The sequence below is a fragment of the Enterobacter sp. Lyrl_3 genome, assembly GCF_051948675.1.
GTDB classification, from domain to species: Bacteria; Pseudomonadota; Gammaproteobacteria; order Enterobacterales; family Enterobacteriaceae; genus Enterobacter; species Enterobacter cloacae.
Genome location: NZ_JAYJLI010000010.1, coordinates 56279 through 113949 on the forward strand (window position 1 = coordinate 56279; position 57671 = coordinate 113949).

General features: G+C 55.5%; 56 protein-coding genes (2 of these 56 running past the window's edge). 26 read left to right on the forward strand and 30 right to left on the reverse strand.

Annotation, left to right across the window (positions count from 1 at the left end; translation table 11 throughout):
- From VF709_RS17270 to dsbG, 6 genes are all read left to right on the forward strand, one after another.
- On the forward strand, window positions 1-228 hold the 3' portion of the coding sequence (locus VF709_RS17270; RefSeq protein ID WP_013096556.1) for a hypothetical protein. It extends 192 nt beyond the left edge of the window; the window shows 228 of its 420 coding nt (coding positions 193-420); the start codon falls outside the window, past its left edge; its stop codon occupies window positions 226-228.
- Between the two features lie 5 nt (window positions 229-233).
- Window positions 234-800, forward strand: a complete 567-nt coding sequence (locus tag VF709_RS17275; protein WP_080292718.1) for an RNA polymerase sigma factor — start codon at window positions 234-236, stop codon at window positions 798-800.
- Window positions 801-890: 90 nt separating this feature from the next.
- A complete protein-coding gene (locus VF709_RS17280) occupies window positions 891-1262 on the forward strand; it encodes a hypothetical protein (RefSeq protein ID WP_013096558.1) in 372 nt (123 codons plus the stop codon).
- A gap of 47 nt (window positions 1263-1309) precedes the next feature.
- Window positions 1310-3340, forward strand: coding sequence for a protein-disulfide reductase DsbD family protein (locus tag VF709_RS17285; protein WP_440232050.1), 2031 nt, complete (start codon window positions 1310-1312; stop codon window positions 3338-3340).
- Between the two features lie 7 nt (window positions 3341-3347).
- Window positions 3348-3959, forward strand: coding sequence for a DsbA family protein (locus tag VF709_RS17290; protein ID WP_029883313.1), 612 nt, complete (start codon window positions 3348-3350; stop codon window positions 3957-3959).
- A 42-nt stretch (window positions 3960-4001) separates the two neighbouring features.
- A complete protein-coding gene (gene dsbG, locus VF709_RS17295; protein ID WP_020688674.1) occupies window positions 4002-4760 on the forward strand; it encodes a thiol:disulfide interchange protein DsbG in 759 nt (252 codons plus the stop codon).
- Between the two features lie 39 nt (window positions 4761-4799).
- On the opposite strand, the gene VF709_RS17300 is transcribed toward dsbG, so the two are convergent.
- The 3 genes from VF709_RS17300 to VF709_RS17310 all read right to left on the reverse strand — a co-directional run bounded on the left by VF709_RS17300 (window position 4800) and on the right by VF709_RS17310 (window position 8001).
- The gene (locus tag VF709_RS17300) at window positions 4800-6092 is read right to left on the reverse strand and encodes a glycoside hydrolase family 10 protein (RefSeq protein ID WP_062934485.1); all 1293 of its coding nucleotides are present in this window, start codon (window positions 6090-6092) and stop codon (window positions 4800-4802) included.
- Window positions 6093-6099: 7 nt separating this feature from the next.
- Complete coding sequence (locus VF709_RS17305) at window positions 6100-6387, reverse strand: VF530 family DNA-binding protein (RefSeq protein WP_023619621.1); 288 nt, start codon at window positions 6385-6387, stop codon at window positions 6100-6102.
- A gap of 126 nt (window positions 6388-6513) precedes the next feature.
- Complete coding sequence (locus VF709_RS17310; protein ID WP_047024849.1) at window positions 6514-8001, reverse strand: UbiD family decarboxylase; 1488 nt, start codon at window positions 7999-8001, stop codon at window positions 6514-6516.
- 115 nt (window positions 8002-8116) lie between these two features.
- Here VF709_RS17310 and VF709_RS17315 point away from each other — a divergent pair, with 115 nt between their 5' ends.
- Window positions 8117-9001, forward strand: a complete 885-nt coding sequence (locus tag VF709_RS17315; RefSeq protein ID WP_013096565.1) for a LysR substrate-binding domain-containing protein — start codon at window positions 8117-8119, stop codon at window positions 8999-9001.
- On the opposite strand, the gene VF709_RS17320 is transcribed toward VF709_RS17315, so the two are convergent.
- The 3 genes from VF709_RS17320 to VF709_RS17330 form a co-directional block, all read right to left on the reverse strand.
- Window positions 8992-9903: a LysR family transcriptional regulator gene (locus VF709_RS17320; RefSeq protein ID WP_058682704.1), complete on the reverse strand. Its 912-nt coding sequence runs from the start codon at window positions 9901-9903 to the stop codon at window positions 8992-8994. The genes VF709_RS17315 and VF709_RS17320 overlap by 10 nt on opposite strands.
- A 15-nt stretch (window positions 9904-9918) precedes the next feature.
- Complete coding sequence (locus VF709_RS17325; protein ID WP_029883308.1) at window positions 9919-10905, reverse strand: MBL fold metallo-hydrolase; 987 nt, start codon at window positions 10903-10905, stop codon at window positions 9919-9921.
- A gap of 142 nt (window positions 10906-11047) precedes the next feature.
- Complete coding sequence (locus VF709_RS17330) at window positions 11048-11788, reverse strand: 5'-nucleotidase, lipoprotein e(P4) family (RefSeq protein WP_028027885.1); 741 nt, start codon at window positions 11786-11788, stop codon at window positions 11048-11050.
- 162 nt (window positions 11789-11950) lie between these two features.
- Between VF709_RS17330 and treZ the strand changes: the two genes are divergently transcribed.
- The 3 genes from treZ to glgX are packed head-to-tail and all read left to right on the forward strand — an operon-like array spanning window position 11951 to window position 18291.
- On the forward strand, window positions 11951-13735 hold the full coding sequence (gene treZ / locus VF709_RS17335; protein WP_045902995.1) for a malto-oligosyltrehalose trehalohydrolase: 1785 nt from the start codon (window positions 11951-11953) through the stop codon (window positions 13733-13735).
- A complete protein-coding gene (gene treY / locus VF709_RS17340) occupies window positions 13732-16200 on the forward strand; it encodes a malto-oligosyltrehalose synthase (RefSeq protein WP_149896699.1) in 2469 nt (822 codons plus the stop codon). Before treZ ends, treY begins: the two co-directional genes overlap by 4 nt.
- 15 nt (window positions 16201-16215) lie before the next feature.
- A complete protein-coding gene (glgX, locus tag VF709_RS17345) occupies window positions 16216-18291 on the forward strand; it encodes a glycogen debranching protein GlgX (RefSeq protein WP_029883305.1) in 2076 nt (691 codons plus the stop codon).
- A gap of 2 nt (window positions 18292-18293) precedes the next feature.
- On the opposite strand, the gene VF709_RS17350 is transcribed toward glgX, so the two are convergent.
- A complete protein-coding gene (locus VF709_RS17350) occupies window positions 18294-18842 on the reverse strand; it encodes a winged helix DNA-binding protein (protein WP_013096572.1) in 549 nt (182 codons plus the stop codon).
- Window positions 18843-19057: 215 nt separating this feature from the next.
- Here VF709_RS17350 and VF709_RS17355 point away from each other — a divergent pair, with 215 nt between their 5' ends.
- The 3 genes from VF709_RS17355 to VF709_RS17365 are packed head-to-tail and all read left to right on the forward strand — an operon-like array spanning window position 19058 to window position 21782.
- The gene (locus VF709_RS17355; RefSeq protein WP_013096573.1) at window positions 19058-19780 is read left to right on the forward strand and encodes a DUF969 domain-containing protein; all 723 of its coding nucleotides are present in this window, start codon (window positions 19058-19060) and stop codon (window positions 19778-19780) included.
- Window positions 19777-20763: a DUF979 domain-containing protein gene (locus tag VF709_RS17360; RefSeq protein ID WP_013096574.1), complete on the forward strand. Its 987-nt coding sequence runs from the start codon at window positions 19777-19779 to the stop codon at window positions 20761-20763. The genes VF709_RS17355 and VF709_RS17360 overlap by 4 nt, the downstream gene beginning before the upstream one ends.
- 23 nt (window positions 20764-20786) lie before the next feature.
- Window positions 20787-21782, forward strand: a complete 996-nt coding sequence (locus tag VF709_RS17365; RefSeq protein ID WP_057072336.1) for a DUF2891 domain-containing protein — start codon at window positions 20787-20789, stop codon at window positions 21780-21782.
- A 36-nt stretch (window positions 21783-21818) separates the two neighbouring features.
- Here the strand turns inward: VF709_RS17365 and VF709_RS17370 are convergent, their stop codons facing one another.
- The gene (locus VF709_RS17370) at window positions 21819-23228 is read right to left on the reverse strand and encodes an MFS transporter (RefSeq protein ID WP_149896698.1); all 1410 of its coding nucleotides are present in this window, start codon (window positions 23226-23228) and stop codon (window positions 21819-21821) included.
- Window positions 23229-23345: 117 nt separating this feature from the next.
- Between VF709_RS17370 and VF709_RS17375 the strand changes: the two genes are divergently transcribed.
- A complete protein-coding gene (locus VF709_RS17375; protein ID WP_038419461.1) occupies window positions 23346-24257 on the forward strand; it encodes a LysR family transcriptional regulator in 912 nt (303 codons plus the stop codon).
- On the opposite strand, the gene VF709_RS17380 is transcribed toward VF709_RS17375, so the two are convergent.
- Both VF709_RS17380 and VF709_RS17385 read right to left on the reverse strand, forming a co-directional pair.
- On the reverse strand, window positions 24225-25682 hold the full coding sequence (locus VF709_RS17380) for a Cu(+)/Ag(+) sensor histidine kinase (protein WP_440232056.1): 1458 nt from the start codon (window positions 25680-25682) through the stop codon (window positions 24225-24227). The two genes, VF709_RS17375 and VF709_RS17380, sit on opposite strands and share 33 nt — an antisense overlap.
- Complete coding sequence (locus VF709_RS17385; RefSeq protein WP_038419457.1) at window positions 25672-26355, reverse strand: copper/silver response regulator transcription factor; 684 nt, start codon at window positions 26353-26355, stop codon at window positions 25672-25674. The genes VF709_RS17380 and VF709_RS17385 overlap by 11 nt, the downstream gene beginning before the upstream one ends.
- Before the next feature lie 162 nt (window positions 26356-26517).
- Here VF709_RS17385 and VF709_RS17390 point away from each other — a divergent pair, with 162 nt between their 5' ends.
- From VF709_RS17390 to silA, 4 genes are read left to right on the forward strand one after another with little or no spacing between them, the layout of a single operon-like run.
- Window positions 26518-27903 carry an efflux transporter outer membrane subunit gene (locus VF709_RS17390; protein WP_149896697.1) on the forward strand — a complete coding sequence of 462 codons (1386 nt, stop codon included), beginning with the start codon at window positions 26518-26520 and terminating at the stop codon, window positions 27901-27903.
- Between the two features lie 27 nt (window positions 27904-27930).
- On the forward strand, window positions 27931-28272 hold the full coding sequence (gene cusF, locus VF709_RS17395; RefSeq protein ID WP_020688657.1) for a cation efflux system protein CusF: 342 nt from the start codon (window positions 27931-27933) through the stop codon (window positions 28270-28272).
- A gap of 11 nt (window positions 28273-28283) precedes the next feature.
- Window positions 28284-29525, forward strand: coding sequence for an efflux RND transporter periplasmic adaptor subunit (locus VF709_RS17400; RefSeq protein WP_038419453.1), 1242 nt, complete (start codon window positions 28284-28286; stop codon window positions 29523-29525).
- A 10-nt stretch (window positions 29526-29535) separates the two neighbouring features.
- Window positions 29536-32676, forward strand: coding sequence for a Cu(+)/Ag(+) efflux RND transporter permease subunit SilA (gene silA / locus VF709_RS17405; RefSeq protein WP_149896695.1), 3141 nt, complete (start codon window positions 29536-29538; stop codon window positions 32674-32676).
- A 27-nt stretch (window positions 32677-32703) separates the two neighbouring features.
- Here the strand turns inward: silA and VF709_RS17410 are convergent, their stop codons facing one another.
- Entirely contained in the window at window positions 32704-33279 is a 576-nt protein-coding gene (locus VF709_RS17410; RefSeq protein ID WP_095455219.1) for a hypothetical protein, read from the reverse strand.
- Between the two features lie 621 nt (window positions 33280-33900).
- Here VF709_RS17410 and VF709_RS17415 point away from each other — a divergent pair.
- Window positions 33901-34212, forward strand: coding sequence for a hypothetical protein (locus tag VF709_RS17415; RefSeq protein WP_047024828.1), 312 nt, complete (start codon window positions 33901-33903; stop codon window positions 34210-34212).
- On the opposite strand, the gene VF709_RS17420 is transcribed toward VF709_RS17415, so the two are convergent.
- Window positions 34209-35009 carry a DUF4225 domain-containing protein gene (locus VF709_RS17420; protein ID WP_149896694.1) on the reverse strand — a complete coding sequence of 267 codons (801 nt, stop codon included), beginning with the start codon at window positions 35007-35009 and terminating at the stop codon, window positions 34209-34211. The two genes, VF709_RS17415 and VF709_RS17420, sit on opposite strands and share 4 nt — an antisense overlap.
- 198 nt (window positions 35010-35207) lie before the next feature.
- Between VF709_RS17420 and chrA the strand changes: the two genes are divergently transcribed.
- The 3 genes from chrA to VF709_RS17435 all read left to right on the forward strand — a co-directional run bounded on the left by chrA (window position 35208) and on the right by VF709_RS17435 (window position 37580).
- Window positions 35208-36575, forward strand: a complete 1368-nt coding sequence (gene chrA / locus VF709_RS17425) for a chromate efflux transporter (protein ID WP_149896693.1) — start codon at window positions 35208-35210, stop codon at window positions 36573-36575.
- Window positions 36576-36685: 110 nt separating this feature from the next.
- Window positions 36686-37129: a PACE efflux transporter gene (locus VF709_RS17430; RefSeq protein WP_013096588.1), complete on the forward strand. Its 444-nt coding sequence runs from the start codon at window positions 36686-36688 to the stop codon at window positions 37127-37129.
- A gap of 31 nt (window positions 37130-37160) precedes the next feature.
- Window positions 37161-37580: a DUF4354 family protein gene (locus VF709_RS17435; RefSeq protein ID WP_058661529.1), complete on the forward strand. Its 420-nt coding sequence runs from the start codon at window positions 37161-37163 to the stop codon at window positions 37578-37580.
- A gap of 52 nt (window positions 37581-37632) precedes the next feature.
- Here VF709_RS17435 and VF709_RS17440 read toward each other — a convergent pair whose 3' ends face one another.
- On the reverse strand, window positions 37633-39249 hold the full coding sequence (locus tag VF709_RS17440) for a mechanosensitive ion channel family protein (protein ID WP_440232061.1): 1617 nt from the start codon (window positions 39247-39249) through the stop codon (window positions 37633-37635).
- 227 nt (window positions 39250-39476) lie between these two features.
- On the opposite strand from VF709_RS17440, the gene VF709_RS17445 reads away from it, so the two are divergent.
- Window positions 39477-39839: an NUDIX hydrolase gene (locus VF709_RS17445; RefSeq protein ID WP_440232063.1), complete on the forward strand. Its 363-nt coding sequence runs from the start codon at window positions 39477-39479 to the stop codon at window positions 39837-39839.
- A gap of 44 nt (window positions 39840-39883) precedes the next feature.
- On the opposite strand, the gene VF709_RS17450 is transcribed toward VF709_RS17445, so the two are convergent.
- Entirely contained in the window at window positions 39884-40651 is a 768-nt protein-coding gene (locus VF709_RS17450) for a DeoR/GlpR family DNA-binding transcription regulator (protein ID WP_149896691.1), read from the reverse strand.
- Window positions 40652-40737: 86 nt separating this feature from the next.
- Between VF709_RS17450 and VF709_RS17455 the strand changes: the two genes are divergently transcribed.
- Entirely contained in the window at window positions 40738-41322 is a 585-nt protein-coding gene (locus VF709_RS17455) for an NUDIX domain-containing protein (RefSeq protein WP_020688643.1), read from the forward strand.
- An 83-nt stretch (window positions 41323-41405) separates the two neighbouring features.
- Window positions 41406-42164 (forward strand): trans-aconitate 2-methyltransferase, encoded by a 759-nt coding sequence (tam, locus tag VF709_RS17460; protein WP_149896689.1) that lies wholly within the window; start codon window positions 41406-41408, stop codon window positions 42162-42164.
- Window positions 42165-42170: 6 nt separating this feature from the next.
- On the opposite strand, the gene VF709_RS17465 is transcribed toward tam, so the two are convergent.
- From VF709_RS17465 to VF709_RS17495, 7 genes are all read right to left on the reverse strand, one after another.
- Window positions 42171-43361 (reverse strand): cytochrome c biogenesis protein/redoxin, encoded by a 1191-nt coding sequence (locus VF709_RS17465; RefSeq protein ID WP_149896688.1) that lies wholly within the window; start codon window positions 43359-43361, stop codon window positions 42171-42173.
- Between the two features lie 137 nt (window positions 43362-43498).
- Window positions 43499-44794 carry a sensor histidine kinase gene (locus VF709_RS17470; protein WP_149896687.1) on the reverse strand — a complete coding sequence of 432 codons (1296 nt, stop codon included), beginning with the start codon at window positions 44792-44794 and terminating at the stop codon, window positions 43499-43501.
- On the reverse strand, window positions 44791-45531 hold the full coding sequence (locus VF709_RS17475) for a response regulator (protein ID WP_020688639.1): 741 nt from the start codon (window positions 45529-45531) through the stop codon (window positions 44791-44793). Before VF709_RS17475 ends, VF709_RS17470 begins: the two co-directional genes overlap by 4 nt.
- Before the next feature lie 44 nt (window positions 45532-45575).
- The gene (locus VF709_RS17480; protein WP_013096598.1) at window positions 45576-46571 is read right to left on the reverse strand and encodes an alpha/beta fold hydrolase; all 996 of its coding nucleotides are present in this window, start codon (window positions 46569-46571) and stop codon (window positions 45576-45578) included.
- 145 nt (window positions 46572-46716) lie between these two features.
- Window positions 46717-47157 carry a GNAT family N-acetyltransferase gene (locus VF709_RS17485; RefSeq protein ID WP_038980697.1) on the reverse strand — a complete coding sequence of 147 codons (441 nt, stop codon included), beginning with the start codon at window positions 47155-47157 and terminating at the stop codon, window positions 46717-46719.
- A 12-nt stretch (window positions 47158-47169) separates the two neighbouring features.
- Window positions 47170-47640, reverse strand: a complete 471-nt coding sequence (locus tag VF709_RS17490; RefSeq protein ID WP_020688637.1) for a GNAT family N-acetyltransferase — start codon at window positions 47638-47640, stop codon at window positions 47170-47172.
- Between the two features lie 9 nt (window positions 47641-47649).
- Window positions 47650-48237, reverse strand: a complete 588-nt coding sequence (locus VF709_RS17495) for a hypothetical protein (RefSeq protein WP_149896739.1) — start codon at window positions 48235-48237, stop codon at window positions 47650-47652.
- Window positions 48238-48371: 134 nt separating this feature from the next.
- Between VF709_RS17495 and VF709_RS17500 the strand changes: the two genes are divergently transcribed.
- Window positions 48372-48920: a GNAT family N-acetyltransferase gene (locus tag VF709_RS17500; RefSeq protein WP_130626112.1), complete on the forward strand. Its 549-nt coding sequence runs from the start codon at window positions 48372-48374 to the stop codon at window positions 48918-48920.
- Here the strand turns inward: VF709_RS17500 and VF709_RS17505 are convergent.
- From VF709_RS17505 to VF709_RS17545, 9 genes are all read right to left on the reverse strand, one after another.
- A complete protein-coding gene (locus VF709_RS17505; protein ID WP_440232068.1) occupies window positions 48908-49822 on the reverse strand; it encodes a bestrophin family protein in 915 nt (304 codons plus the stop codon). The two genes, VF709_RS17500 and VF709_RS17505, sit on opposite strands and share 13 nt — an antisense overlap.
- 197 nt (window positions 49823-50019) lie before the next feature.
- Window positions 50020-51471, reverse strand: coding sequence for a tagaturonate reductase (locus VF709_RS17510; RefSeq protein WP_149896686.1), 1452 nt, complete (start codon window positions 51469-51471; stop codon window positions 50020-50022).
- A gap of 117 nt (window positions 51472-51588) precedes the next feature.
- The gene (locus tag VF709_RS17515; RefSeq protein WP_045294055.1) at window positions 51589-52116 is read right to left on the reverse strand and encodes a GNAT family N-acetyltransferase; all 528 of its coding nucleotides are present in this window, start codon (window positions 52114-52116) and stop codon (window positions 51589-51591) included.
- 82 nt (window positions 52117-52198) lie between these two features.
- Window positions 52199-53164, reverse strand: a complete 966-nt coding sequence (locus VF709_RS17520) for a sensor domain-containing diguanylate cyclase (protein WP_045294053.1) — start codon at window positions 53162-53164, stop codon at window positions 52199-52201.
- Between the two features lie 53 nt (window positions 53165-53217).
- Window positions 53218-54210 (reverse strand): sensor domain-containing diguanylate cyclase, encoded by a 993-nt coding sequence (locus tag VF709_RS17525; RefSeq protein ID WP_149896685.1) that lies wholly within the window; start codon window positions 54208-54210, stop codon window positions 53218-53220.
- A 176-nt stretch (window positions 54211-54386) separates the two neighbouring features.
- The gene (locus VF709_RS17530) at window positions 54387-55826 is read right to left on the reverse strand and encodes a GGDEF domain-containing protein (RefSeq protein WP_139936834.1); all 1440 of its coding nucleotides are present in this window, start codon (window positions 55824-55826) and stop codon (window positions 54387-54389) included.
- Between the two features lie 112 nt (window positions 55827-55938).
- Entirely contained in the window at window positions 55939-56295 is a 357-nt protein-coding gene (locus tag VF709_RS17535; protein WP_013096609.1) for a DUF4186 domain-containing protein, read from the reverse strand.
- Entirely contained in the window at window positions 56295-57221 is a 927-nt protein-coding gene (gene glsB, locus VF709_RS17540; RefSeq protein WP_013096610.1) for a glutaminase B, read from the reverse strand. The genes VF709_RS17535 and glsB overlap by 1 nt, the downstream gene beginning before the upstream one ends.
- A 64-nt stretch (window positions 57222-57285) precedes the next feature.
- Window positions 57286-57671, reverse strand: partial view of a methyl-accepting chemotaxis protein gene (locus VF709_RS17545; RefSeq protein ID WP_149896683.1) — the end only. It continues 1204 nt past the right edge of the window; only the last 386 of its 1590 coding nucleotides appear in the window; the start codon falls outside the window, past its right edge; its stop codon occupies window positions 57286-57288.

Here is a 57671-nt window from a genome sequence, read left to right on the forward strand (position 1 = left end):
ATATTGAGCCGGATCCTGTTTGGTGGTCTGGGGTTCCGTCCGGGTATGTTTGGTGCGCACCGCCGGATGCACGAACGCTGGATGAACATGACGCCCGAACAGCGTGAAGCGTTCATGCAGCAGCGCCGGGAAGGATTTGGTCGCCATGGTCGCGGGCACTGTGGCTGGCACGGCCACCGTGATGACAAGCGTGAAGACAACGCGCCAAAAGCGCCGGACGCAGAGTGAGCGAGATGAAAACCGGGGAGGCGGGCGGATCCTTGCTGATGTCGGCGGTTAATGCCTGCCGCGCCCGGCTGAGAGCCTTTATTCGCGGAAGAACGCCGGTACGTGACGACGCCGACGATATTTTGCAGGAGATCACGTATCAGCTGATGAAGGTGGAACAGCCGGTCGAAAACGTTGCCGCGTGGCTGTTTCGCGCGGCGCGAAATGAGATGACCGACCGGGCGCGGAAAAAGCGTGAAGTATCGCTCTCCGGTTATTTCAGTTTCACAGGCGAGGAGGATGACGATTTTCCGGAAGATGAGATCGCTGAAACCCTGTTCGGCGATCCGCATACCCCGGAAGAGGAGTACCTCAAAACGCTGCTGTGGGAAGAGCTGGGGCAGGCGCTGGCTGAACTGCCCGCAGCGCAGCGCGAGGTCTTTGAGAAGACGGAGCTACAAGGCTACAGCATCAAATTGCTGGCCGGGGAAACCGCGGTTAGCGAGCAGGCATTATTATCGCGTAAGCATAAGGCCGTGTTGTTCCTGCGCACGCGATTGCGGGATGTGTATGACGCGCTGACAGGGGGATAATGTTCCCGGCAGACAAAACCTTACACTGTCGGGACTTGTAGATTCATCACTATCGTTTATGATCGGGGCGTCTTGTTATTTTGGAACGTTATGCGCAACCGTCAGCTTCTCGGTAAATGGCTTCTGATAATCACGTGTCTGGCAATGGCAATTTGCCTGGTTCAGCGTGCGGTTTATCTCAACCATTTTTTACAGGGGCTGGATCCTCAGGTGCAAACGCTCATGATGGCTGACGCCCCGGGTCAGGAAGCTGAACAGCCCGGCCCGTCGCCGTGTCAACTTGGCGCACAGTCTTTGCTTTGCGCCCAGCCGCTGTTTTTTGACGGTGCGCTACCGGCGATTATTATCTTCTTCGCTCTGCTGCAGTTGTTTACCCAACGGCGCACATTTCTCTCCAGGGAGCAGCCTGTCCAGGCACCGCCTCCCCGAATACACCTCAAAAACTGCGTTTTCCGTGAATGAAAAGCATCGTTACCACACGATAATTTTCACTATTCACGGAGTAAAACATGGTTAACCTTTTCAGGGGACTCGTCCTCCTGTGGCTGTCCTGCATGGGTATTGCTCATGCGGCAGATACGGGCTGGCTGGTGTCACCGCAAAACGATCACGCCCGCATCCGCTTTCAGGCTGAGCGGGATCACGACCGCATCATCGGCCTGCTCAGCGTGGAGCTGCAGCCCGGCTGGAAAACCTACTGGCGTTCGCCGGGCGAGGGCGGCGTGGCCCCGAAAATCAGCTGGCCACAGGGCGTTAAGGATACCTGGTACTGGCCGGTTCCTTCCCGCTTTGATATCTCGGGCCTGACGACCCAGGGCTACCACGATAGCGTTACGATCCCCATTACAATCGCCGGGACGGACGCGGATGTGCTCGACGCCACGCTTACGCTCTCAACCTGCAGCAACGTCTGTCTGTTGACGGACTACAAGCTGAATCTGGATTTCCGCGCGCCAGCGGAGGCGGGCTTTCGTACGGCATTTGAAGACGCGATGCGTTCAGTACCCGGTGCGTCAGGCGTGTCGTCAGACTTCAGCGCCTGGTTATCAGACGGCAAGCTGATGATGACGGGCACGACGGAAGGCGAATGGGTCAATCCCGGGATCTATTTTGACCCGCTGGAGGGTGACATTCTGCCCGGCGAACCGGTGATTAAGCACACCGGAAACCGGCTTCAGGTCGCGGTTCCGGTCACTGATGAGTGGGGCGATAAACCCGCGACGCTTGCGGGGAAAACGCTGTCGTTTGTCGTCACCAATGGCGATAAAGCCCAGCAAACGCAACTGACCGTAGGCGCAGCCCCCGCAGACGTGGTGCAGAGTGCGCCAGCGGGAACAGTCAAAATGCTGGCCTTTGCTCTGCTGGGCGGGCTGATCCTGAACCTGATGCCCTGCGTATTGCCGGTAATGGGCATGAAGCTCAGCAGCGTCCTGCAGGCGGGTACGGACACGCGGAAAATCCGGCTGCGTTTCCTGGCGACCAGTGCGGGTATTCTGACCTCCTTTATGCTGCTGGCCACAATGGTAACCGTTCTGAAACTCACCGGCGCGTCGCTGGGCTGGGGCATCCAGTTCCAGAACCCGTGGTTTATTGGGCTGATGGTTGCCGTGACCTTTATCTTCGCGCTGAACCTGTTTGGTGCGTTTGAGCTGTTTCTGCCTTCCGCCGCCACCGGACGGCTCGCCACAACGGGCGGAACCGGACTGACGGGCAGCTTCTGCGAAGGCGTGTTTGCCACGCTGCTTGCCACACCGTGTTCCGCGCCGTTCCTCGGTACGGCCGTGGCCTTTGCGCTGGGCGCACCGCTGCATTCCCTGTGGCTTATCTTCCTGATGCTCGGGGTGGGCATGAGCTTGCCGTGGCTGTTCGTGGCGCTGATCCCCAAAACCGCCTTGTTGCTGCCAAAACCTGGCCGCTGGATGAATACCCTGAAGGTGATTCTGGGGGGGATGATGCTGGCCTCCAGCCTGTGGCTGGTGACGTTGCTGAGTCTGCATCTGGGCGAGATGTTCAGCCACATCCTCATGCTGCTTCTGATTGTGGTCGCCATTGTGGTCTATGCCCTTCGCGGTCAGACATCATCGCCGCTCTTCTGGGTGGTGGTGATTGCGCTGGCCGTATTCGGGGGCTATCAGCTGCGCGGGATAGTGAACGCAACGCCGGTAACCACGGCTGAGAATAGCGAACAGACGATCCCGTGGCAGCCGCTCAGTGAGGAGGCAATCAGCGATGCTCTTGTGCAGGGGAAACGGGTGTTTGTGGATATCTCGGCGGACTGGTGTGTCACCTGCAAGGTGAATGAGCACCGGGTGCTGAATCAGCCGGAGGTTATCGCCGTGCTGCGCCAGCCGGATGTGGTGGCGCTACGCGGAGACTGGAGCCAGCCATCAGAGACGATTGCGGCGTTTCTGAAATCACGCAATCGCTACGCCATCCCGTTTAACCAGGTGTATGGCCCTGGAACGCCGGAGGGCGACATCCTCTCGCCATTGCTGGACAAACGCACCCTGATGACCACCCTGAACAAAGCAAAAAGCTAACGCTGTTATGAAAAAAATCCTTATTACGTTTCTGCTGTTTTTCGCGTCAGCCCAGGTGATGGCGGCGGACCCGATCACCCCGGATCAGGAGCAACGCGCTCAGAAGCTGGTCTACGATTTTCTGTTTAACGACCCGGATTCGCCGCGTATCGGTGCCAAAAATCCAACGCTGACGCTGGTGGTGTTTACGGACTACAACTGTCCATACTGCAAAAAATTCGATCCGTATCTGGAGAAGATCGTTGAGAAACATCCGCAGGTGGCCGTGGTGTTTAAGTTTTTGCCGTTCCGTTCGGAAAGCTCGCTAACCGCCGCGCGCGACGCGTTAACCGTCTGGCGTTCACACCCTGAGCAGTTTATGAAGTTCAACGAAACCCTGATGGCGAAAAAAGGGTATCACGATGACGCCAGCATTCAGGAGGCGCAAAAGCGCGCGGGCGTGAATGTTGCAACGCCGGATGATACGAGCCTGGTCACGGTAAAACGCAGCCTGATCATCGCCGAAAAACTGGGTATTCAGGGAACACCGGCCACGCTGATTGGCGAAGGGCTGTTACCCGGCTGGGTGCCTTTCGAACAGTTTGATGAAATGGTCACCGATGCACTGAAAAACCGCTAACCTGAAGGGGGCCTCAGGCCCCCGAACAAACCGGAGAGGGACATGAAAAAATTACTGTTACTTTCGCTGCTGACCGCGTCAGGGCTGGCGCAGGCTGCGGATGCTATACCTGATGTCGTGAAGACCTTTAGCGAGCAGCAGGAGATTAAGATCCTCAAGAAGATCGACGTACCCGGTGGCGCACCCGCCTGGCTGGGACAATATCAGGACATGGGAGTGACGCTCTTTCTGACACCTGACGGAAAGCACGTTATTTCGGGTTATCTCTATGACGAGAAGGGTAAAAACCTCAGCGAGGGTATTTTCCAGAAAGAGATCTACGCCCCGATGGGACGCGAAATGTGGAAACAACTTAACGCTGCGCACCCCCTGAAAGAGGGGGCGGATAACGCGCCACGCAAAGTGTTTGTCTTCGCCGACCCGTTCTGCCCGTACTGCAAGGCATTCTGGTCAGAAGCGCAGCCGTGGGTGACGGCGGGTAAGGTGCAGCTCAATACGCTGCTGGTGGCGTTCCTCAACCCAAACAGCGGCCGTAACGCATCTGCGATCCTGAATGCAAAAGATCCGGTTACGGCGTGGAAGGAGTATGAACTGTCCGGCGGTAAAAAACTGCCTAAACCGGAAGGCACCGCCTCGCGTGAAACAGTGGCGATACTGCAAAAACACCAGGCGTTAATGGACAGTCTGGGGGCGAATGCCACACCGGCCATTTATTATCTCAATGACCAGAATGAGCTCCAGCAGGTTGTCGGTATGCCGGACGCGAAGCAGCTTGAGGCGATGTTCGGGCCGAAGCCGTAAAAAAACAGGCAGAAACAGGGCGTTTCTGCCTGACTGTACTTAGCTTCCCCAGCGTCCTTTCAGGTAGTTTACCGCCTGCTGCGTCTGCGGCTGGTTGAGGTAATCTTCGCGGAACAGGATCGTGCCATTCACGTTCGGCAGGGAGTCGTTGAGATCGAGCTGTTTTTTCAGCTCCGGCACGCCGCCCTGAACCGTCCAGTCCGGCTCATTTCTCGACGGCTCGCCCACTTTATAGAACGCAATGCCGATGTACAGACGGGTATGGGTCGGTTTCACCACGTCGGCCCACCATTTGGTCAGCACGTCATAGCGTGCCGCATCGCGGGAGAAAGGCCAGTAGATTTGCGGGGCAATGTAGTCCAGCAGCCCCTGTTGCACCCACTGACGGGTGTCAGCGTAGGATTCATCATACGCCGCCGCGCCACGGGTGTCGGATCCTGCCGGGTCAAAGGAGCGGTTACGCCAGACGCCCGCCGGGCTGACGCCAAATTCAACCTGCGGTTTTGTCTGTTTGATCGCCCGAGAGACCTGCACAATCAGCTGCTGCGTATTGTGGCGACGCCAGTCGGCTTTGGAGCTAAACCCCTGGCCGTATTGTCTGTAGGTCTGCGCATCATTCAGCGTTGAGCGGGGCGATTCGGCATAAAAGTAGTCATCAAACTGCACGCCGTCTATCGGGTAGTTCGCCACCACCTCGGTCACCACCCGGGTTATCCAGTCACGCACCTCCGGGATGCCCGGGTCGAGCACAAACCGATCGCCTGCGATGCGAACCCACTCAGGGTGCTGCACATAGACGCTGGACGGTTGTTGGTATGAGGTGCGGTTCAGCGCGGCGATGGTTGACGGTTTGGTATTGGTTGAAACGCGATAGGGGTTGAACCAGGCATGAACTTTCATCCCACGCTTGTGGGCTTCATCGAGCATAAACTGCAGCGGATCGTAGCCCGGATACTCGCCAATATTGCCGGTAAGCATATCTGACCACGGCAGGATTTTGGACGACCAGAGCGCCGTGCTGTCCGGTTTTACCTGGAAAAACACCGTGTTAATTCCCAGGCGTTTCAGATTGTCGAGTTTGTCGATCAGCGCCTGTTTTTGCATCGCAATACGCTGGTCAGCACTGCGGCCATTCACCGAGGCGACCGGCGGCCAGTCGAGGCGGGAGACAGTCGCCAGCCAGATCCCACGCATCGGCTCGTTTGCCTGCTGCGTCGGTTTGCCTGGGGGCGGGAGCGGTGTGACCAGCGACTTTGGGGGTTTTGAGGAGCAACTAACAAGTAAAAGCGCGCAGCCAAGCAGCGCACCAGTCCGTTTTACATGTCGCATCATTTGCGTATTAGCTCTTGGTTATCCGACTATTGGCCCAGGGGTTAAAGGCGGGCGCCTCGCGTTCAGCGGTCCCGTTATCATTGAGGGAATCAAGATACAGGGCCTCGACCTCCGCGCGTGCCCAGGGGGTACGGCGCAGGAATTTCAGGCTCGACTTCACGCTTGGGTCATTTCTGAAACAGTTAATTTTGATTCGATCGCCCAACTCGCGCCAGCCATATCGCGCCACCAGGGCATTGACCATCATCTCCAGCGTAACGCCATGCAAAGGATCTTTGGAAATATGTGCAGTCATAGGCGTCCGGTGTCTCGATTTTCAGGGGATTGGGGTAAACGCTGAAAGGGTACAAGAAAGCAGGGGAAGCGGCAATTTAAGCTTGCGTTTCTTCACCCGGTGGGGCGAAGAAACGGCGACGACGGTCTATTTTTTATCGCTGAACAGCTCCGGCGCCCACGGTGTGGGATCAACCTCCATGAACGGCGCCCGTTCAAACCGCGCCTTTAGCGCCCACGGCACCGTGCAGTCGAAGATAGTCTTGCAGGAAATGCCGTTTCCACGGATCGAGGTGCTGTAATCCGGTGACTGCGACGGATCCAGCTGGTGGCCGCGGATCCCCGGAAGCGTGGTAATGCTCACATCGCCCTGCATGCGAGTGGTCATTGCCCACAGGATGTCGTCGCTGTCGAAGATATCCACGTCTTCATCCACGAGGATAATGTTTTTCAGCTCGGAATAGGTGGCCAGGGCGATAAGTGCCGCCTGGCCCTGACGTCCTTCGTCTGACGGCTGGCGTTTTTTCACCTGTAAAATGCCGAGAAATTTACCGCCTCCGGCGGTGTGGGCATAGACATTTTGCAAAAAGCCGGGAATGGCCTCTTCGACCGCGTTGCGAATGCTGGCCTCGGTCGGCAAACCGGCAAGCGTGGTGTGCTCTTCGCCCGGGCCCACCAGCGTCTGCAGGATCGCGTGGTTTCGCATCGTCACGGCTTTCACTTTGATCACCGGCAGAGACGGATTCGCCTCGCCGCAGTAGCCCGGGAACTCCGGCATGGCGTGGCCGGTGTTGGTGTGCTGATCTTCTCTTACGCGCACGCCGGGAAGCAGTTCGCCCTCGATGATGATTTCCGCCCGCGCGATCGCTTTCTCTTTTACCGCCACGCCCTGTACCAGCTCCACCGGTTGCTGGCGTAATGCCCCGGCGACGCCAAGCTCGTTGTAACCGAATGGCGTGGTTGGCGCTTCGAAACAGGCCCCAATGTAGATAGCCGGGTCAAGTCCCATATTGATGGTTACCGGCAGCGGTTTGCCCGCCGCTTCGGCCTTCTTGCGAAAGACTTCGATATGGCGACCGGCGGCAAGGAACATAGAGAGTTCATCTCGCTCCTGCACACAGAGACGGTGAATGGTCACATCGGTCAGCGAGGTATCTTCCGGATCGCTTGCCAGTACCAGCCCCAGACAGAAGAACGGGCCTGCATCAATCGGCGTGTTGGTCGGGGCCGGAAGCAGCTTACGCAGGTCAAAGTCCGGATCGTCGGCGTAAAAGACCTGCTCCTGGCACGGTGCCTGCGAGGCCGGAACCACCACCGGTGCAACCGGGTTTTTCACCGCCTGACCAACGTGCTGCGCCAGCTTCGAGGGTTCACAACCCAGCAGAAGCGCCGCTCTTTCCCGGCTGGCGTGCATACCTACCAGGATGCGGGAGCCGGGGTAGCCCTTCACGCTATTGAACATCATGGCCGGGCCCGTGCGAGTGGGGCGTTTTACGGTACCGCCCGCGCCGATATGGCGGTAGACGCCCGCCAGTTCAGCATTGGGATCTACCGGGTGATCGGTTTCGATATAGTGACCTGGATGGCGTTGCAGCAACGCGATGGCGCTTCTGAGATCGTTGATGGGGTTTTGCATGGTTTTCTCCCTTAATGGCTGACCTCCATTGTTGGGCGAACGACAGATAGCATCAATTGCATCATTAATGCTATTTTGATAAGGATTTTGTTATCAAATTTCGCGGGACTTCATCATGCAATTTCGTCTGATGCGTAATTTTCTGGTGGTAGCCGAAGAGCTCCATATGCACCGCGCCGCGGAGCGCCTGAACATGGCGCAACCTGCGCTGAGCCAGCAGATTAAAGCGCTGGAGGCGCGTCTGGGCGTCACACTGTTTAGCCGGGCACATCGTCGCTTAACCCTGACGCCTGCCGGAGACGCGTTTCTGGTCAAAGCCCGGCTGGCAATTGCGATGACCGAGCAGGCCGTGCTGGACGCCAGACAAACCGCCCGTGGCGAACAGGGGGTGTTGAATCTGGGATGTGTATCGAGTGCGATGTTCGACGGTAAGCTGCCTGCAACGCTGCGCCAGCTGCACGAGAACTGGCCCGCGATTGCCATTTCGCTGATGACCGGAAACGTGCAGACGCTTTACGAAGCCGTGCAGACCAACCAACTGGACGTGGCGATTATCCGGGCTCCGTTGCCTGCGTTACCTGACGATCTGCAATCTCGCCCCTTTACCTCAGAGAAAACGGTGCTGGCGCTGCCTCGCCAACACCCCCTGGCCACGTCATCCGCGCTGACGCTTTCATCCGTGAAGGACGAAAAGTGGATCTCGCTGCGTGATCCGCAAGGCATGGGGCTGGAACAATATTTCTATGACGCCTGTAACGGTGCGGGTTTCCAGCCGGAGGTGGTGCAGAATGCCACCGACGTGCCCACCGTCATCAGCCTTGTCGCGGCGGGATTTGGCATTGCGCTCTTGCCCGCCTCAGCAAGGGCGGTGAGCGTCGGGAATGTGGTTTACGTCGACATTATTGATCGGCTCAGGGAGAGCGAACTGACGCTGGTTTGTCACCGAATCATTCGTTCTGAAGTCTTAAAAAAATTCCTCACCACCGTTGCTCAGGGTTGACGCCCGGCGGCCAGCAGCAGTTGTTCGCGCAGCCAGGCGTTCGCCGTGTCCTGACTGTTTTTAGGATGCCAGAACATGCTGATGGCGATCGGCTGGAGTGGCAGCGGGGGCGGGAAAATATCGAGCGTGGTGGCGAACTGCTGCAACATGCGTCCCGGTAAGGTGCAAATCAGGTCAGTCCCCGCCACCAGAGGCGGTGCCATGGCATAGCTTTGCGTGGACATCACCACGTTGCGCTGATATCCCAGCCCGGCCAGCGTCTGGTCGACAAAGCCGGTAAATGGATCGCCCTGGGAGGAGACCACCAGATGAGAGAGGGCGCAATACTGCGCCAGATCCAGCGGCCCCGTACCGCGAGGATGCCCTTTGCGCTGGGCGGTGGCAAACGCGTCTTCAAACAGTTTGCGTCTGACCCAGCCGTCATGCGCGCCCGCACTCACGCCGATGTAAATATCAACGTCGCCGCTTTCCAGCTGCTGGGGCAGGTTCACCCACTCCGGCAGGGCGAAACGCAGGCGGATCCCCGGCGCTTCACGTCTGATGTGATTCAGCAGTTCAGCCCCAAGCATCAGGGCCGGGTTTTCATGCAGGGCAATGACGAACGTGCGATTGCTCTCGCGGGGGTTAAACCCGGTGGGGGCAAGCATCGCGCTGATGCCACGCAGAACGGCCGCGATCTGAGGCCTCAGCGCCTCGGCACGGGGTGTGGGCAACACCCCACGTCCATGTGGGGAAGGGATAAACAACGGCTCGCCAAAAATGGCACGCAGGCGCGAAAGACGGGCTGACAGCGCGGGCTGGCTGACCCCCAGACGTGCGGCGGCGTGCGTGATGTTCCGGTCGGTGAGCAGTGCATCCAACGTCAATATCAGGTCAATATCCAGGTCTGAAAATGGCGTCATGTTGTTTTCCGTTGTTTATTTAGCTGTGCTGGCGTCCCGGTTGGTATAGGTAACGGGAACCCAGGCATAGCCCGCGCGTTCGCCTTTGGTGACATAACCGATACCGGGGAACGGCAGGTGTGGCGCGGCAACCAGATCTCTGTTTTTGACAAAGTCGTCAAAGGCCTGCTTGCGCACACGGGCTGCTCCGTCCTGATCTTCATCGTAGGCGATGGTCACATCAGGCTGCGGGAACTGTACCGCAGCGACGTGGATAATGTCGCCCACGAAGGTAATTTTCTCGCCTTTACTTTCCAGCGTATAGAAGGCCGAGCCCGGCGTATGGCCGGGGTGAACCGTTCCGGTAATACCCGGCAGCAGCGCTGATGTACCGGTAAACGGCACCACTTTGCCGGCATCAAGATACGGTTTTAAGGTCTTCTGTGCCACGTCAAAGTAGTTCTGATCGTAACCGGTTTTTTTCTGATTCTCTTCATTGAAGAAAAAGTCGATATCCGGTTTCCCCACGAACACGCGGGCGTTGGTAAATACCGCCTTACCGTCCTTTATCAGGCCACCGGAATGATCGGAATGCGCGTGCGTCAGTAAGATTTCCGTGATGTCCTGCGGTTTGATCCCCTGCGTTGCCAGGCTCTCGATTAAACGCCCGCCGTTGCCTGGACCAAAAAGCTGGCCGGAACCGGTATCGACCAGAATTTTGTGTCCCGGCAGCGCAATCAGAAAGGCGTTAATGGAGACCTCAACCGGGTTCGCCTGGAAATTTTTCGCCAGTAACGCATCGGTTTTTTGCTCTGTGGTCCGGCGCAATAGCGTGTGCAGATCCTGCGCGACGCTGCCGTCCGTAAACGACGTAACCAGCACGTCGCCCACCTGAACGCTGTAACCGCCCGCCGGTTGTTTCACCACGTGCTGAGGCGTCTCTGCCAGGGAGTGCAGCGCAGGGTAGAAGAGCAGTGAACTGGTGATGAGCGTAGAGAGGGCAAGTTTCTTGACAGTAAGCATGATGATCTCCTTTAGTAAGTCCTCATCTTACTTATGCATCAAAATTTAAGAACCCGCTCAACAGTGATAGGACCTATAAATGGGATGGATAGCTCAGTGGGGTGGCCGGGCAACGGCAATACCGTGCCCGGCGGGCAGATTGTTACGGCTTCCAGCTGTCCGGCGTGGCTTTTGACCATGAGCCATAAGCGGCATTAGGCAGCACAATCCAGTCATTGCCAAAATGCTCTGCGCTTGCCTCAACCAGCTCGCGCTGCTGCTCACTCGGTTTTTTGTTTTTAAACTGCACGGCAAAATCCGGCAGGCTGTCGCCAAACAACATAATGATCTGTTGCTTTTTAAGGATGCTCTGGCGGCGCTCTTCTTTACTCACCGTATCCAGAAGCACGCTGTCGTCCGAGACCTGCGGCAGGCCAAGGGATTTTAACGTGTTGATGGTATCTGCTTTATTTTCCTGCATGCGGTCAGAGACGTAGTAGATACGCACCTTGCTTTGATTCACATGCTCAAGAAACGCCTTCGCGCCGGGGATCAGGCCGGGTTTTCCCTGTTTTTCCCAGTCGCTCCAGGTATCCCATTGGGTGTAGTCATGGCACTGTTCCATGTCGCGCACCAGCAGCGGGGTGTTGTCGAGCACGGTTTCATCCAGATCCATGACCACCGCGTAATTTTCTGGCGTTTTCAGATCTTTCACTTTCTCGTCAAAACGGCCGGTGGCAAAACGGTACGTCTGCAGCTGAAGCGCCATGATTTCAGCTGACTTCTGCTGGTAGCGCAGCGCCATTTCGTAGGCTTTTGGTTCACACAGTTCATTATTTGCCGCGGTAGCGGTTGCGCTCAACATCGGTAATGCCACCAGTAATGCCTTAGCTATTGAATTCATTATTGTTTCCTTAACACCCTTGTCAAAATGACGAAAGCGTAATGAATTTAAGTGACAGAAAAATGACGGTTGCACGTTGGGGCTCTGTTGAAACGTGCTTTCGATCCTGAACTAAGCTTGTACTTCATTCCGCGTAAAATGTGGGTCATTCGAGGACAATGAATGGAATTCAGGACATTTCAAAAGCAGTGGGGTGCTGAGTTTATTTCCGGTGACGTTGTACGTTTTCGCGTCTGGGCTGAGGGACAACAACAACTTACGCTACGTCTGGCAGAACGCGATCTGCCCATGACGGCGGTCGGTAACGGCTGGTTCCAGATTGACGTACCTGGCGTGACGCATGGCACCGAGTATCAGTTCGTTTTACAGGACGGCATGGCGGTACCTGACCCCGCATCGCGGGCGCAGAAAGGGGACGTTAATGGCCCCTCCGTGGTGATTGACCCCGGCCGCTATCAGCCCATCAACCCAGACTGGGCAGGGCGACCGTGGGAAGAGACGGTGATTTACGAACTGCATATTGGCACCTTTACGCCGCAGGGCACCTTCCGGGCGGCTATCGACAAGCTGCCGTATCTGGCTGAACTCGGCATCACCCAGCTTGAAGTCATGCCGGTTTCACAGTTCGGCGGCAGCCGCGGCTGGGGCTATGACGGCGTATTGCTGTATGCCCCGCACTCCGCCTATGGCACGCCGGAGGATTTTCACGCGTTCATCGATGCGGCGCACGGCCTGGGCCTTTCTGTCGTGCTGGATATCGTACTCAACCATTTCGGCCCGGAAGGAAACTACTTACCCTTGCTGTCACCCGCGTTTTTTGATGCGCAGAGAATGACGCCGTGGGGTAACGGTATCGCCTATGAACGGGAGCCGGTCAGACACTACATTCTTGACGCGCCCCTGTTCTGGCTGACCGAATACCGTCTGGATGGCTTACGGTTTGATGCTATCGACCAGATTAAAGATACGGCGTCGAAACATATTCTTCAGCAGATCGCGGAAACGATCCGCGAAGCGCTCCCGGATCGTCATATCCATCTCACCACCGAGGACAGCCGTAACGTGATTTTCCTGCATCCTCGGGATGAGAAGGGAGCCACGCCGCTGTTTACCGCCGAGTGGAATGATGATTTCCACAACGCCGCCCACGTCTTTGCCACCGGCGAAACGCATGCCTACTATCAGGATTTTGCCTTCGAACCGGAAAAAAAATTCGCCAGAGCTCTCGCAGAAGGATTTGTCTATCAGGGTGAGGTCTCTTTGCAGACCGGACACTCACGCGGGGTGGAATGCCACACCCAGCCGCCGACCTTCTTTGTCGATTTTATTCAAAACCACGATCAAACCGGTAACCGCGCCCAGGGCGAACGGCTTATAACCCTTGCGGGCGCGGATAAAACCCGCGTTCTGCTCGCCGCGCTGCTGCTGTCACCCCATATCCCGCTGCTGTTTATGGGCGAAGAGTATGGCGAAACCAACCCGTTCCTGTTCTTTACGGATTTTCATGGCGATCTGGCGAAAGCCGTGCGGGAAGGGCGGGCAAAAGAGTTTACCGGCCACAGCGGACACGATGGCGATGTACCGGATCCGAATGACGAGCAGACTTTTGCCCGCTCAAAACTGGACTGGCACAACGTGACGACTGCGCAGGGTAAATCCTGGCTGCGCTTCACGCGAAGCCTGCTGGTCCTGCGGCATCGCTATCTTGTGCCGTTACTTCGCCCTGGCGGCACCGTTGAGGGCAAAATCGTTAAGACTGCTCCCGGTATAGTGGCGGTGAGCTGGTCTTTCCCGACGGGGACATTGTCGCTGGCGCTGAATATCGGTAATAAGCCCGTTGACGTTCCTGCGCTGGCAGGCGAAACGCTCTTTAGCTGGCCGGAGGCCGCTGAGGTGTTAGCGCCGAACAGCATTGTCGTTCGTTTTGCAGATGGAGACGCATCATGATCCCTTGTGCCACATACCGAATACAGTTCCGCAATGGCATGACCTTTGACCGCGTGGTGGAGCTGGTGCCATACCTTAAAGACCTCGGGATCAGCCATCTCTATGCCTCACCGATATTTACCGCCACCACCGGTTCAACCCACGGTTATGACGTCACCGATCCTAACGAAATCGATCCTGCCATTGGCGGGCGCGCCGGTTTCGACCGCATGACGGCGGCACTCAGGCAGGCGGGAATGGGGCTCATTCTGGACATCGTCCCTAACCACATGTCGACCTCGCTGCAAAACCGCTGGTGGCGGGACGTTATCGCGTTTGGTCAGCAAAGCCGTTACGCGCACTATTTTGATATTGACTGGTCGCGCCCGCTGACGCTGCCGTTCCTTGGCGACACCTTTGAGGCCGAGCTGGAGAAGGGGGCAATTACTCTGAAACGTGACAGTGTCACCGGTGAGGCCGCGCTGGTCTACTATGACACAGCCTATCCGCTTAACCCCGGAACATGGGCTGCGGAGAAAAGCATCGAGGCGATCCACGAGGCGCAGAGCTGGCGGCTGATGTCCTGGCGGGAAGCGCCGAAACAGCTCTCATGGCGGCGCTTTTTTGAAATTACCGGCCTGGTGGGCGTCAGAGTGGAAGACGAGGGGGTGTTTCAGGATACGCATCGCCTGATCCTCGAGCTCGTGCATACCGGCATTGTCGACGGGTTGCGCATTGACCATATCGACGGGCTGGCCGACCCGCTGGGTTACCTGCAGCGGTTACGGCAGGCAACCGGTCCCGACTGTTATATCACGGTGGAAAAAATTCTCGCCAAAGGGGAACAACTGCCTGTGGAATGGCCGGTATCCGGCACCACCGGATATGAGTTTATCGCCTCGCTGGCCGAAGTGCTGGTCGACGATAATAACCTCGGGCGGCTGGAAAAAATCCACGACGAGACGCTGGGCGTGACGGTCGATCGCCATGCGGAACTTCGCAACGCTAAAGGGCTGATGACCGATCGCAATTTTGAGGGTGAATTCACCACGCTGCTTAACATTGCCACCGACCTTGCCCGATGCAACGACATTGACGTGCCGCAGGACGACATACGCTACACGCTGCGCGAACTGCTGATTGCGTTTCCGGTCTACCGCACCTACGGCACCGCCGACGGGTTAACCGCCCCGGATGTCGCGCTGTTGAACCGCGTTGTCGCCAGCGTGGACGCACCGGAACCGGCGTTAAGCCTGTTGGTGAGGATCCTCACCGGCGACCTGGACGCCAGCAGCCGCGATGCGGCCTCGCTGTTCAGAACCCGCTTCCAGCAGCTTACCGGGCCGCTGATGGCGAAATCGGTGGAAGATACGCTCTTTTTCCGCCATAACCTCGAGCTCGCCCTGAACGAAGTGGGGGCCGATCCCACCCCGCGCGCGTTCTCGTTATCCCGCTTTCACCAGGAGATGCGCATCCGTCTGGCCCGTCAGCCCGATGCGCTGCTGGGGACCTCCACGCACGACACCAAGCGCGGGGAAGACGCGCGGGCACGCCTCTACACCCTGACGGAAGCCCCGGAACAGTGGGGTGAAAATCTGGCGCGCTGGCGGCAGATGAACCAGACCCAGGTGCGTTTTCTCAATGACGGTACCGCGCCAAACGCGGCCGATACCTGGATGATCTACCAGGCGCTGGCGGGCGTCTGGCCTGCAACGTTGTCGCCTGACGATAGTGAAGGGCTGAAGTCTCTCGAAGCGCGTTTCCTCGGGTTTATTGAGAAAGCCCTGCGCGAGGCCAAACAGCGTACCGACTGGATCGACAGCAATGAGAGCTATGAGAGCGTGGTGCTGAATTACGTCCGGCACTTGCTGTCCCCTGAGAACACGCTGTTCCTGCATGATTTCTCGTCCTCCCTGCAACCTTTTATCCGCGCCGGGCTGATGAACAGCCTGAGCCAGACGGTGATCAAACTGACGGCGCCGGGCGTACCGGATATATATCAGGGAAGCGAGGCGCTTAATTTTAGCCTGGTCGACCCGGATAACCGGCTGGAGCCGGATTTCGCCACGCTGAGGCAAAACCTGAGCAGCGCCGACGCAAAGCTCTTTGCCGACGAACAGCAGTGGCGAAATGGCAGGGTGAAGCAGTATGTCACCGCCACGCTGTTACGCGTCCGGCAGCACTATTTATCGCTCTTCCAGTACGGCGACTGGCTGCCGCTGAAGGTCAGCGGCGAGCGCGAGGAAAACCTGATTGTCTACGCGCGCGTGAAGGACGGGGAGGCGCTGATTGTTGCCGTACCGCGTCTGGTTTTTGCTACCCCCACAAACGAAACGCTGTGGGCCAACACTTCGGTCGTCATCCCCGAAGAGCTTTCCGGGAAACGCTACCGGGATCTGTTTACCGGTGAACGTCGGGCGCTGCGGGAGACGCTGGATTTAACGTCTGAAACAGGAAGTTTGTTAGTTCTGCTTACCTGCGAATAATCGTGGAGAACGAAAATGGCAAAGGAAAATACGTTTGACATACGGGCCGGTCATGGCCAGCAGCTGGGCGCAAATTATGACGGGAAAGGGGTTAACTTCGCGCTTTTTTCAGCTCACGCCGAGCGGGTGGAGCTCTGTCTGTTTGATCCCTCCGGTAAAACGGAAATCGCCCGTCTGGAGCTGCCGGAATATACCCACGAGATCTGGCACGGCTATGTGCCCGACCTCCAGCCCGGCGCGCTGTATGGCTATCGCGTCTACGGGCCTTATGATCCGGAAAACGGGCATCGCTTTAACCCGCATAAGCTGCTTATCGATCCCTATGCCCGTGAACTGGTGGGCGATATCGACTGGAATGATGCCCATTTTGGCTACGAACTGGGTCATGATGCGCTGGATCTAAGCTTTGACACGCGGGACAGCGCGCCGTTCACTCCAAAATGCAGGGTTATCGATCCGAATGCGTTTGACTGGCAGGACCATCAGCGGCCAGCGATCCCCTGGCCGCATACCGTGGTCTATGAGAGCCATGTGAAAGGCTTTACCCAGCTCAACCCGGCGATACCGCCCGAGCTGCGCGGCACCTTTGAAGGCATGGGGCATAAAGCCTCGGTCGATTACATCAAAAGTCTGGGTATCACCGCCGTCGAGCTGCTGCCGGTTCACTGGTTCCCGGACGATCAGCACCTGCTGGACCGCGGCCTGAAGAATTTCTGGGGCTATAACACGCTGGGCTTTTTTGCGCCCGCGTCACGCTATTACGGCCCGGCGGGGATCCAGGGTTTTCGCGATATGGTCCGCGCCTATCATGACGCGGGTATCGAGGTGATTCTGGATGTGGTCTATAACCACACGGCAGAGGGCAATGAGCTTGGCCCGACGCTCTCGTTCAAGGGTATCGATAACTACAGCTATTACCGCACCTTGCCGGATCAGCATCGCTATTACATCAATGACACCGGCACGGGGAATACGGTGAACACCTCACACCCGCGTGTGCTGCAGATGATCATGGATTCGCTGCGCTACTGGGCGGAATCGATGCATATCGACGGTTTTCGCTTCGATCTGGGCACGATACTGGGGCGCGAGCCAGAAGGGTTCGATCCGCGCGGCGGCTTCTTTGATGCCATGACCCAGGATCCGGTTTTATCAAAACTCAAGCTCATCGGTGAGCCCTGGGATATCGGCCCCGGCGGCTATCAGGTGGGCGGCTTCCCGCCCGGCTGGGGCGAGTGGAACGACAAATATCGCGACACCGTTCGTGAATACTGGCGGGGCGATAACGTCCCCACTGATTTTGCCGCCCGCCTGCTGGGCTCGGGCGATCTCTATGATTTACGCGGGCGTCGCCCGTGGGCCAGCGTCAACTTTATTACCGCGCATGACGGCTTCACGCTGAACGATCTGGTGTCGTACAACGAGAAACACAACGCCGATAATGGTGAAGAGAACAACGACGGGCATAACGATAACCGCGCGTATAACTATGGCGAGGAAGGCCCGACCGAGAACCCCGACATTATTGCCACCCGTGAACGGCAGAAACGGAACTTCCTCACCACGCTGTTGTTCTCCCACGGTACACCGATGCTGCTGGCCGGGGATGAGTTTGGCCGGACGCAAAAAGGGAACAACAACGGCTATTGCCAGGACAGCGAGATCTCCTGGATCAACTGGAAAGGGTTGTCAGAAAACGACGTCGCGCTGCGTGAGTTTACCCGGCACCTGATTGCGCTTCGCGCCAAACAACCGCTGCTGCGCCGGGAGAGCTGGCGAGACGGTCTTGAGATCCGCTGGTTTAACGCCGGAGGAGGACCGCAGCAGTCTGAGCAATGGGAGGAAGGCTCGACAATCGGCGTCTCCATCAGCCGGCCCGATCTTATCCAGGAGGAGGGGATCTGGCACGACGTGCTGATGCTGTTCAACCCGTTCGAAGGCGCCGTGTCGTTCCAGATCCCGCAGTTTGGTGAAGGAGGCTGGGTGCTGGAGCTCTCCACGGCGGGGGAGGTTGCCACGGGCGAGGTCATCACCCGGACCGTGGATTACGAACTGGCGGGGCGCAGTATTACTCTCTTCAGACGCCCGTGATGTCAAAGTGATGCCGCCGCCCGTGCGGCGGTGTCATACAGGGATGAAATGGTGCGCAGCAGCTGGGCGGTGTCACCGATAGCGGCACCCGAAATCCCGCTTTCGGCATGTATGTTGATCAGACACGCTTCGCGCACATCCCGGTATTTCATGCACAGTGCTTTTCCCGCCTCGGTGGTGGAGAAGAAAAGCTCTTTTCCTGCCTTTTCACTGGTGACGTAGCCCGCCTTGACCAGCTTTTTCAACGCGTAGGTCACCACGTGGGTGTCTTCCACGTTGAGCACAAAACAGATATCGGCCAGCTTCTTCTTGCGATTGCGGTGATTCACATGATGCAAAAGCGAGACGTCAAAGGCCCCCATATCCGGCTCACCGGCCGCGGTCATGCAGCGCACCATCCATTTATTGAACGCGTTACTGGTCATGATCAGCGCGTACTCCAGCTCCGATAGCTCCGCGCAGCGCTCGGAAACCAGATGGCGGGAGGAGACGATCCGGCCGTCGTTAATGTCGTCGTGATTCATTGATGCAGCACTTTTCTTCAGGGTCATAACGTTCCTTACGGGAGTGTGGCTGTTGCCCGGAAATGTAAACTCATCGATAAAATAAGAACATTTTATTGATAAATTGTTTACATGTTTTTGCGGTTCAGATATAGCTTTTTAACGCAGGTTTTCGAAGCCTGACGGAAAACACAACATCGCTCGCCGCAAATTAAAAAAATAGCCGTCGGCGCGCAACGCTCACTTTGGATAGGGTAACGTTTATGGACGGTTCTACACTGTTGCCGCTTATCGGGATCCCGGTGGTGGTTATTGGTTTTGCCCTGCGCTTCAACCCGCTACTGGTGGTCGTGGTAGCGGGGCTGACGACGGGTCTGCTGGTTGGGATGGATTTCGGCATGCTGCTGGAAACCTTCGGCGAGAAGTTCGTCAACAGCCGCTCTCTGGCTACATTCATTCTGATCCTGCCGGTTATTGGTCTGCTGGAATATTACGGTCTAAAAGAGCGCGCACAGGCGTGGGTGGCGAAGATCGCCAGCGCCACTTCGGCGCGTATTCTGATGATCTATTTTGTCGCCCGCGAGGGGACGGCCGCGCTGGGGCTGATGTCGCTGGGCGGTCATGCCCAGACGGTGCGTCCGCTGCTGGCACCGATGGCCGAAGGGGCGGCGCTGAACGAATACGGCGAACTGCCCCAGCATATTCGCGACAAAATCAAAGCCCATGCCGCCGCGTGCGACAATATCGCGGTGTTCTTTGGCGAGGATATCTTTATCGCCTTCGGGGCGGTGCTGCTGATCGACGCTTTCCTGAAGGAGAACGGTATTCAGGGTATTGAACCGCTGCATATCGGCCTGTGGGCGATCCCGACGGCGATTGCGGCATTGATTATTCATATGACGCGTCTGCTGAGGCTGGATGCCAGCATCCGCCGTGACGTGATGGCGTGGAAAGCCGGGCAGGGAACGCAGGAGATCGCGCCATGATGACACTGCTCACCATTAATCGCGTGTACTACCTGATTGGCTTCGTCGTGATGTTGCTGGTGGTCATGACCCTGCGCGATCGCGCCAACCCCAAACGTTTTACCACGGCACTGTTCTGGTTTCTGTTCGGTGGGATCTTCCTGTTCGGTGACCTGATGGTGCAGGAGCTGGGCCGCTCGCTGGCGTACCGGATCATTGGCGGCGCCGTGATTGTAATTGCCCTTCTGGCAGGCTTTGGGCTGGTCGGTAAAGGGCAGTACAAGATGGCCAGCGAGCCCGAGCGTATTGCCTCCTCAAACCGGCTGAAAAACTGGCTGTTTTTACCGGCCCTGATGATCCCGGTTGTGACGGTTATCGGCACGCTGTTCCTGAAAGGGGTGTCGATTGGCGGGGTTTACCTGCTCGATCAAAAACAGCTCACGCTGGCGGCGCTGTGCGTGGCCTGTGTGGCGGCCATCCTTACCGGCTGGTGGCTGACAAAAGGTACGCCACTGCATGCCGTCCGTCAGTCTCGCCGCCTGGTGGATACCATTGGCTGGGCGGTGATCCTGCCGCAGATGCTGGCCATGCTGGGCGGGGTTTTTGTGGTGGCCAATACCGGCAACTCCGTGCAGAAGGTAGTCAGCCTGTTTGTGAACCCGGACAGCCGCTTTATGCTGGTGGTGATTTACTGCGTCGGCATGGCGCTGTTCACCATGATCATGGGTAATGCCTTTGCGGCCTTCCCGGTGCTCAGCGCCGGTATCGCCTTGCCGTTCCTGATCCACGTGCATCACGGTAATCCGGCACCGCTGCTGGCGATTGGCATGTACGCTGGCTATTGCGGCACGCTGATGACGCCGATGGCGGCGAACTTCAACATTGTTCCCGCCGCGTTACTGGAGCTGAAAGACAAATATCAGGTCATTAAGATCCAGATCCCGACCGCGTTAACCCTGCTGGTGGTCAACGTGTTCTTAATGTATTTCCTCGTGTTTCGCTAAGCGTGGCAACCTAAGGAGCTGTGATGGAATTAACGCAACACCAGGCTGATGCTTTTGCCAGAATGCCTTTGACCTATCTGCGCCAGGAATACCCGAACCACATTATGCATCTGCTCAATGATGACGGGGACGTCCTGCCGCCGCGCGAACTGCATCCCATTTTTTATGGCTGTTTTGACTGGCACTCGGCGGTACACGGCTACTGGCTGCTGCTGCGCTGCCTGCGCCTCTACCCGGAACTGTCGTGCCGGGATGACATTATCACGCTGTTTGCCGACCATCTCACGCCAGAAAACGTGGCGCAGGAGCTGGCTTATTTCAACGCGCCGTTCCGCGCCTCGTTCGAGCGTCCGTATGGCTACGGCTGGCTACTGGCACTGGCCCAGGAGCTGAAACAGTCATCGCTGCCGCAGGCGGCAGGCTGGTATCAGACGCTTGCGCCGTTAACGCAGGACATTCGCAACCGTCTGGTGGATTACCTCAGTAAGCTGACGTACCCGATCCGGGTTGGCACGCATTACAACACCGCGTTTGCCCTCGCGCTGGGGATCGATTACGCCCGGGCGGTGGAAGATAACGAGCTGGAGAGTGCCATTCTGGAGGCGGCGACGCGGTTTTATCACGCGGATACCCAGTATCCGGCTCACTATGAACCGGGTGGTGATGAGTATGTGTCCGGCGCGCTCACAGAGGCTCTGCTGATGAGCAAGGTCGCGGAGAATTTCCCGGCCTGGTTCGACGCGTTTCTGCCGAATATCGGGGCTGTTTCAGCGCTGATGAACCCGGCAGAAGTGAGCGACCGTACCGACCCCAAAATTGCGCATCTGGACGGATTAAACCTCAGCCGCGCCTGGTGCATGAAGCATATTGCCAGTGCGCTGCCGGAGGATCATCCGGCGCAGCAGGCGCTGCGTGATGCGGTGGCGAAACACCTGAAGGCGAGCGTCGAGCATGTTGTCGGCAGCCACTACAGCGGTGGGCACTGGCTGGCGAGTTTTGCGCTGCTGGCGCTGGAGTAAATATGGGGGCAGCGTCGCAGGACGCTGCCCTGGCAATTATGCCGTAGCCTGTCGCGCGCGACGCAGTCGGCTAACGCTAAATAATACTGACGCAGTTGACGCGATCACCGCGATCCACAGCGCAATATGAACGGCACCGTCATCCAGCATTTGATGATCTGACCCTGCGGTCGCAGCCAGCAAAACTCCCACCACGGCGGCACCGAGACACTGGCCGAACGTTCTGACGATGGACAATACCCCGGATGCATAGCTGGCGTACTCCCGGGCAACGTTAGAGAGCATTTCACGGTTATTGGGGCTCTGGAAACAGCCAAAGCCGATGCCGCACACCAGGCTCCTGAGGCAGATATCCCAGGCAGAAGGGCGGGCAGGCAGCGTCGCCAGCAAAATCAACCCAACGACAAAAATCATCAGTCCAAGCGTGGAGATCAACGGGGCGGAGATCGTGTCTGCCCAACGGCCCGCGTGCGGCGCAATGAGTACGATACCTATCGGCCAGGGGGTGAACAGTAAAGCGGAGATCGCCGGGCTATAGCCGTACACGCTCTGAAACAGAAACGGCAGCGCGATAAAGGTAATGCCCTGACTCACAAACGAGGCCAGCGAGGTTAGCGCGGCGAGGGTAAACCGTCCGTTGCTGAATATCACCGGTGGCAGGATGGGGCTCCGGGCACGGCGGATATGCCAGACAAAAGCGATGAGGCTGACCGTAGCGACAAATGCCCAGCAAACGGTGCTGATGGCGTGCGCTCTATTCTCTACGCTGTTTGCCGCCATGATCATTGACCCCAGCAGGATCACGGACAGCAGGGCACCGGGCACGTCGAACGGGGACGTATCAGAGGCCGTCGCCCGCGGCAGCGCTTTCCAGGCCAGCAGCAGGGCAGCGGTACCGGGAATAATGTTGATCGCGAACAGCCATTGCCAGCTCAGTACGTCGAGTATTGTTCCGCCCAGCACAGGCGCAATGGCGGTGCTGGCGGCGATAAGCAGAGCGTGCAGCCCCAGAATGCGGCCAAGCAGCCGTCCCGGGAATACCGAGCGCAGGATCGCCGGGGCAATACTCAGCGTGGCCGCGCCGCCGATACCCTGCAAAATACGCATCCCGATCAGCATTTCCGGCGTTGTTGCCAGCGCGCAGCCGAGCGAGGTCAGGGTAAACGTAGCCAGTCCTGCCAGAAACACCGGGCGGTAACCCACCCGCGCGGCGAGTGCGGCGAAGATGGCTAACGTCATTGCCGCAGACAGCAGGTAACCGTTGGCGAACCAGACTGCGACATTCGCGGGCACCTGCATCGCGCTGGCCATTGATGGCAGGGCAATGTTGATCATGGTGCCATCGAAGACGCCCATCAACGTGGTGGTCATCACTGCAGCCATCACCCGGGCGCGTTCATGTCCCGGTAACCCTTCGTCGCCGGGTTGGTTTGAAAAGAGCGTCATCGTGTTATCTCCAGGCAAGAATGTTGATGACGACACTATAGTAATGGGTTATACAGGGCGGAAGACGCAGCATTTGCACTTATACGTTGCATCAAACGCCCTGTATGAGGAGGTTTTGTGACCGATCCTGATTTCAACTTGCTTGTCGCACTCGACATCCTGCTGGCTGAAGCCAGCGTGGCGGGGGCGGCGCGGCGTCTTAACCTGAGCACCTCAGCCATGAGCCGCACGCTGAGCAGGCTTCGTGAGGTCACCGGCGATCCGATTCTGGTGCGGGCCGGGCGTCAGATGGTGCTGACTCCGTGGGCCGAAGCCACCCGGGATCGCGCCCGACATGCGCTGCATGAGGCAAGGGCGGTGCTACAGCCTTCAACGGACACCTTCCGGGCAGAAAATCTTGAACGTGTGTTTACCGTCAGAGCCAATGATGGCTTTGTGGTGGCGTTTGGCCCGTTGCTGATTGCGGCCGTTGCGGAAGCAGCGCCGGATGTCTGCATCCGCTTTGCCCCAAAACCGGAGAAAACGTCGCGTTATCTGCGGGAGGGGCTGGTTGACCTGGAAATTGGTGTGCAGAGCAACATGGGGCCCGAAATTCGTCTGCAGCGGCTCTTTGAGGACCGCTTTGTAGGCGCGGTGCGCAAAGGGCATCCGCTGGCGGCGCTGCCAGCAGTCAGCCTTGAGGATTATGTCGCCTGGGGTCATGTGGTGACCGCGCCAAATGGCTCATCACACGGTTTTGTTGATGATGCCCTGGCCGCGCGGGGGATGAAACGCAAAATCGCCAGCGTGGTGCCCGGTTTTCCGACTGCGTTATCCGTGGCGCTGGCGTCCGATCTGATTGCGATGGTCCCGGCGTTGTATCTGCTGAATCAACCGATGAGCGAGAATGTGCACATCTTTGAACTGCCGTTCAACACCCGGACCATTACCGTATCTCAGATGTGGCACCCGCGGATGGAACAGGATCCGGGCCACCGGTGGCTCAGAGAGAAGGTGCTAGCGGTGTGCCATCAGTCGCGGCACCGATAATATAAAACGGGTCGACACAGCATCGGATTCCACACGCACGTTGCCGTGATGCGCGGTGATGATGGATTTCACAATCGCCAGGCCGATCCCGCTGCCTTCGCCTTTTCGCTGTCTGGACGGATCCACCCGGTAAAAGCGGTCGAACAGCCGGGGCAAATGTGCTTCAGGGATCGGCTTGCCGGGGTTGGCAACGATCAGCTTGCACACGTTTTCCTTTTCACTTACCGACACGGTCACCGTTTCTCCGTCCGGCGTATAGCGCAGGGCATTGGAGAGCAGGTTATTGATGGCTCTCCGGAACATCTGCGGATCGCCGTCTATCAGGCAGGGCGTGCCGTTAAAACGCAGCGTGATATGGCGTTCTTCCGCCCAGGCTTCGAAGAAATCAAAGACTTTCATCACCTCTGCGCTCAAATCAAAGGTTACCCGGTCAGGGATCAGCTGATTATTATCCGCCTGGGCCAGGAACAGCATATCGCTGACCATTCGGGTCATCCGGTTGTACTCTTCAAGGCTTGAGTACAGCACATCCTCCAGCTCTTTCGGCGAGCGGTTCTGGCTTAACGCAATTTCCGTTTGCGTTACCAGATTGGTGATCGGGGTTCTGATCTCATGGGCGATATCGGCAGAGAAATTTGCCTGACGGGTAAAGACATCCTCAATTTTTTCAATCATGTGGTTAAACGAGATCACCAGCTGCTCCAGCTCAACCGGCACCCGCGACGGCTCAAGCCTCGCATCCAGATTCTCTGAGGTGATATTTTTTATCGCATTGCTGACGTTACGCAGGGGCAGGTGTCCCTGACGTACCGCGATGCGAATGAGCAGAATAATCAGCAGGCTGATCGCCACCGCGATGGCAATCAGGTTCTTTTTCAGCGCCTCGAGGTAGTGAAGATGAAAATTAATGGAGAGGCCGATCAGCATGACATAGTGTTGTTCTTTTCCCTGCAATGTCGCCGTGCCGGACGAGGCGATAATCCGGTATGTTTCCATCTTCATGTCGGACCCGGCGTGCATCGCCTTGCCAGCATCCTCCACTGACCAAAGAAACACATCCTGCGCGCGGCGATGGGCGCTGAAATCCGCGGTATTCACCGCTGGCCGGATGGCCTCGCCCTGTGAGCTGAAGAGCACATTGCCACGGGGATCGAGCAGCAGGACGGCAACGTTGCGATAGCTGGCCAGCGACTCTTTGATTTTGCTGATTTTCTTTTCATCCGGATCCGCAGGTGACTGCAGTATGCGGTGCATGGCGCGGCTGATTTGTTGCAGATCGCTGATATCCTGCTCAGCAAAGTGCTTTTTAACGGAGTGGAGCATAAACCAGGTAAACGCGAAAAAAGCCAGAATGGTGGAGAGGCTGATAAAGAACGTCAGGCGCAGAGCCAGGGAGAAGGGGCGTCTGGCGGGCTTACTCTGCATCCGGAACCTCCAGCATATAGCCCACGCCGCGCACCGTCTGGATCAGCTTCGGTTCGTAATCGATGTCGATTTTGGCGCGTAACCGCTTCACCGCGACGTCAATCGCGTTGGTGTCGCTGTCGAAATTCATATCCCAGACCTGCGCGGCAATCAGCGAGCGGGGCAGCACTTCACCCTGATGGCGAACAAAAAACTCCAGCAGGCTGAACTCCTTGCTGGTGAGCAGAATGCGGTTTCCGGCGCGGTTTACCTTCCTTGATACGAGGTCGATGCTCAGATCTGCCACCGTAAACTGGCTCTCGGCGATCACCGTATTGCCGCGTCGTAACAGCGTTCTGACCCGGGCGAGCAGCTCAGCAAAGGCAAAGGGCTTAACCAGGTAATCATCCGCCCCCAGTTCCAGGCCTTTCACCCGGTGTTCAATGGTGCCGAGAGCCGACAGCAACAGGACCGGCATTCCCTTTCCGGCAGAGCGGAGCATGCGGATGATATCCCAGCCGTTCACATCAGGAAGCATGATATCCAGAATGAGCAGGTCATAATCGGCGGTCATGGCGAGATGGTAGCCGGTCAGGCCGTTGTCAGCGCGATCCACCACAAACCCCGCTTCCGTAAGCCCTTTGCTGAGGTACTCACCGGTTTTAATTTCGTCTTCAACAATCAATATTTTCATCACGCTTCCCCGACTGGCTGCTCAGCACATTCTATTGCACCCGCGACCGTTAACAATGACTTACGCCATAAATGACAACATTGTCATTATCCTGTCACCCGTCAAACAGGACGCGTTCAGTAGAGTAGCCCTAAAAATACTCTGGAATTCATCTGAACCGCTATGTTCCTGCTAAAACGACTAAGCATCACTACGGTATTTATCCTGACAGGATGCGTCTCGCTGGCCCCTGAATACCAGCGCCCGACGTCACCGGTACCCCAGCAGTTTTCGCTGTCGCGTAACAGCCTGACGCCCGTGGAGGGCATGTATCAGGACACCGGCTGGCGCAACTTCTTCGTCGATCCGCAAATCGCGGGATTGATTACAGAGGCCCTGAAGAACAACCGCGATATAAAAATGGCCGCGCTGAAGGTTGAAGAGGCCCGGGCGCAGTTCAACGTGACGGATGCGGATCGTTATCCTCAGCTGAACGCCTCCTCGGGCGTCACTTACAGCGGGGGGCTAAAGAGTGACAAACCCACCTCACAGCAGTACGACGCGGGACTTGCGCTTAGCTACGAACTCGACTTTTTTGGCAAGCTAAAGAACATGAGCGATGCCGACCGACAAAACTTTTTCGCCAGCGAAGAAGCTCGTCGTGCCGTGCATATTTTGCTTGTCGCTAATGTGTCCCAGAGCTATTTCAACCAGCAGCTGGCCTACAAACAGCTGCGTATCGCGCGGGATACGCTGTCAAATTATCAGCAGTCTTACGCCTTCGTTGAGCAACAGCTGGTGACGGGCAGTACGAACGTGCTGGCGCTGGAACAGGCCCGGGGGCAGATCGAAAGCACCCGGGCAGAAATTGCCAAAAGAGAGGGGGAGCTGGCACAGGCCAATAATGCCCTGCAGCTGGTCCTCGGAACGTATCGCGTGCTACCGGGCGACGGCGGAATGAACGCCAGCGATATTGCGCCGGTAATACTGCCGCCCCATCTTTCATCGGCAATATTGCTGCAGCGCCCGGATATTATGGAGGCGGAGTATCAGCTTAAAGCGGCCGATGCGAATATTGGCGCGGCGCGCGCTGCCTTTTTCCCGTCCATCTCCCTGACCAGCGGGCTTTCAACGGGCAGCACGGAATTATCTGGCCTCTTCACGTCCGGCAGCGGCATGTGGAATTTTATTCCCAAAATAGACATTCCCATTTTTAATGCGGGCAGGAATAAAGCCAACCTGAAGCTGGCCGAAATTCGCCAGCAGCAGTCGGTTGTGAATTACGAACAAAAAATTCAGTCCGCCTTTAAACAGGTCGCCGACGCGCTCGCACTGCGGGACAGCCTCAGCCAGCAACTTGCTGCGCAACAGCGGTATCTTGATTCGCTAAACATCACCCTGCAGCGTGCCAGAGGGTTATATACCCGCGGTGCGGTCAGTTATATCGAAGTATTAGACGCGGAACGCGCGCTGTTTTCCACGCAGCAAAACATTCTCGACCTTATTTATGCCCGACAGGTTAATGAAATTAATCTCTTCACCGCGCTGGGCGGCGGTTGGGTCGAATAACCTCAGTTAACTCAACAGGAAAATAATATGCGTAATTCAATGAAGGCCGTTGTATTCGGTGCGATCTCCATGATGTTTTCTGCCGGCCTGCAGGCCGAGGTTCATCAGCACGCAGAGATGAGTGCTGCCAGCGAAGGGGCCACAGAGCAGGTTGTCTCCGGGACTGGCATCGTGAAGGACATTGATCTCACAAACAAAAAGGTAACGATCGCTCATGAAGCCATCCCGGAAATTGGCTGGCCCGCCATGACCATGCGTTTCACCTTTACTGACGCAGACGAAAGTATTAAGGCCGTAAAAGTCGGCAACCGCGTGAAATTTTCTTTTGTGCAGCAGGGCAATATCTCTTTACTCAAAAGCATTAAATAGCGAGACACGGCATGGCATCGTTAAAGGTTAAATATGCTGCAATGATAATCGGCAGCCTTCTTGCGGGAGGGCTGATTGCAGTGACGGCGTGGCAGTATATTTATGCTGCCGAAAAAACAGAAAATACCCCGCCGGAACGAAAGGTGCTTTTCTGGTATGACCCGATGAAGCCCGACGTTAAATTCGATAAACCCGGTAAATCGCCGTTTATGGATATGGATCTGGTCCCTAAATACGCGGATGAGAATGACGATAAAAACGGTGCCGGTATCCGTATTGATCCGACGCAGGTTCAGAACCTGGGATTAAAAACGCAAAAAGTGACCCGCGGCACGCTGAATTATGCCCAGACCATCCCGGCCAACGTCAGCTATAACGAATATCAGTTTGTGATTGTGCAGGCACGATCCGAAGGCTTTGTGGAGAAAGTGTATCCCCTGACGACAGGCGATCGTGTGAAGAAAGGCACCCCGCTCATCGAGATTACTATTCCGGAGTGGGTGGAAGCGCAGAGTGAGTTCCTCCTGTTGTCCGGCACCGGTGGCACGCCCACGCAGCTGAAAGGGGTGCTTGAACGGCTTCGTCTGGCAGGCATGCCGGAAGCGGATATTCAAAGGTTACGATCGACCCGCACGGTCCAGACCCGGTTTACCATCAAAGCCCCCATTGACGGGGTGATCACCGGCTTTGACCTGCGTACCGGGATGAATATTTCGAAAGATAAGGTTGTGGCACAGATTCAGGGGATGGATCCGGTGTGGATCAGCGCGGCCATACCTGAATCCATCGCGTATCTGCTGAAAGACTCCTCGCAGTTTGACATTTCGGTCCCGGCGTACCCGGATACATCGTTTCACGTTGAAAAATGGAACATTTTGCCAAGCGTCGATCCTGCCACCCGTACGCTGCAGGTTCGCTTGCAGGTTTCCAACAAAGACGAACGGCTTAAGCCGGGCATGAATGCATATCTGAAGCTGAACACCCAAAGCCAGGAGATGCTGTTGATCCCCTCCCAGGCCGTTATCGATACGGGTAAAGAACAGCGGGTCATCACCGTTGACGCGGAAGGGCGGTTTGTGCCGAAGCAGATCCACGTTCTGCACGAATCCCAGCAGCAGTCCGCCGTAGGATCCGGCCTCAACGAAGGAGAGTCGGTGGTGGTTAGCGGTCTGTTCATGATTGATTCCGAAGCCAATATTACCGGTGCGCTGGAGCGTATGCGTCAGCCTGAAAAGAGTCATTCAGGCCATTGAGGAGACGACGATGATTGCATGGATTATCCGGCGCGCTGTCGCCAACCGTTTCCTGGTGATGATGGGGGCGCTGTTTCTTAGCGTCTGGGGAACATGGACCATTATCAATACGCCGGTGGATGCCTTACCCGATCTGTCTGATGTTCAGGTGATTATTAAAACGAGTTACCCCGGCCAGGCACCGCAAATTGTCGAAAACCAGGTGACGTATCCGCTCACCACTACCATGCTGTCGGTGCCGGGTGCGAAGACCGTGCGTGGGTTTTCACAGTTTGGTGATTCCTATGTGTACGTCATTTTTGAAGACGGGACCGATCTCTACTGGGCCCGCTCGCGCGTTCTGGAATATCTCAATCAGGTTCAGGGGAAGCTGCCTGCTGGTGTCAGTACAGAAATTGGGCCAGACGCTACGGGCGTGGGCTGGATCTTTGAATATGCGCTGGTGGATCGCAGCGGAAAACACGACCAGTCCGAACTGCGTTCCTTGCAGGACTGGTTCCTGAAATTTGAGCTGAAAACCATCCCGAACGTGGCGGAAGTGGCCTCGGTCGGCGGGGTGGTAAAGCAGTATCAGATCCAGGTCAATCCGCTGAAACTGGCGCAATACGGCATCAGTCTGGCTGACGTGAAGCAGGCTCTGGGATCCTCTAATCAGGAAGCAGGGGGCTCATCGGTCGAAATGGCGGAAGCAGAGTATATGGTCCGGGCCAGCGGTTATCTTCAGACCATTGATGATTTCAATAACATCGTCCTGAAAACCGGCGAGAACGGAGTACCGGTTTATCTGCGTGATGTTGCTCGCGTACAAACCGGACCTGAAATGCGGCGCGGGATCGCCGAGCTTAACGGCCAGGGAGAGGTCGCGGGCGGCGTGGTGATCCTGCGTTCGGGTAAAAACGCGCGTGAAGTGATTACCGCGGTAAAAGATAAACTGGAGACGCTGAAGGCCAGCCTGCCGGAAGGTGTTGAGATTGTTACCACGTACGATCGCAGCCAGCTGATTGACCGGGCCATTGATAACCTGAGTTATAAACTGCTGGAAGAGTTTATTGTGGTGGCCATCGTCTGCGCGCTGTTTCTCTGGCATGTGCGGTCTGCGCTGGTGGCGATTATCTCTCTGCCGCTAGGCCTGTGTATTGCCTTTATCGTCATGCATTTCCAGGGGCTGAACGCCAATATTATGTCCCTGGGCGGGATCGCCATTGCCGTGGGAGCGATGGTGGATGCCGCCATCGTGATGATTGAAAACGCGCATAAACGGCTTGAGGAGTGGGATCATCAGCACCCTGGCGAGCAGATTGATAACGCGACCCGCTGGAAGGTGATCACTAACGCCTCCGTTGAAGTTGGCCCCGCGCTGTTTATTAGCCTGCTGATCATCACCTTATCGTTCATCCCTATTTTTACCCTCGAAGGTCAGGAAGGGCGTCTGTTTGGTCCACTGGCCTTTACCAAAACGTACGCCATGGCAGGCGCAGCCGCGCTGGCCATTATCGTCATTCCCATTCTGATGGGCTTCTGGATCCGGGGGAAAATTCCTGCCGAGAGCAGTAACCCGCTGAACCGGCTGCTGATTAAAGCCTATCATCCGCTGCTGCTGCGGGTGCTTCACTGGCCAAAAACAACCCTGCTGGTGGCGGCCTTGTCGATCTTCACGGTTATATGGCCGCTGAGTCAGATGGGCGGCGAGTTTCTGCCGAAGATCAACGAAGGCGATCTGCTGTATATGCCATCAACACTGCCGGGCGTTTCTCCGGCTGAAGCGGCTGCGCTGTTGCAGACCACGGACAAGCTCATCAAAACCGTTCCTGAAGTGGCGTCTGTGTTTGGCAAGACCGGTAAGGCAGAGACAGCAACGGACCCCGCACCGCTTGAAATGGTGGAAACCACCATTCAGCTGAAACCCGAGGATCAGTGGCGACCCGGGATGACGATTGACAAGATTATTGAAGAACTCGATAAAACCGTCCGTCTGCCCGGTCTGGCTAACCTCTGGGTGCCGCCGATCCGTAACCGCATCGACATGCTTTCTACCGGGATTAAAAGCCCAATCGGTATCAAGGTGTCAGGCACCGTTCTGTCGGATATCGACGCCACGGCGCAGAGCATTGAAGCGGTCGCCAAAACCGTACCCGGCGTGGTGTCTGCTCTTGCAGAGCGGCTGGAAGGCGGGCGTTACATTGATGTGGATATTAATCGTGAAAAAGCGTCCCGCTTCGGTATGACGGTGGGGGATGTGCAGCTGTTCGTCTCCTCCGCCATTGGTGGCGAGACAGTAGGGGAAACGGTTGAGGGCGTGGCTCGGTACCCGATCAATATCCGTTATCCTCAGGACTACCGGAACAGCCCACAGGCTCTGAAAGAGATGCCGATCCTGACCCCGATGAAGCAGCAAATCACGCTGGGGGATGTGGCGGACATACGTGTCGTTTCCGGCCCGACGATGCTTAAAACGGAAAATGCCCGACCAACCAGCTGGATCTATATTGATGCCCGCGGCAGGGATATGGTGTCGGTGGTCAATGACCTTAAGACGGCCATCAGCCAGAACGTGAAGCTGAGACCGGGAACCAGCGTGTCGTTCTCCGGTCAGTTTGAGCTGCTGGAACATGCCAATAAGAAACTGAAGCTGATGGTGCCGATGACGGTGATGATTATTTTCATTCTGCTGTATCTGGCATTCCGCCGCGTTGATGAAGCCTTGCTGATCCTGATGAGTTTGCCGTTCGCCCTTGTCGGGGGGATCTGGTTCCTGTACTGGCAGGGCTTCCATATGTCTGTCGCCACCGGCACCGGGTTTATTGCCCTGGCCGGGGTGGCCGCCGAGTTTGGCGTGGTGATGCAGATGTATCTGCGCCATGCCATCGAAGCGAACCCGGCCTTATCCCGACGGGAGACATTCACCGCACAAGCGTTGGATGAAGCCCTGTACCATGGTGCGGTTCTGCGTGTCCGACCTAAGGCGATGACGGTGGCGGTTATTATTGCGGGTCTGCTGCCCATACTCTGGGGAACCGGCACGGGGTCAGAAGTTATGAGTCGGATCGCCGCGCCGATGATTGGCGGGATGATAACAGCGCCGCTGCTGTCGCTGTTTATCATTCCGGCGGCGTATAAGCTTATCTGGCTGCGCAGGTATAAAAAGCAATAAACAGACCCCGCCAGAGATGGCGGGGTTTTACGTTTTACGAGTCTGGTGCAAAAGTTTACGCCAGGCACGATTGTGCAGGGTAAAGAGCAGCATCTTATAGAAAGAAGTAGAGTGGATGCAGTAACCGCTGAGCAGCAGCATAGAGATGCTTATCAGCGCCGCGATGAGACTGACGCCCGGAACACTCGCACCGCTTAGCGCAGTCAGCAGATAGACTGACGTTAACACAAGGCTCATAACCGCCAGCGTAAGATGCACCTGCACGGCACGCATGAGGCCTTTGCCAATCAGAAACATCGTCATGCCATTGATGCCTGAGAACAGCAGGGCGATCAAAACCACCCATATAAATACGCTTTCTTCAGGTTGCCCGAGGGCGGCGCTGACGTTGTAACCCAACCACAGCTGCGGTATCCCAAAACTGACGATCACCCCAAGGGTACTGAGAACAGCTGGAATGCCCATGGTATAGCATCCCGTGGGTGTCCCGATCAGTTCGGCCAGTTCCGCTTTTAACTGTTGCAGTTGTGCAGTATTGGCCTTGCTGATTCTTACCGCCAGGTCGTTACAGTGGTTTAGTCGACGATATAGTGCTTTAATCATTTGAATATAATGACATAAACGTCATCAGCCCGTCATGCGAAAGAGGTTCAGCCATATGAGCTGCGAGCACTGCCGTGAACTCTGTGTTAAGTACGTTATCCGGACGCCCGATCAGTTACGAAAAGCAATTCGTATTGCCAGAAATGCAATCAACGAAGGGATGTTGTCAGAAGTTCTGACAAAGGACGACTGGAATCAGTACAGCTTCAGTGAGTGCGCTGAAAAGATGATATGGGGCGACATCGTCGATTACCACTTTGCATGCAACTTTTGCGGTACCCAGTTCGTCCTGGGGGCAGAAACGTACCATGGAAGTGGAGGGTACTGGTCGCCAGAGTTTGAAAAGCCTTCCGACATCATTGACTGATTATGATGTGAGAGCAGAGGCTGAGGCACAGGATATGATTTATGGATTTATCGCATTTAACATAATATACATTATGCGCACCAACATTGAATCTGGGAGAATTGAGCTTTTCATGGCCGTCATTAGCCGTCATTTCCTCTGCCTATTCATAGTTGTTGTAAGATCATTTACGCGTTTCCTACAGATCACTATCCACTTGGCTAAATGGTTGATAGTATTCATTACGAGAAGAGATTACCGCTCAGGGAGAAAACATGGCGATAACCGAAGAAAAACTTCTGGCTTCTGGATTTACATCCTCGGACCTGCAGAAGCTGCGTAAGTACATAATAAAAGATGCCCTTTCTCTGGATATGGTGATATCCGACTTGTCCAGACGTTTTAACGCAGCATTGTTGTTGACCATATTGCTTGCTGCTGTTTACCTCATAGTACTTACCATAGCGTCCAGAGAAAATGTTATATCCACAGGTGTTGCTATGTTGATCGCTTTGTTCATCATTTGGTTTTTCCAGCCACCGCTTCTTTCCTATAAGGCATGGAAATTTAAAAAGAAAATCCGCTAAGAGTTCGTCTCAGTTGCTAACAGATCAAAAATGATTTTTGCTTTGAGTCCATACCCTACAATTTTCATCGTCAACATTGGGCGACTCATTGAACTGACTTTTCTGTAATAATCTTGTGGTACATAGTGAAAAAGTCGCCATGCATCTGGTTTTCTCATTAGCCCAAACACACCATAGATGTTCGCGGCCAGACTGACACCATTATATAAAGCTAACCCTGTATTCCCGCGAAATCCTAAAAACTGAGCCGCCGCGATCGCACCATCAGCAAAAACACCCTTAGAATTTTCCTTTTCTAAAAGCTGATTGTTTATTTCCCTGGAAATCCCGTTCAGACCGTCCATAACTAACGTAGCTCCGGCGAGCATCCCTACAGGTGTCATAGTGCCAAAAAGAGCCACTCCGCCAACGATTTCAAAACCTGATAACACTACACTAACAGCGCTGATTACATATCCGACAATTTCATTATTCTCCTTCACAAATTCAATCTTTGCGTAAATTTGTGCGGCCCTGGTGCGTATTAATCTGTCCTGTTCCAGTAAGTTTGCCGTCTCTGTACGTAATATCTCTGTTGAGTGCGTATAAGATTCAATCGTTTTAAGTCTACGAGCTGCTGCCAACTGCTGAGAGATAAGATCGCGGATTTCTTTCACAAATCTGAGGCGCGTCAGGCCATCCTTGAGGTGTGTTGATGAGATTATATTGGCGATATTCACTAATCTGCGGGCTTCGCGATCAAGCGCCATTTCTGACCACGCTACACTTTTTTGTCCAGGGGGGACGGCGATATACATGGATAATCCTTATCGATGAGCAATTTTTTGTACCGTATCGAACCTGATATCGATATACAAGGGGTGAGTTTGTGAAACGTACAATATGCAACATATATCGAATTTGCTGATTCAGCCATCATCACTCATCTTTCATAAATATGGCATATGCTTAGCGGATCCTTCTCTCAGCAGAATTCAAAACAGGTTCAGAAACTCATGAACAGCAATCTGCCTCCGGTCGACGACGAACCGGGCGTTCCACCTCCGCATGTCAGTTTCCGTGAAGCCTTTTTATTCTGGCTGAAGCTGGGATTCATCAGCTTTGGCGGGCCGGCTGGTCAAATTTCGATAATGCATCAGGAGCTGGTTGAAAACCGACGCTGGATATCCGAACAGCGCTTTTTGCATGCACTGAATTACTGTATGGTGCTTCCGGGCCCGGAGGCGCAACAACTGGCGACCTATATTGGCTGGCTGATGCACCGCACCTGGGGCGGCGTGGTTGCCGGGACACTGTTTGTGCTCCCTTCCCTTTTTATCCTTATTGTCCTGTCGTGGATTTACGTGGCGTATGGCCATTTGTCTGTCGTGGCCGGTCTCTTTTACGGCATAAAACCGGCAATTACGGCGATTGTTGTGCAGGCTGCACACCGTATCGGTTCGCGGGCGCTGCGTAACCGCACGCAGTGGGCAATCGCTGCCGCCGCGTTTGTCGCCATTTTCGCCCTCAATGTCCCTTTTCCCGTTATTGTCCTGTCAGCCGCAATGATGGGTTATGTAGGTGGGCGCCTTTTCCCCGACCATTTTGGTCAGGGTAACGCCCATGATGCCAGCCGAAAATCCTACGGTGCTGCCATTATTGATGACCATACGCCAGCGGCTCCGCATACGGTTTTCAAATGGTCACGCTTGACCCTGATTATCATTGCCGGTGTTTTTTTATGGGCAACGCCAATGGCGATGCTCTATCTGAGCCTTGGCTGGATGCACCCGTTTACCCAGATGGGCTGGTTCTTTACCAAGGCGGCGCTGCTGACCTTTGGGGGTGCCTATGCGGTACTGCCTTATATCTACCAGGGCGCGGTTGGTCATTATCAGTGGCTCACGCCAACGCAGATGATTGATGGTCTGGCTCTGGGCGAAACCACGCCGGGGCCGCTTATCATGATTGTGGCATTTGTGGGATTTGTTGGTGGCTATGTGAATATGGCATATGGCCCGGATCAGCTTTTCCTGGCAGGTGCTGTAGCGGCCGTGCTGGCGACCTGGTTTACGTTTCTGCCATCGTTTCTGTTTATTCTGGCCGGTGGGCCTTTTATTGAAACGACGCACAACAATATTAATTTTACCGCGCCACTCACCGCAATTACCGCAGCGGTGGTTGGCGTGATCCTGAATCTGGCACTCTTTTTTGGCTACCACGTGCTCTGGCCACAGGGTTTTGATGGCAAAATGGACTGGATAGCAGCGGTCATTGCACTTGCTGCCGCTATCGCACTTTTCCGGTTCAAATATAAAGTCACACATGTAATTGCCGCATGTGCGGTAATCGGGTTGATTTTACATCTTTTCCTCAGAACATAGAGCAAGGCCCCGAATAACCGGGGCCTGACAGCCATTCTAACCTTCACGTTTAAAGAAAGTTGAAGCACGTCTGATATACTTCAGTTTTTTTAAAAAGCCGTACTAAGTAAATGGAAATTGAACTGGATAAAAGTTTTAAAGAACGCGTTTTGCATGCGGTTCTTTTCGAAGTGACGGCCAATGTCATCATTGCGCTGTCACTTGCGTGGCTGATGAACGTGTCGGTGCTTCAGTCGGGTTCGTTGTCCGTGATATCTGCACTTGCCGCCACGGCATGGAATTTTGTGTTTAATAAATTCTTTGACGCCTTGCAGAAAAAATATGCGTTTCAACGAACATTTCTCGTGCGTGCAATCCATGCTGTCTGCTTTGAAACAGGACTTATCATTACATTAATTCCTGTCGCGATGGTAATGCTGAATTTAACAGTCACGGAGGCATTTTTTGTCGAGATCGGTCTGGTACTGTTTTTTCTGCCATACACGATGCTCTTTAACTGGCTTTATGACTACCTGCGTTGGACATTTGTTGGGCGGAAACGGTCCGCCATTTAGCGGCTCTGTATTTTAACAGGAGGAAGGAAAAATGCGTTGTAACTTAATTAAAGCAGTATGTCTTACTTTAGCGGTTTCTGCAGCCGGAACTGCCCTGGCAGCTCAGAAAGCGTCTCAGGGCGGTATTACTCTTTTTGCTGAAAGGCAATCCCAGGGAAGTCAATGGGATAGCACAACTGGCGAAGCGCAGTACATGGTCAGCTACAAGGTGACACTGAATAACGCGTCTGATAAAAGTATTGAGCCGGGCAAAGACAATAAAATGTGTTTCTTCCTGTTTGATAAAAACGGCAAATCATTTATGAGTACCGGTATCGAACTGGAGATGCTGAAAAAATACAAGCCGATGGATAACCGTACGGGAATGGTGTATTTCAGCAGTTCGAACCCTGACGTTTTGAATATGCCATTTGTCCGTTTCGGCATTGGACAGGATTGCACAAAAGGATGATGGCCGCCTGACGGCCATAATATCGAGGCGGTCTGTCATGCACCGGACTGATTCATGATGGCTTTTGTGCGGGTTTCTCTGCCGGTGCTGCGAACCAGTTTTCTTCCGCGACGACGACCGCACCTTCCGGCTGCATCACGAAGTTTGGCGACATAATCTGCACGTTGAACTCGTTGAAAACGTCCTGAATGTTACTGTGGAGTTCATTGCGGGCCTCAGCAAGCGACTGTCCGGGCTGCAATTTTACCTGCAGCTCATAGGCAATGTACCAGTCCATCAGCCCCAGCTGACGCACCAGGGGCTGCTGCGAAGGGTCAACACATTTAGACCGTCTGGCCGCCATCTCCAGCATGGCATGAACCTGTCGCCACGGTGTGTCATAGCCAATCGTCACGCCAATCGTCAGGTTCACGCCGCCGTCAGGATTCTGTACGCTCAGATTGGTGATTTTTCCGCTCACCACCACCGCATTGGGTACGGTCACAACATAGTTCTCGCGGGTGATGATCTTGGTCGCCAGCATGCCTATCTCCGTGACCAGCCCTTCGTTATCCGCCACCCGTATAACGTCTCCTTTCCTCAACGCTCGTGAGTAGATCAGTACCAGTCCGCTCATCGCATGGTTCATCACGCCTGCCGAACCCAGGGTAAGCATCAGGCCAAAGAAGACGCTAATGCCTTTAAACGCCAGCGAATTCGCTCTCGGTAAAAACGGATAGGCCGCAGAGAGGGCAAATAACCACACCACGACAGAAATCAGTTTACGCGTAGCTCCCACGGTTTCAGGGTGAATGCCCGGCAGCTGCAGGCGCCCTGCTTCCACCTGATTTAACAACACCTTCAGGAGCTTCAGAATAAAGGCGGTAATCACAAAGATGATCAGGACAATCATTATTCCCGGCATGGCCGAGACAATCGACAGCGCAATATCCCGCAGCACGCGCATGGTCCAGTCGCCTAACGATGCACCCCAGACGCGTGTCCAGGGGAACAAGCTGAACGCCCAACTCAGCCAGAGATACAATCCGAGAATGCCCAGTAAAATCATCAGCAAAGCATACAAACGAGCCTCAATTGCGCCGACAAACTTACGCCAGCTCTGCGGGATGACGCTGCGGTTTTCAAGAATGCGGCGACGGCAGACATTGCGAACCCAGCGCCACGACCGCCACGCCCCGTACCAGAAAAGAGACAGAACCAGCAGCCCGACGACCGTTTTCCCGGCGGAGAGCGCCAGCCAGCCGGTGTCATATTGATCGCGAAGCGCCGTACGTTGCGCCTCCATCCGCGCCAGCACGCGCTGAGCGGCCTGGTCGAGAGTCAAATCGTCCCCCTCATCCAGGTCCGCCTGCGTAAGCAATAAAACAGGCTTATTGTTCATGACAATCAGCCTTCCCTGCTGGTTGTAACGGGTGACGGGAACAATTTTCAGCGGCTCACGTACGTCCTGCTGCGTGAAATTGCGCAGGGTATGGCGAATACGTAACACGCGTTCTTCAGGCGTCGTGAGACCAAATTTGGCCTGCAACATCACAATCGGTTGATGAAAAATATAAACGGTTCGGGCCCGCTCCTGCTCAGTAGGCTCCTGGCGTGGCTCGGCGGCGACGCCAGTAAATGAGATGACCGAGAGCACGCAGGATAATAATGCGAGCAGGACCTTATTCATTTCCACCCCCTGAAACGCAACTTATTGTTATTTTTCAATTGCCCCAGAGAATGGCGAGTCTCTGCATGTTGAGCATAGACCAGCGTCGCGCTTATGCAACATCACCATTATGCATGATACTGCTTGTATTTGCACGATGGTGCCTATTAAGATACATTTCAGAGCTGAAAACCGATACTTCAATTATTAACGTGCAAATTCATGCACCATCACGCAACGAGGTATGTATGACACAACAGTTGATTTTAATAGCGGGCCCCTGGCGCAGCGGGACTGATGGCGACCAGGCCAAAATGGATGAAAACCTTGCCCGTCTGGAAAACGCAGCATTAGCCGTATATCAGCGTGGCCACGTTCCGGTGATTGGTGAATGGCTTGCGCTACCGCTGGCAAAGGCCGCTGGTTCATCGTCCATTGGGGATGAAATCAGTGAAGCGATGCTCTATCCCGTTGCACACCGGCTCATTGGGAAATGCGACGCGATTTATCGTATTGCCGGTGCGTCTAAGGGAGCTGATATGGATATCGAGGTTGCCCGTAAGCTCGGGCTGAACGTTTACACCTCGTTAGAAAGCATCCCTCTGGCCTGAGGACGCGCCTGAACCTGCCTGCTGATCACAGGCAGGTTCAAGGGTTATTCTGGATCTGAGGTCGTCACCACGGAGACACCCTTCTCCTTCACCGCGCTAATCCAGGCGCGATCGGTATCATCTTCCACGACAATCGTATTGGCCAGCGATAGTTCGCCAATCACAAACGATGACGCGGTGTTAATTTTTTCTGGCGATGCCAGGACCACTGTCTCGGCGGCCCTGCAGGAAAATGCACGTTTGATGCACGCCTCTTCGAAGTCGCCGGTGGTAAGCCCCGCTTCTGGATGGATGCCGGTAACCCCCATGAAGAACAGATCCGCATGGATATTGTCGATGCCTTCAATGGCCGCTGCGCCTACCGTCACGATGGAGTGTTTGTACAGACGTCCTCCGATCAGGATCACTTCAATCGAAGGATGCTCGACGAGCCCAAGGGCGATGCTCGGGCTGTGTGTGACCACGGTAATGCGTAAATCCGCCGGTAAATACGCGATCAGTTCCGACGTAGTTGTGCCGCCGTCGACAATAACCACCTGCCCAGGGGAAATGAGCTTTGCGCCTTTGCGGGCCACATTTTTTTTCGCGTCCATCTTCACCGATTTACGCTCGGCAAACGGCACAGTGGCCGACGAGGCCGGCAGCGCACCGCCATGGACACGCTGCAAACGCCCTTCCGCCGCCAGTTCGCGGAGATCACGACGAATGGTGTCTTCTGACACCGCGAAATGTGCGCTGAGCGCTTTAGACTGGACCTGGCCTTCAGCGGCAAGCTTCTCGAGGATTAATTGTTTTCGCTGACTGGTGAGCATTGTGGATTCCTGATATTGCACGTTTTATCTTGAATGTGCATGATAATGCTGTTTATGACGATCACTCTACGTAAGGAGCAGCAAACGTGCAATCGAAACGTGCAGATGTGCGCATCATTGAAAATGAAACCCTGTCGGATAACTGGTACATCCTGAAAAAGTACACCTTTGAGCTGCAGCGACGCGACGGCGAATGGCAGCGGCAAAGCCGCGAAGTGTATGACCGGGGAAACGGGGCCACGATACTGCTCTATAACCGTGATAAAAGAACGGTGATCCTGACGCGCCAGTTCCGCTTTCCGGTCTTTATCAATGGCCATGAGGACGACCTTATCGAGGCCGCTGCCGGACTGCTGGATAACATGGATCCCGAAAGCCGCATCAAGGCGGAAGCGGAAGAAGAGACCGGATATCGTGTCTCCCGTGTTGAGAAAGTCTTTGAAGCCTACATGAGCCCAGGCTCCGTCACGGAAAAACTCTATTTTTATATCGCAGAGTATCACCCGCAGGATCGGGCCAGCGCGGGCGGCGGCATCAAGTCAGAGGGAGAAGATATCGACGTGCTGGAAATGCCGCTGGATGAGGCCTTGCGCGGTATTGATACCGGCAGGATTGTCGACGGCAAAACGATCATGCTGCTTTACCATATCGCGCTGAAAGGCGTTCTGTAGTCACTGCGTCGGTCGAGACCTGCCCCAGTGCGGGTCTCTGCCTGTGCTATTCTTGCTGATGAATTCAACACGGAGAGGCAAAAATGGCCGACTGGAACCCTTCGCTTTATCTGCAATACGGTGCCGAACGCACGCGCCCTGCTGCTGAACTGCTCGCCAGAATTCCACTGGATGAGGTGTCCACCATCGTTGATTTAGGCTGCGGACCGGGAAACAGCACCGCGCTGTTGAAGCATCGCTGGCCTTCTGCCCACATCACCGGTGTTGATAACTCACCGGCGATGCTCGAAGAGGCGCGCCAGGCGTTGCCCGATTGCCACTTTGTTGAGGCCGATATTCGCCAGTACAAGCCAGGCCAACCGCTGAGCCTGCTTTATGCGAATGCCTCGCTACAGTGGATCCCTGACCATTACGAGCTCCTGCCGCATCTGGTTTCGCTGCTGAAGCTAAACGGCGTGCTGGCGATCCAGATGCCTGATAACTGGCTTGAACCGACACACGTCTCGATGCGCGAAGTGGCTGTTGAACAAGGTTATCCGAATCGAGGCCGTGAACCTCTGCCCGGTGTCCATGCGTATTACGATATTCTGACGGAGGCAGGCTGCGACGTGGATATCTGGCGCACGACCTACTTCCATAAAATGGGATCGCATCAGGCGATTATTGACTGGGTCAGCGCCACGGGGCTGCGTCCGTGGTTACAGGAGTTGAATGAAAGCGAGCAGAAGCAGTTCCTGCAACGCTACCATGAACTACTGGAAGAGCAGTATCCGCTTCAGGAAAACGGGCAGATACTGCTGGCATTTCCACGCTTGTTTATCGTTGCTCAACGTCAGCCATAAGTCGGCTCAGGAGCGAGCCTCTTTCAGCAACTGCTGAATGACTTTTTCCTGCTGTTCGTAATTGCCCTCGCCAAAGGAGGTGTAGCGCAGCTGCCCTTTGGCATCGAAATAGTAGTGTGCGGGCCAGTACTGATTCCCGAAGGCGTTCCAGATCTTATAGTTATTATCCGTGACCACCCGATACGGGAGCTGCCATTTCGTCACCGCTTTTTGTACCGAGGCGAGCGGTTTTTCCCACGGGTATTCCGGCGTATGCACACCTATTACCACCAGACCCTGCGCCTCGTACTTTTTGGCCCAGTCGCGAACGTGCGGGAGCGTATGCTGACAGTTGATGCAGTCCCATGTCCAGAAATCAATCAATACTACCTTCCCCCGCAGAGAGTCAGACGTGACAGGGTCACCATTTACCCATCCTGTTCCGCCGCTTAAGGAGGGTAACTGGCTGCTGGGTTCGGTCATCACCACCGGCTGAAGCTTCACCGGTGCCGTTGCGGGTTTCGCCAGCGTCAGGAGCGAATTCTCCAGACGGTCTGCGACCCCGTTGGCGCCTTTCAGAACGGACGTCATCCCGGTGGCGTTAAACGCAACGGTCGCTAACATGACCACGCCCGCCCCCTTGCGTAACCTTTCCATCAATGCCGATCTGGCACGCAGGGGTGCCATTAGCGCGCGACCACCGATAACCAGCAGCCCCAGCATCAGCGCGCATCCGCTGCCGTAAGCGGCCAGCAGTGCCCCCGTGGCAATGGCGGAGTGACCGGCAATATTCAGGCTGAAGATGGCACCCAGAATCGGTCCGGCGCACGGCGACCAGAGCAACCCAACGGCCAGCCCGCCCAGAAACGCGGAGAGAGTACCGCGCGTCTGTCCGCTGCGTGTGTTGAGTAGATTACCTGCGCTGACGGCCGGTCCGGCAATACGCTGGGCGAATGTCGGGAAAATAAGAGCCAGCGCGGCTATTGCCAGTACAACCAGTGCGACCCAGCGCCCTGCTATCGTCGCCTGGGCGATCCAGTTGCTGGCGGCGGTAGCCACCAGTGCCACGAGGGTGAACATTACAATCATCCCCGCGAGCAACGCCAGAATATGCCGTCGTTGCCCCTGGAACCCGGCAAACAACAGTGGAATAACCGGGAGTGTGCATGGGCTGAGCAGGCTTATCATCCCGCCCAGAAAAGCGATTATCAGAAACATAGTGACCTCACATTAGAGATGCCCTGCGAAGCTGCAGTGAGGTTATTTCACCGTGTTGATATGTTCAGTATGTGTGCAAATCAGCGCGAATTGTCTGTGCGCGTATCATGAAGGCTGTCCGATACAAAACCGTACAATTACCCGCGCGGCAGCGTAATCGAAACGTCCAGCCCACCCTCGGCGTGGTTCGCCAGATGCAATTTCCCGCCTAACTGCGCAGTCAACTGGGCGGCGATGGCCAGCCCTAATCCGGTGCCCCCGGTGTCGCGGTTTCGTGAGGTTTCCACCCGATAAAACGGCTGCAATACTGCCTCCAGTTCGGCGTCCGGTATCCCCGGTCCGCCATCGTGAATGGCGATCGTGACATGACGGGCATCTGAATGAATCGTAATGACGGCATAGTCGCCAAATTTCAGCGCATTATCCAGCAGATTGGTCATCACCCGGCGTAGCGCCTGCGGACGCGTGACCACGGGCAGACGGGCATCGGTTGCCTGAAGCTGCACGTTTTTCCCGATGTCCTGGTAATCACTGGCGATGCTGTTTATCCAGGCATTCAACTCCAGCTTGAGCGAGGTCTCTTCCAGAGATTCTGATGACCGGGCATACGCTATTCCTTCCCGCACCAGGCGCGTCATATTATCCAGGTCGTTGAGCAACTTGTCCCGTAGCTCCGGCTGGTCCGCCATTTCGACGCGCAACTTCATGCGCGTTATCGGGGTCTGAAGGTCGTGCGATACGGAGGCCAGGATCTGCGCGCGCTCGCGCAGGTAAGACTGGATACGCGCCTGCATCGCATTAAAGGCGTGCGCGGCCCGTTGCACCTCGACCGGCCCTGCCTCGGTCATTGGCGAGCTTGCTGCCGGGTCGAGGGAATCCACCGCCCGGGTAAACTGAGAAAAGGGTCGAATAACCTGACGCACGGCAATCCATGAGCAGAACGCCAGAAGCAGTAGCTGCAACACAAGCACTACAGGCAGCCAGCTGGCGACCGGAGGCATTCGGGGGATAAGGTCAATGGTTAGCGGCGAACCATCGCTCAGCGTAAGGTGGGCCTGAATATGGGAAACCGGCCCCGGTACGGCAGTAAACGTCAGTGGCCAGGTTGCCGACAGCGCCTCTGTCAGGGTGCGGATGGCATCCTGCGAGCGTTTGTCATGCGGTGCGGGCCCCGGTTCACCGGTGCCCAGAATGTAGCGATAGTTCCCCCGCGCCAGTCGTTCCAGCCAGGCTGGACGCTCCCTTGCGGGAAGCCGGTCGAGGATGGCCACACTGGTGGAAACGTCATATTCCAGGTTGCCGAGCATCACCGTGCGGGCGCTGCGCATCCGCTCAAGCATGACCAGCGTGAGGCTGAGCGCGTTGGCCAGCAGGAGCCCCAGCATCACGATGATCAGCAGTCGCGTCAGTAACGAGCGTGGCCAGAGCCTCATTCATTGGCCTCTTTGATGATCACCGGCATGGTAAAAACGTACCCTTCGCTGCGAACGGTCTTGATGTAGGCCGGCGTGCGGGCATCTTCATTCAGTCGCTGACGAACCCGACTGACCAGAAGATCAATCGAGCGCTCAAAGAGTTCAGCATCTCGCCCCTGGGTCAGGTTAAGCAACTGATCGCGGCTCAGCACACGCTGAGGATGGTCAAGGAACACGCGCAGAAGTCGGTATTCCGCCCCGCTGAGTGCCACAATCATCCCCTCGCTGTCGATCAGGTGACGAGCAACGGTGTCCAGTTGCCAGTCGCCGAACATCACCAGGCGCCCGGCCTCGGTCACCTGCAGATTGGGTGGCATGGTACGAAAACGGCGCAAAATGGCTTTGATACGCGCCAGCAGTTCGCGCGCAACAAAGGGCTTCACGACATAGTCATCGGCCCCCATTTCCAGCCCCAGGATCCGGTCTGTCTCTTCGTTGCGCGCGGTCAGCATTAGGATCGGCAGATCTTTATGTTTACCGCTGCGCAGTCCCCGGCAGAGCGTTAATCCGTCATCGCCTGGCATCATCACGTCCAGCACCACCAGATCGACATGCTGTTTATCTAGCACGGCCCGCATCTCTTTGCCGTTTGCCGCGCCAGACGCGCGATAGCCCGACTTGACGAGATAGTCGACAATCAATTCACGAATATCCCTGTCGTCATCGACGACAAGGATATGATCAATATGCTCCACCGGGATCTCCTGACTGAGGGGTAACGTATTGAAAATAGCACATATCACAGCTTATCCGCGTCGATAACCGCCTTGACGAAATCCTGCGGATCTTCCTGCGGCGGGTTGTGCCCCACGGTGGCCCCAAAGGTGCGGTGTTCATATTTACCGGTGAATTTACCGGCATAGGCTTGAGGCGCAGGATGTGGCGCCCCATTGTTGCCGCCTTCGATGGTGATTGTCGGAACGGTGATATTTGGCAATGTCGCCAGCTTTTGTTCGTAGCTGTCGTATTTACGCTCGCCTTTTTCGAGGCCTAAACGCCAGCGATAGTTGCTGAGCGTAACCGCGACGTGATCGGGGTTATCCAGGGATTTTGCGCTGGCGTTAAAGGTCGCATCGGAAAACTTCCAGTCTGGTGAGGCCTGAGACCAGATCAGACGGGCGAAGTCATGGGTATTCTTGGCATAGCCTTCGGCACCGCGTTCTGTTGCGAAATAGAATTGATACCACCACTGCTGCTCTGCTTTTGGCGGCAGCGGCTGTTTACCAATCTGCTGGCTGCTGATGAGATAGCCACTTACCGAAACAAGGGATTTGACGCGTTCAGGCCACAGCGCCGCGACAATGTCCGCCGTACGGGCGCCCCAGTCGTATCCCGCAAAAACAGCCTGCTTAATGTTGAGGGCATCCATCAGGTTAACGATATCTTTCGCCATGGCCGAAGGCTGGCCGTTACGCGGCGTGCTTGCTGACAGGAAGCGCGTGGTGCCGTAGCCGCGCAGCGAAGGCACAATGACCCGGTAGCCTTTTGCCGCCAGCGCGGGTGCGACTTCGGCATAGCTGTGAATATCATAGGGCCAGCCGTGTAACAGAATCACCGGCTGTCCCTCTTTTGGTCCGATATCGACATAGCCGATATTCAGATCGCCAGCGTTAATTTGCTGAGGGTGATCGAAGGCTGCGGCAACATCTTTGCCGGTGACTTCGGCCTGACAGGACATGACGGTGCCAAGAGAAACGGTTAACGCCAGGGTTGAATACGCGAGTTTGCTGAACATGTTGGTATCTCCGGTTAAGAACAGTTGACGGGGATATAACAACACGCGTTTGTATAGCGGATAAGTGCGAAAGGGGGTTTATTGCAATCCTGTGTATGTATCCGGTACGCAGATACAGTGTGATACAAACACAGGTGATTCAGGCTTACAGCGAGAGGCGGTAGCGTACGTAATCGTCAGCTTCGCCGTATTTGTCATAGAGTTTACGCGCCGGGTTGTTCTCCCGGGTGACCCAATACAGTTTCGACCACCCTTCGCGCTTGCCTTCGGCTATCAGGGCATCAATGAGCGCCTTCCCGGCCCCCGCACCGCGTTCGGTGGCATCGACAAACAGATCTTCCAGGTAGCAAACGGGGGCCGTTGACCATGTGCCTTCGTGGAGAATGCACATCGCGAAACCAATGATCTTTTCGTCTTTCTCTACTACGCGGCAGAACATCGGTGAATGCGCTGAGAGCGCCCTTTCCCATGTCGATGCGGTAACCGATTCATCGAGAAAACAATCATAAAAATGGGTATACCCGTCCCATAGCGGTCGCCACTGGGCGTAATCGTCTGCGCTTAAAGGTCTTACCGTGACAGCCATGCGTTCCTCACATTACAAGTTGATCGCCATTTCAAAACAGCGTAAATCAGCGCCCGCCATGCGCGAGTGATGATACTTTTCGCTCAGCGTGACAAACCCCAGCTTCTGGTAAAACGACCGGGCGTTAGGCGTTGCATCGAGCGTCAGGCGGGTTAACCCCCGGCTATGGGCCTCCTGTTTGAGCGCCTCGATAATCCGGGTCGCCATGCCTTTTCCGGATGCCGCCGGCAAGGTGAATATCGCCTCCAGACAGTGGGTATCCAGATCAAGATAGCCAGTTGCCGCAATGTCGCCCTTTTCATCTTCCACCACGTAAAAAGGGTATTCAATGACCATTTGCCGGTAATGCTCCGGCATGTCGTCGGGCGTCCAGCGCGCAATAACGTCCGCGTCGTAACTGGTTTTGCAGCCGTGACGAATCGCCTGATTGCGAATATTCCAGAGTATTTCAGCTTCCTGCGGATGCGCTTTTCGTAACGTCATATCACCTCTTTAATGGCTTTTTAACCGGATTTCACGTGCAACTCTGGCAAGACGCTGAGTGCGACAATAGAGGGTAAACAGCACAAAGCCGCTGCTATTCATTACCATCCGACAAAGTATCAGCGCGAAGGATGCGGTGACCAGTGGCCAAAGGTTTCCGCTATGAGAAAACAGAAGATGCAGAACCTGAACGAGAGTTATGACCAGCAGAATGATGAACACTGCCATAAACCCCAACAATCCTGACGTTACCCCTCGGGCCAGAAGCACGCTGATTACAATGAGCGCGCCTGTCATTATTAATGATGGTACGAAAAAACACAGTGCATGGTGTAAAGGTGACAAACCCTGCAACGCGTTGAGAAAAGGCAGAAGGTTTAACGCAAACGCCACTAAAAAAAGAGGTAACAGCGCCGCTACCGGGTAAGGATTTTGACGCGGAAGCTCGCTGAGGGGGCGAGAAAAATACCCTTCCAGCTCGGGGGTGGAATGATTCAAAACACGGGTATCACGACGAGCAATGGCCTCCTCTATCTCTTTGCCATGCTGCAGGAGATCCTGGAAAACACGTCCGGTTAAAAGAGACCACAAGCGCATTAAAATTTCGCCATTGAAGAAATGATGCCTATTTTTGGTAGGGTATAAACTCAGCACGCCTCAACTGAATGTGATAGAGATGAAAATACCAGAACGCAAACAAAATCATAACGCTTAAATATGGAGATCTGCGGATGACGATACCGACGCTCACGACAGAACGCTTGCTGCTAAAACCGCTGGTTGCCGAAGATGCCGTTCAGATACAAAAGCGCTATCCGCGCTGGGAGATCGTCCGCTATCTGGTCTCTTCCGTGCCCTGGCCCTACCCGGATAACGGCGCGGAAAACTATGTCAACAACGTGGCGCTGCCGGATATGGCGAAAGGGATTGCCTGGTTCTGGAGCATCCGCCGTCGTGAAGCGCCGGACGAACTGATGGGGGTTATCTGCCTGTACGATGTGGAAGATAACAACCGCGGGTTTTGGCTGGCGCCGGAGTTTCAGGGAAAGGGATATATGCGCGAAGCCAGCATTGCGGCAACGGATTACTGGTTTAACACGCTGAACAAACCCGTATTGCGCGCGCCGAAGGCGGCCACCAATAGCCGCTCCCGTCGTATTTCAGACAGTAGCGGCATGCGGCTTATCAGAACGGAAAAAAAAGCGTACGTCAGCGGTATGCTCGATTCTGAGCTGTGGGAAATCACCCGGGACGAGTGGAACGCCCGTCAGGTCAGCTGATAATACTTATCCGGCATCAGCCTTTCCGGAATGTTCTCTTCATCGTTCATCTGCAGCAGATCGCGTTCCATCATGTTGCAGATGGCGTCCAACGGCAGGTCGTTGTCTTCGGTACCAAACAGATCTTCCAGCTCTTCTGCCAGCGTATCCAGCGAAATGAAGGTATACGAAATCAGCGCAGAGACAAACGGCGTCATGTAGTGCAGGTCAACAACCAGCGCGAACGGCAGCATGATGCAGAACAGATAGACCGTACGGTGCAGGATAAGCGTATAAGCAAACGGCACGGGCGTGGTGGCGATGCGCTCGCAGCCTGACAGGACAATCGACATATCGTTGAGACGGTTGTTCAGGCTGTGGAACAGAATATCGGAGAGGTCTCCGTTACGGCGTCTAACGGCCAGCCATTCACCCATGATCAGCAGAATACGGTTCGCCGGGGAATTGGCGGCCATGACGTTGCGTAAATCCTCCGCCGCCAGATAGCGCGCCAGTTGCCCTTCCCCCTTTTCACGACGCAGGGTCATGCGCAGACAATGGGCAAAGGCGATCTGCAGGCGGACGAACTCACCCAGATGTTTATCATCCGGCAAGGTGTTTTTAACCTCGCGAAATAACGAGCGTGCCGCTATCATCAGTTGCCCCCACAGCTGGCGAGCCTCAACGTAGCGCGAATAGCAGGCGTTGTTTCTGAACCCCAGAAAGATAGCGATGGCCACCCCCAGGATGCTGAACGGCGCAACGGTAAATTTAATGCCCAGCGAGGTATACCACGGCAGCATCAGAATAACGGCGATGGATAGCAGGAAGTTAAGTAACAACCGGGTATAGATTTTAGGAAGTACCGAACCGTGCCAGACGAAAATCAGTTGTAGCCAGTGCTGTTTGGGACGAACAATCATAGTCAGCTTCAGGAAAGGAAAGAGCCGCGTTATTAAACGTGATCCCTGTCACGGTTGCAAGCTTGTTAATAACAGATTGCATTTTATCACCTGATAAGCAATAAACCGCACGGTGCTACAGCCTGCTTTACATAAACGAGCCCATAGTATGTTGTAACTAATGAGATATAAAATACCCGGCCGAAGCCGGGCATGGGTTAACAAAGCGGTTTTACTGCGGCCCGCATCCCCTGTTGCAGAATCGCGTCGAGATCGCGCGAAACCTGACCGACAAGACCCTCTACCTGAGTTAAATCCTGCTCCCAGTGCTCAGTAACGCTTAAAACGGAGGCGACCAGCTCGCGGGTGGTGATCTGTTTATCGTGATGCTGCGCCCACAGCTGTTGGTAACGAGCAAGCCAGTGCGCATCATCCTGCACCGGATAGTTCTCCCCGTTACGCTCTGCACGGTAGAACGCGATCAGTGCGGCCAGCGCGAACGTCAGGCGAGCGGGCAACGTGCCAGATGCCCTCACCCCCGCCAACAGCTGCGGCAGAATGCGCGTGCGATACTTGGTCATGCCGTTAAGGGCAATCGACAGCAGCTGATGCTTGATATACGGATTGCGGAAACGACCCGTAACGGCGCTGGCGAAAGAGGCCAGTTCATCACGCGGCAAATCCAGGACCGGAATGATTTCCTCATAGATCGCTTTTTCGATGAATGCGCATATGTCGGCATCATTCATCGCCTCGCCCACCGTATCCAGCCCCGCCTGGAACGCCACCGGCACCAGCGCTGTGTGCGCGCCGTTGAGAATCGCCACTTTGCGCTCCTTGTACGGCTTAATGTCATCCACAATCCGCACGTTTAACGGGAATTTGTCCAGACGCAGTTCGCTGGCCAGGGATTCAGGCCCCTGAATAACAAACAGATAGAAATGTTCAGCGGTATCCAGGAACGCATCGTGATAGCCAAGCCCGGCTTCCAGCGTCGCCGCTTCGTCGCGCGGATACCCCGTTACAATGCGGTCAACTAACGTGGAGCAGAAGCTGTTATGCGCATTCAGCCACTGAATAAATTCCGCTGGCAGTGCCCATGCCTGTGCATAGCGCAGCACCAGTTCGCGCAGCGCTTCGCCGTTATAGTCTATTAGCTCGCACGGAATGATGATCCAGCCTTTGTCCGCTGCGCCGTTAAAATGGCTGAAGCGCTCAAACAGCAGCCGCGTCAGCTTCGCTGGATAGCTCACCGCTGGCGCATCTTCGAAACGATCGCCCGCGTGCCAGCTAATCCCCGCCTCGGTGGTGTTGGAGAAGACAAAACGCATCTCCGGATTGTGCGCCAGTTTCAGAAATTCATCGTACTGGCTGTAGACGCTAATCTCCCGATTCACCGAGCGGATAAGACGCGCTTCGCTGACCGCCTCGCCCTGCTCATTCAGACCCCGAATGATCGTGGTATACAGGCCATCCTGAGTGCTTAATGACGGCGGGAAGTCGCTTTGAATTGGGCGTACGACCACGACGCCGGCATTGAGATCGGTATGTTCGTTTAACAGGTCGATTTGCCAGTCGACAAACGCACGCAGGAAATTGCCCTCGCCAAACTGAATGATTCGTTCGGGGTGGAGAGCACCGGGGAAATCACGACGGTTAAGTGTGTTCACAATGGGGTCCTTTTATGATTAGTCGTACAACCTGATTAAATTGGTATGATAACTTACCAAAGGTTTTCGACCAGAACCCCGCTTTTGATCAATTCATCACGTCATTGAGGGAAATAATCACAAGAACTTATAGAAGACCGATGTGGCGGTCATCGCGCCATCCGGCATTAGCGCATAACGCGGGATCTCCCCCACTTTTTGCCAGCCAGCGCGCTGGTAGAAGGTCTCCGCTCCGCTGCCGGTTGAGGTATCCAGCACCAGCACCGAGATGTCTCTTGCTCTGGCCTGCACTTCCAGTTCCTCCATTAGCGCCATCGCGGCACCTTTACGACGCGCTTTTTCATGCACCAGCAGCTTTGCCACATCGGCACGATGCGGCTGGTTTTCCGGCTGATCTGTAATGAGCTGCACGGTGCCAATCACGCCATCCTGAGAATCGATGCAGGCCAGCACAACGCGTTCGTTACGCCCTACGCTCCCGGCAATATCCTGCCAGAAAGCACGAGCTTTATCGGTACTGAATGGCAACATAAAACTGACGGAAGCGCCGCCCCTGACACAGTTTTCAAGGATATCGGCCAGCGCATCGAGGTGGGTGAGAATATCGTCCCGGGTGAGGGTTTTGATCTGCAGTGAGGTATTCATGGGTTTTCCTTACGTTGAATACGCTCACTGTGCATTTAACATCTTTGTAACGCAATCACCTCAGACATAGGCTTTTGTTATGTCATGTTGCGCGCTTGCGCTGCTGCTTCATGGCATACATTTTTTCATCCGCGTCTTTCATCCACTGCTGCTGATCGTTGCCGTTATGATCGAACTCGCTCAGCCCCCAGGAAAAATGGAGTGACCAGGGATGCAGCCTGCGCGCATTGTACTGTTCAACCTGCTCGGCCAGATACTGCATGGCAATCCAGGCCCCCTGCTCGTCGGTATCGGCAAACAGCACGGCAAACTCATCGCCGCCAAAGCGAACCAGCAAATCCGCTTCACGGAAAGAGGTGCGCATCAGTTCCGCCATCACTTTCAGCGCGTTGTCGCCCTCTTCATGTCCGTAGCGATCGTTAATCTCTTTGAAGCGATCCAGATCCAGCCAGCCCAGAGTTAACGGCTCCGCCCGACGTCTGGCTACGGAGAGCGTGAAGCGGAGCAGCTGGTTAAAGCCCCGACGGTTAAACAGACCGGTTAATTCATCGGTTGTCGCCGCGCTGACGGCAGCAAACTCGTCTTCCGCCAGTGCGCTCAGATCGCCCAGCACGGCAAGATCGGCTGCGGAAAATTCACGAGGAGAATAATCAATCAGGCACAGCGATCCCACGCTCGCCCCGTCACGTAAACGCAGTGGAAAACCGGCATAGAACCTTACGCCGGGCTCACCGGCCACCAGCGGGTTATCGGCAAATCGATCGTCCTGACGCATATCGGCAACCACCAGCGGCGCTTCGCTGAGGATCGTATGGCCGCAAAACGAGATATTACGCGGAACGGTGTCAGGCGCCTGACCATCGGCCGACTTCACAATCAGCGAGTGTTCATCAATAAGATTGACCATCGCCAGGGGAACCTGGAAGAAGCGTTTTGCCAGACGTGTCAGTCGGTCAAACGCCGGGGAACTGTCGATCTCAAGCAGGCCTGACTCGCGCAGCGAGTTCAGACGTTCCATTTCATTTGCTGGGGTTGCAGGTGTTTTCATAACGTCTCCTGACGCAAAGCGTTACTCAAAGCGTAGCCTAAACAGAGACATTGTCAGTGCGCGAATATTCTGTTCTTACCGTCCCGCTTGGCGCGGTACAGGGCGTTGTCCGCGGCCTGTAGCCAGTCGGTTACGCTTATCATTTCTCGCGTGGCACAGGCGATACCGATGCTGAGCGTGCAATGCACCGTCTCCTGAGCCACCTCCTTTTTCATTGCAGCCGCATCCATAATGCGTCTGGCGACAACTTGCGCCTCTTCAAGGGTGGTATCCGGCAGCAACACCACAAATTCGTCACCGCCAAGGCGTGCGGGGGTATCGTTCGGGCGTGTCGACAAATGCAGTATTTGCGAGACGGCCGCCAGCAATGCATCCCCAACCTTATGACCAAAACGATCGTTAACGTCTTTAAAATTGTCGATATCGATGAACATCAGGGCCGATTCCCGGCACGTCTGGCGCAGTTTATTCAGTTCGTGGTCAATCCGCTTTTCGAGCAGCCGTCGGTTCGCGATATCCAGTAGCGGATCCATCATCGCGATCCGCTCAAGCTCCCGGCTCTTGATCCGCAGGCGCAGCGCAATGCTGTCCGTTAATATGCTCAGCGCCAGCAGATAAATTGCAATCAGCGGCAGCGTGGCAAACATGGTGCGCTGCGAAACGTACATATCCACCGCCATTCCCTGCGTCAGCCAGGTCACCAGAAAAACGCCCACCATGGTGATGGCCGCCTTTCTCATCAGCGTAACGCCCCCTGCCGAGAGCCGGTCGGTCAGCATGATGGTGGCAATGACCACCGACGGCAGCGGATTGACCGCCATCATGGCGATCCAGAATCCCCCCGCCCCGGCGTCCAGCACCAGATTCTGATGCTCAGTCACCAGCGGCATGGCCGAATTTCGCGCCCGATACCAGGCAAACGTAGGCCAGATAAACGCGTTCAACGCCAGCAAACACATCAGCCAGATTGAACGATTCTGTTCAATCAGTACGGAGAGGATGGGAACAAAACAGAGAAACGTGCCGAGAATACGCATCAGAAACATACGTTTGACAAACCGGCTTCCTGGTACACGAGGGGGTCTACTGAGTTTGTCAGTTGCATTCATTCTGCGAATTTTCCGATAGCTTTCTTGCGGTATCTTATTGACGTTAAAAATACCTAGCAAGCAATTTATCTGTTATTCGCTATGATTCATCCCCGGCAGAATGCAGGCTGCGCTCAGGTTTCACTCTCCGGGGTCGGGGTAATGGGATCGTCTGACACACGCGCACTGGTGCGATTTCTCCCCGCTTTTTTGGAACGATAGAGATGATCGTCTGCTTCGGCCATCAGCCTGTTGAAGACTTCGGTCAACTGCCACGACGCCGCCTTCCCGCTCCCGAGACCAATACTCACGGTAAGATAGAGCGTTTGCTGGCGCCAGGTAAACGGATGAGCGGCAATGGTGAGTCTGATACGTTCCGCCAGCGCAAAGCCGTGCTGCGCGTCACCGGTGTTCACCACAACCGCGAACTCTTCTCCGCCCATACGCGCCACCATACCGTCGTCTCCGACAACCTGCTGAACCTCGCGGGCAAACGCGGCCAGCACGCGGTCGCCACACTCATGCCCATAGTTATCATTGATGCTTTTGAAGTAATCGATATCCAGCAGCATCACGGTCAGAAAACGTGTCTGCCGCTGCGCCTCTTCCCGCTTTAACGCCTCATAGAGCCCGGAGCGTGAATAAACGTGGGTCAGAAAATCATAATCCGCGCGCAACGACACCTGACGGATGAGCGAATTAATGGCCGCCATACTGACGGAGACCATAACCGGACAGATCGCCATGGTAGCAATCCCCAGCCGTGCGGAGAACATCATCGGGGTAGAGAGCGGCGTGCCCACGGCGATATTGATAATGGAGTTAGCGACCAGAACGATCTCCAGACCGCCGGTCAGAAACGTCAGCAGACAGGTCGCGGGCAAGGAGTAGCGGACCGCACACCAGATCAGCGCCGGCAGCGGAAAGGCAAGGCTTCCCGCCCCGCCAATCACCACCGATGCCATCACCGAGACAATCAGCGCAATGACCGGTAAAAGTTGCTCCAGACGCAGCCTGAATGCCCGCGTCGGCATACTGACCGTGAGCATGCAGGGTAAAATGAGCACGCCGGTTGAGAACTGCTCGCTGAACCAGTCGGCAAACAGCGGCCAGAAGGTATGGCTGTCGATCCCCACCGACCCGGTCGCGCCGAGCAGCGCACATAATAAGGCGGCGATCAGACAATAATTGAACAGCCGCAGCGCATTAATGGGATCGGGGGTTTTCTTCATCAACCGTTTATCACGCACCACCAGCAATGCGACAACGACGATAAAGACCATATTCGACAGGTTGATGACCACCGAGGCCATTCCCCAGTTGGTGGTGACCGCGTCGTACATCAGCATGGCGACATACGACACCGCGTAGTTATGCAGGCGATTGAGATAGGTATAACGGGCAAAGACGCCCGCCATCACGCCATTCAGCGGCCAGAACAGCGACAAGGCTTCGACCAGACGTAATTCCGCACCGATAAAGTAGAATAAGGTGGTGAGAATAAAGATACCCGCCGCATTACGCAGTGGGGATTCAGGGCGAAAAAGCGTGAAGGCAGCGGGGTCTGAACGCATTAAATATCATTCCATATAATAACTTATGGCAACTAACTGTCCCGTCACCACGCGGGGGATCTCATAGCGTGCATCTATAACACAATTACAACAGGATCAGCACCCATCAACATCAGGCGTTCATCTGCAACACCAGCCAGTGGTGGATCACGCCGACGATATAGTGCTGTTGCTGCGCGGTGAGCTGAACACCTTGCGGAATGTTGTGCCATTTCGCCAGACAGCCGCGACAGCAGGTGGCGGTCGCGTGCTGGGCAATAAACACCGGATGGCCGCGCATGGGGGTCTGTTTACCGTCGTTGACGGGGTGCGCGGGGGCAAGACGCTTCGCAATAAAGTCGGCAGCATGCTGGTCAATGGTATCGGCACCTTTGTCCCAGCAGTACTGTCGTTCTTTTGTGCCTAAGCGAAAGCGCGACCGAAAGGTCGATCGCGCCAGACGAGAAAAAAGAGGATCCAGGTCAGACATCAGTAAACGGAACGTCCCAGGCGTTGGGTCAGTTTCTCCAGAACCGCCACACCGGCCAGTGAATTACCCGTCTCATCCAGCTCCGGGCTCCAGACAGCAATGGCCATCTCATGCGGTACAATGGCAACCACCCCACCCCCGACGCCCGACTTGGCCGGAAGACCGACGCGCCAGGCAAATTCGCCCGCGTTCTGATACATCCCGCTAGTCGCCATCAGGGCATTGACCTGACGCGCCTGCATAGGTGAGACTACCTCCTGATCGAGATGCGGTGCGTGCCCCTGGTGAGCAAGGAACAGGAAGGTCTGCGCCAGCTCCACGCAGCTCATTTTCAGCGCGCAGTAGTGGAAATAGTTTTGCAGTACGGTCGCCACATCATTATGGAAATTGCCGAACGATTTCATCAACCAGGCAATGGCGGCGTTACGCGCAGAGTGCTCGAACTCTGAACGGGCGACCACTGAATCATAAGCAATATCGTCAACGCCTGAGAGCTGGCGAACAATTTCAAGCATGCGCTGGCGTGGCGCGCTGAGACGACTTTGCAGCATATCGCAGACCACCAGCGCCCCGGCATTGATAAAGGGGTTACGCGGTTTACCCTGTTCAATCTCAAGCTGAAGCAGAGAGTTAAACGGCTGCCCGGAGGGATCTTTACCCACCCGTTGCCAGATCTCCTCTTCCTCGTACTGTCGCATGGCCGCAACCAGACTCAGCACTTTCGAAATAGACTGGATGGAAAAACGTTCCGTGGCGTCACCGGCCTGGTAACGCTGACCGTCTATCGTACAAATTGCAATTCCCAGCTTATTCCCGCTGACCGAGGCAAGGGCCGGAATATAGTCGGCAACCTTTCCTTTTCCAAGTAACGGACGAACCTGCGCCAGAATCTCGTCCAGCATCTCATTATGGATGACCGCAGCCACTCTCTTTGCTCCTTGCCCTCAGGCTAAAACGGGCTGCGAGTATAACAGACGCTTATGTGTTGCGTCAGGCACTGAGACGAAAACGCGAAACCGCCTGCAATAAAAGATCCGACTGTTTGTGCAGGCGCTCAGAGGCATCGGACGCGTCAGAGACAAGGCTGTCGGTCTGCCGCGACACCTGATTGAGCGCCTGAAGCTGGCGCGTCATCTGATGAATACTCTCCCCCTGACTCAGCGTGGCCGCGGAGATCTCATTCAGCAAACTGCTTAATGTTCCCACCAGCCCCGTCACCTGCTGTAGGTTATCTTCCAGACGGTTAACGGCCCGTGACCCGTCTTCGATCCCCTGAAGGGAACGGTTGATAAGCTCCTGAATGGTTTGCGTCGAATGGCTGCTCTTCCTCGCCAGCAGCCCCACTTCACGAGCGACAACGGCAAACCCGCGCCCCT

Bases quoted from the DNA above. Each gene is read 5' to 3' on its own strand.
- VF709_RS17275 (WP_080292718.1), top strand. From the start codon at position 234: ATGAAAACCGGGGAGGCGGGCGGATCCTTGCTGATGTCGGCGGTTAAT.
- VF709_RS17280 (WP_013096558.1), top strand. From the start codon at position 891: ATGCGCAACCGTCAGCTTCTCGGTAAATGGCTTCTGATAATCACGTGT.
- VF709_RS17285 (WP_440232050.1), top strand. From the start codon at position 1,310: ATGGTTAACCTTTTCAGGGGACTCGTCCTCCTGTGGCTGTCCTGCATG.
- VF709_RS17290 (WP_029883313.1), top strand. From the start codon at position 3,348: ATGAAAAAAATCCTTATTACGTTTCTGCTGTTTTTCGCGTCAGCCCAG.
- dsbG (WP_020688674.1), top strand. From the start codon at position 4,002: ATGAAAAAATTACTGTTACTTTCGCTGCTGACCGCGTCAGGGCTGGCG.
- VF709_RS17300 (WP_062934485.1), bottom strand. From the start codon at position 6,092: ATGATGCGACATGTAAAACGGACTGGTGCGCTGCTTGGCTGCGCGCTT.
- VF709_RS17305 (WP_023619621.1), bottom strand. From the start codon at position 6,387: ATGACTGCACATATTTCCAAAGATCCTTTGCATGGCGTTACGCTGGAG.
- VF709_RS17310 (WP_047024849.1), bottom strand. From the start codon at position 8,001: ATGCAAAACCCCATCAACGATCTCAGAAGCGCCATCGCGTTGCTGCAA.
- VF709_RS17315 (WP_013096565.1), top strand. From the start codon at position 8,117: ATGCAATTTCGTCTGATGCGTAATTTTCTGGTGGTAGCCGAAGAGCTC.
- VF709_RS17320 (WP_058682704.1), bottom strand. From the start codon at position 9,903: ATGACGCCATTTTCAGACCTGGATATTGACCTGATATTGACGTTGGAT.
- VF709_RS17325 (WP_029883308.1), bottom strand. From the start codon at position 10,905: ATGCTTACTGTCAAGAAACTTGCCCTCTCTACGCTCATCACCAGTTCA.
- VF709_RS17330 (WP_028027885.1), bottom strand. From the start codon at position 11,788: ATGAATTCAATAGCTAAGGCATTACTGGTGGCATTACCGATGTTGAGC.
- treZ (WP_045902995.1), top strand. From the start codon at position 11,951: ATGGAATTCAGGACATTTCAAAAGCAGTGGGGTGCTGAGTTTATTTCC.
- treY (WP_149896699.1), top strand. From the start codon at position 13,732: ATGATCCCTTGTGCCACATACCGAATACAGTTCCGCAATGGCATGACC.
- glgX (WP_029883305.1), top strand. From the start codon at position 16,216: ATGGCAAAGGAAAATACGTTTGACATACGGGCCGGTCATGGCCAGCAG.
- VF709_RS17350 (WP_013096572.1), bottom strand. From the start codon at position 18,842: ATGACCCTGAAGAAAAGTGCTGCATCAATGAATCACGACGACATTAAC.
- VF709_RS17355 (WP_013096573.1), top strand. From the start codon at position 19,058: ATGGACGGTTCTACACTGTTGCCGCTTATCGGGATCCCGGTGGTGGTT.
- VF709_RS17360 (WP_013096574.1), top strand. From the start codon at position 19,777: ATGATGACACTGCTCACCATTAATCGCGTGTACTACCTGATTGGCTTC.
- VF709_RS17365 (WP_057072336.1), top strand. From the start codon at position 20,787: ATGGAATTAACGCAACACCAGGCTGATGCTTTTGCCAGAATGCCTTTG.
- VF709_RS17370 (WP_149896698.1), bottom strand. From the start codon at position 23,228: ATGACGCTCTTTTCAAACCAACCCGGCGACGAAGGGTTACCGGGACAT.
- VF709_RS17380 (WP_440232056.1), bottom strand. From the start codon at position 25,682: ATGCAGAGTAAGCCCGCCAGACGCCCCTTCTCCCTGGCTCTGCGCCTG.
- VF709_RS17385 (WP_038419457.1), bottom strand. From the start codon at position 26,355: ATGAAAATATTGATTGTTGAAGACGAAATTAAAACCGGTGAGTACCTC.
- VF709_RS17390 (WP_149896697.1), top strand. From the start codon at position 26,518: ATGTTCCTGCTAAAACGACTAAGCATCACTACGGTATTTATCCTGACA.
- cusF (WP_020688657.1), top strand. From the start codon at position 27,931: ATGCGTAATTCAATGAAGGCCGTTGTATTCGGTGCGATCTCCATGATG.
- VF709_RS17400 (WP_038419453.1), top strand. From the start codon at position 28,284: ATGGCATCGTTAAAGGTTAAATATGCTGCAATGATAATCGGCAGCCTT.
- silA (WP_149896695.1), top strand. From the start codon at position 29,536: ATGATTGCATGGATTATCCGGCGCGCTGTCGCCAACCGTTTCCTGGTG.
- VF709_RS17410 (WP_095455219.1), bottom strand. From the start codon at position 33,279: ATGATTAAAGCACTATATCGTCGACTAAACCACTGTAACGACCTGGCG.
- VF709_RS17415 (WP_047024828.1), top strand. From the start codon at position 33,901: ATGGCGATAACCGAAGAAAAACTTCTGGCTTCTGGATTTACATCCTCG.
- VF709_RS17420 (WP_149896694.1), bottom strand. From the start codon at position 35,009: ATGTATATCGCCGTCCCCCCTGGACAAAAAAGTGTAGCGTGGTCAGAA.
- chrA (WP_149896693.1), top strand. From the start codon at position 35,208: ATGAACAGCAATCTGCCTCCGGTCGACGACGAACCGGGCGTTCCACCT.
- VF709_RS17430 (WP_013096588.1), top strand. From the start codon at position 36,686: ATGGAAATTGAACTGGATAAAAGTTTTAAAGAACGCGTTTTGCATGCG.
- VF709_RS17435 (WP_058661529.1), top strand. From the start codon at position 37,161: ATGCGTTGTAACTTAATTAAAGCAGTATGTCTTACTTTAGCGGTTTCT.
- VF709_RS17440 (WP_440232061.1), bottom strand. From the start codon at position 39,249: ATGAATAAGGTCCTGCTCGCATTATTATCCTGCGTGCTCTCGGTCATC.
- VF709_RS17445 (WP_440232063.1), top strand. From the start codon at position 39,477: ATGACACAACAGTTGATTTTAATAGCGGGCCCCTGGCGCAGCGGGACT.
- VF709_RS17450 (WP_149896691.1), bottom strand. From the start codon at position 40,651: ATGCTCACCAGTCAGCGAAAACAATTAATCCTCGAGAAGCTTGCCGCT.
- tam (WP_149896689.1), top strand. From the start codon at position 41,406: ATGGCCGACTGGAACCCTTCGCTTTATCTGCAATACGGTGCCGAACGC.
- VF709_RS17465 (WP_149896688.1), bottom strand. From the start codon at position 43,361: ATGTTTCTGATAATCGCTTTTCTGGGCGGGATGATAAGCCTGCTCAGC.
- VF709_RS17470 (WP_149896687.1), bottom strand. From the start codon at position 44,794: ATGAGGCTCTGGCCACGCTCGTTACTGACGCGACTGCTGATCATCGTG.
- VF709_RS17480 (WP_013096598.1), bottom strand. From the start codon at position 46,571: ATGTTCAGCAAACTCGCGTATTCAACCCTGGCGTTAACCGTTTCTCTT.
- VF709_RS17485 (WP_038980697.1), bottom strand. From the start codon at position 47,157: ATGGCTGTCACGGTAAGACCTTTAAGCGCAGACGATTACGCCCAGTGG.
- VF709_RS17490 (WP_020688637.1), bottom strand. From the start codon at position 47,640: ATGACGTTACGAAAAGCGCATCCGCAGGAAGCTGAAATACTCTGGAAT.
- VF709_RS17495 (WP_149896739.1), bottom strand. From the start codon at position 48,237: ATGCGCTTGTGGTCTCTTTTAACCGGACGTGTTTTCCAGGATCTCCTG.
- VF709_RS17500 (WP_130626112.1), top strand. From the start codon at position 48,372: ATGACGATACCGACGCTCACGACAGAACGCTTGCTGCTAAAACCGCTG.
- VF709_RS17505 (WP_440232068.1), bottom strand. From the start codon at position 49,822: ATGATTGTTCGTCCCAAACAGCACTGGCTACAACTGATTTTCGTCTGG.
- VF709_RS17515 (WP_045294055.1), bottom strand. From the start codon at position 52,116: ATGAATACCTCACTGCAGATCAAAACCCTCACCCGGGACGATATTCTC.
- VF709_RS17520 (WP_045294053.1), bottom strand. From the start codon at position 53,164: ATGAAAACACCTGCAACCCCAGCAAATGAAATGGAACGTCTGAACTCG.
- VF709_RS17525 (WP_149896685.1), bottom strand. From the start codon at position 54,210: ATGTTTCTGATGCGTATTCTCGGCACGTTTCTCTGTTTTGTTCCCATC.
- VF709_RS17530 (WP_139936834.1), bottom strand. From the start codon at position 55,826: ATGCGTTCAGACCCCGCTGCCTTCACGCTTTTTCGCCCTGAATCCCCA.
- VF709_RS17535 (WP_013096609.1), bottom strand. From the start codon at position 56,295: ATGTCTGACCTGGATCCTCTTTTTTCTCGTCTGGCGCGATCGACCTTT.